Source organism: Arthrobacter sp. R3-55, assembly GCF_054161505.1.
Genome location: NZ_CP096423.1, coordinates 4576285 through 4633588, shown reverse-complemented (window position 1 = coordinate 4633588; position 57304 = coordinate 4576285). Strand labels below are relative to the sequence as shown.

Below are 57304 nucleotides of genomic sequence, written 5' to 3'. Positions count from 1 at the left end.
CGAAAACCAGGTCAGTGCACGGCAGTTTGCGGAGGTAGTGCGTGCCATTACCAGCGGACCGGACCTTTCTCTCCGGACTGCGTTGGAGGGCTTCCCGGTGGCGGGCCTTACCGGCACCCTGGATGACAGGTATGTGGACGACGGCACCGCCGAGGGCGCAGGGCTGGTACGCGCCAAGACGGGGACGCTTAATACGGTGATTGCCCTGAGTGGATACGTGGTGGACGCGGACGGGCGCTTGTTGGTGTTCTCCTTCATCGGCAACGACCTTGAACCCGGCACTGCCGCCAACAAGGTGGCCATGGACCGCTCGGCTTCGGTGCTGGCCTCCTGCGGCTGCCGGGGCTGACTGCTCCGCGCGGAGCGAACTTAACGGCCCGCTGTCAGTCTGGTGTGGTGTGATGGTCCGTATGGTGTCATCTGCCCGCGAATCGTCAGCAGGGGCCCCGTCCCTGATCAACTGGGACCTGGCTTCCTCTACGGCTGCCCGGCTTGCCCCTCCCGGTCCGGAGCTTAGCGCCGGAGAGATTGGCAAGGCGGTGGAGAACCTGCGCTTCAACGCGGATATTTCCGTCCCGCACGTCCATGACATCACCGGTCTTGAAGCTGCCCGGGACCTGCGTGACTCGCACGTCCTGGTGGTGGACCGCGCCTCGTGGTCAAAAGCCAATACGCAGAGTTTTTCGGTCATGCTCCAGCCGGCGCTGAAGAAAATGCTGGAGAGCCGCAACGGTCCGGCCATGACCCCGGCTGCCGCTGCTGCAAGCGGTGCCATCACCGGCACCCAGCTGGGCGCCGTGCTGGCTTTCCTTTCCAGCAAGGTGTTGGGTCAGTACGATCCCTTTGCTGCGCTGGCCCCCGAGTCCAACGTTCCCCCGGGCGGCCGGCTCCTGCTGGTGGCGCCGAACATCATTTCCGTGGAACGTGAACTCAACGTCCACCCTGACGACTTCCGGCTCTGGGTCTGCCTGCACGAGCAAACGCACCGTGTGCAGTTTGCTGCCGCGCCCTGGCTCCGGCACCACATGCTGGACGAAATCGAGAAGCTCAGCGGAAACCTCCTGGGCAACATGGATTCCCTGGTTGAACGGGCGGGAGCAGTTGCAAAGTCCCTGCGGGACCGCAATCCCTCGGAGAAAGCTCCGGGCCGCGGCGCCATCCTTGACATCCTGCAGGATCCCGAGGAAAAGGCGTCCCTGTCCCACATCACTGCGGTCATGAGCCTTTTGGAAGGCCACGCCAACGTGGTGATGGATGCCGTGGATTCGAGCATCGTCCCCTCGGTGAAGACGATTCGTCAACGCTTTAACGACCGTGGCAAGGACCGCGGCGTGGTGGAAAAGTTCATCCGCAACCTCCTCGGCCTGGATGCCAAGATGCGCCAGTACACCGACGGCGCCAAGTTCGTCCGCGAAGTGGTTGCCGTAGCAGGCATGGAAGGCTTCAACCGGGTGTGGACGTCCGCCGCGTACCTGCCCACCGAAGAAGAGATCCACAACTCCAAGCTGTGGCTTGAGCGGATGGGGCTTTGAGCGTTCCCTCCGGTCCTCTTGGCGGGTCCGCTGGTTCCTCTTTTGGGGTGGCCGGGTCCGCTGGTTCCGTGTCAGGGTCTACCGCCAAGGGTCGACGCCGGCCCGGCCGTTTGGCGCCGGTCGTCGGCAAGGCACGGAAGCAGTTGCAGAACGCCTTGGCTTCCGCAGGCTACCCCCAGCGGGTGCTCGTAGCCTGCAGCGGCGGCCCGGATTCGTTGGCTTTGGCGGCAATCGCCGCCTATTTCGGCCGGCGGGGCCATGTTGATGGACATCCGGTGGCTGTTGCCGCCGTGGTGGTGGATCATCAGTTGCAGCCGGGATCTGCTGAGGTCGCCTCCCGGACTGCCGAGGTCCTGCGGGAGCTGGGCTTGTCTCCGGTGGAGGTGCGCACTGTGGACGTCGCCGCCACCGGCTTTGGTCCCGAGGCCGCGGCGAGGGATGCCCGTCATGCTGCGCTGGAGTCTGCCGCTGAGGACTTGAGCTGTGATGCAATCCTTCTTGGCCACACCTTGGACGACCAAGCCGAGCAAGTGTTGCTGGGCCTGGCCCGTGGTTCAGGGACTCGATCCTTGGCGGGGATGAGGCCCGCCCGTGGCCGGCTCCTCCGGCCTTTCCTTGGGCTTCGTCGCGAGGAGACTCTGGAAATCTGCGAGGTGGAGGAACTTTCCCCCTGGCACGACCCCAGTAACGCAGATCCTGCTTTTGCGCGCTCCAGAACCCGAGTTGAAGTCATGCCGGTGCTGGAGGAAAAGCTGGGTCCGGGGGTTGCCGAGTCGCTTGCCCGCACCGCCGCCATCCTCCAGCAGGACGCCGATTTCCTCGAAGACCTGGCCAAAGAGACCTATCTCTCACTTGTCCAGCGCGAAGGGCCCGATGCGTGGCTTCCCGAGGACGCTGTACGTGAGCTGCCGGCAGCGCTCAGGTTCCGTGTCATTGCCAAGGCTGCCGCCGCCGTCGGGGGTCAACAACCCGGATACGGGCGCCTTCAAGCTGCGGAAGCGCTGCTCCGGCGCCAAGGGTCAGCCGGACCCGTGGAACTTCCCGGCCATGTCAGTGTTCACCGATTGTCCCTCAGCGATTTGGAGCAGCAGCGCCCGGTTTCGGCCGGGGTCGCGGAGGCTGGCAGCATGCGCGATTCAGCCGACGCCGGTCCCCGCGAAGCCGCGCGCTGTGGGAAGCTAGTATTCCGGCATCAGAAACCGTCCCAACAGTAGCCGCACCCGAGCATCAAAACAGGAGCCATTGGTGGATTCAAACGACGTCCAGGCAGATCTCAAGCACGTTCTTTACACCAAGGAACAAATCCAGACGCGCATCGCAGAACTCGCAGCGCAGATCGACAAGGACTACGAAGGCCGCGACATCTTGATCGTTGGCGTCCTTAAGGGTGCCGTGATGGTCATGGCTGACCTGGCGCGCGCATTGCACAGCCACGTGAGCATGGACTGGATGGCTGTCTCGTCCTACGGCTCCGGTACCCAGTCTTCAGGCGTGGTCCGGATCCTTAAGGACCTCGACACCGACCTCATGGGCAAGGATGTCCTGATTGTCGAGGACATCATCGATTCCGGCCTGACCCTTTCCTGGCTCAAGTCCAACCTCGAGTCCCGCGGCACGGCCAGCGTCGAAATCTGCACTGCCTTCCGCAAGCCGACCGCTGCCAAGGTGGAGATCGACGTCAAGTACGTTGGCTACGACATCCCCAACGAATTCGTAGTGGGCTACGGCCTCGACTACGCCGAGAAGTACCGCAACCTGGACTTCGTGGGCACCTTGGCCCCGCACGTTTACGAGTAAGCGCCCTTCTTCGCTTCACGCCGCCACCACCGCGCCCTTTTCCGCCGTTCGCGCCCGTAACCTCTGGTGCGTGTGGCGGGTGTGGGTGCGGTGTTTGCGTTTAAGGGGTGCGCTCGGCGGGTGTGGGTGCGGTGTTTGCGTTTAAGGGGTGCGCTCGGCGGGTGTGGGTGCGGTTGTTGAGTTCCCGAACCTGCCGCTGCGCACCCTCTAGCCGTCGCGCCCTTTTCCGCCGTTCGCGGCCGTAACCTCTGGTGCGTGTGGCGTGTGGCGGGTGTGGGTGCGGCGTTGGTGCATAAGGGGTGCGCTCGGCGGGTGTGGGTGCGGTTGTTGGGTTTGTGAACCTGCCGCTGCGCACCCTTTCGCCGTCGCGCCCTTTTGCGCCGTTCGCGCCCGTAACCTCTGGTGCGTGTGGCGGGTTTGGGTGCGGTGTTTGCGTTTAAGGGGTGCGCCCGGCGGGTGTGGGTGCGGTTGTTGAGTTCCTGAACCTACCGCTGCGCACCCTCTCGCCGTCGCGCCCTTTTCCGCCGTTCGCGCCCGTAACCTCTGGTGCGTGTGGCGGGTGTGGGTGCGGTGTTGGTGCTTAAGGGGTGCGCTCAGCGGGTGTGGGTACGGTTATTGAGTTTGTGAACCTGCCGCCGCGCAACCTCTCGCGCTAAACTGGACCATGACCGGTGCTCCTGCCCGTCTTCTGGCGTGGCTCGCCGTCATGGCGACTCTCCTCACGGCCTGCACTCCTGCGGTCGATCTCGCTGAGCCTGGTTCCGGTCAACCAATCGCGTCCACCTCTAATTCGCCGGCAACGGGCCACCTTGAAGCAGCCCCGCCACCGAGCGCCACACAGACTCCTGTGCCGCCGCAGCCCGCACCTCCGCCCGCTGTGCCTGAGGCTTTTGCCCTGAACCTCTACCAAAAGGGTGACTTCGTCCCGCAATATACGTTCGACTGGTGTGTTGCTGCGAGCATCCAAATGGCGCACAATCTCATCGACGACACCGGCGGAGCCTCTTGGGCCTCCTCCGCGCAGCAAAGTGAGCTGTGGGAGATGGCCCGTGCGAGGTCCTCGAATTCATTCAACGGTGCCAACCCCCGGGGCTGGGCGCAGGTGTTGACTGAGGTTGGATTGGGCCCTTACTCGGTGGTCAGCGTCCCAACCTACGAGGACACGCTGCAGACGGCGGCGCGCGCCATAGCTGAAACTGGCCGGCCGGTGGGGTTGGTCATGTGGAGTGGTCGGCATGCTTGGGTGATGAGCGGCTTTGAGTCCATGGGTGATCCTGCGCAGTTCCCGGAGTTTCAGGTGACGGGGATTCGCGTCCTGGATCCGCTCTATCCTCACGGCAGCGGGCAGTGGGGTCCCTCTCCAGAGCCCAATAGTCTGCTGACTCCGGAGCAGTTGGCCACACAGTTCGTGGTCCGTGAGCCCCGGCGCTGGAGTTCGGACCTGCCCACAGGTTATTTGCTGGTGCTTCCGGTCGCAGCCTGACCACCCGGTGCCTTACGCTGCACGCAAGGAACGAAGCCCGCCGTCGTTCAAAATACGTGCGAACACGCGTGGGTTCATCATCTCGGCCCAGTCCCAGCGCACGACAGTGAGGCCCAGCGCCCGCAGACCATTCTCGCGGGCCTTCTCTGCCATGACCGCCTGCTGGATGGTCTGGTTTCCCCGTAACCTTTTTCTTAGGTACTTTCCGTGTCCATCGAATTCCCCGACAAGGTCCAGCTCGGGCCACCAGAAGTCAGTTCGGGCAGTGCGTCCGTTTCCCAGGGTAAAAGAACCTTGAAGGCTGGGTACGGGAAAGTTGAGCAAGATCATTTGTGCTCGGCTTATGGATTCCCCCACTGATTCGGATTTGTCTGAGGAAAGATCGAGAATCGACTCGGCCCGTCGCTTTCTGGAAACCCTGGTGAGAGCGGAGACAGCTTCAGCAAGTTCGCCGACGCTCGCCGGAGGACCCCACGCTTTATCCTTGTTCCAATTGTCGGCCTCTAAATCATCGCCCCACCCTTGGTTGCGCCGGCTGGAGTCCACTACGGCCAAGGCCTCAGCAAAATTGAGGGCGGCGGCAAGCTCTATTGTGGTGCGGACCTTGTCTGTGACTCGAAAGTCACCAAGTTGGGCCACCCCGGCGTCAAGGGACCCGAAGCTTCTCCGGATCCCGTGCTTGGACCTGCCGCCTCTTGGGTCTTCAGTGACAGTGCATAAGCCCTGAGGTACGCCCACTACGCCGAGCCCCCATAGGAGTGCGGCCGTCTGCAAGTTGAACAGGGGCGCAGTCCTGGCTGCATTGACCAGCGCGGCTGCTTGGAGTCCGTGCCGCTGACGCTCGTTCAACTCCGCCCAATAAGCAGAGCGTGTATAAGCGCCCCGTCGGACCCGCACCAGCTCGCCACGTTTGGCCTGCTTCGCGAGGTGGCGCGCGTCATGCCCGATGCGTGTCGCATCTGCAGCCAGGATGAGTTCTGGAATGGTCATGGGTTCCACGCTTCCCGTTCTAGCGCGAAGTCGAAAGCACCCGTCCGAGCTATGTGGAAAAACAGCATCGAGTCCACACGGAAGTAGCCAAGGTGATGCCCTGCTAACAGCCCTTAGCGGGGCGACGCGCCCCACGGGGCCGCACCCGTTTCCGCCGTTCGCGCCCGTTCCTCAGCACGCCCGCACCCTTTTCCGCCGTTCGCGCCCGTGGTTACGGGTGCGCACGGCGCCTACGGGTGCGCCGGAAGCGAAGGCCAGTGGGAACCCGGGACAAATCGGCTTTACCGGGTGCGCAAGGCGCCTACGGGTGCGCACGGCGCCCACGGGTGCGCCGGAAGCGAAGGCCAGTGGGAACCCGCCCGCCCACCAAGCACAAGACCCCTGTTCCAACAGCACCGACGCGAGTATCCTGTGTACGCCCAGAGGGAACTTTTGGACTTTCCGGTGCGTGAATTACTGGGAACGGTGTATAGCTTGAAACTGAAGCAGCACCACTCGCGCGCAGAAGTTGCGCCTTGCAGCACTACCAGGAGGGACGGGGCAAAGCCCCGATCAGATGAAAGCTAAGAGTTTCTTCAAGGGCCCGGGCATCTGGATTGTTGTCGTCGTTGGCTTGCTCCTGGTGGCATTCGCAACACTGGCTCCGGGCGGTTCCACACGCATTGACACCAAGGAAGGCCTTGAGCTCCTTTCCCAGAGCGGGAAGGTTGAGCAGGCCAAGATTTTCGACGCCGAGAACCGCGTTGACCTGGTACTCAAGGACAACCTGAACCTGGACGGGCAGGACAAGGGCAAGAACGTCCAGTTCTTCTACGTCACGGACCGCGGTCCGGATGTGGTGAAGGCCGTCACCAACGCCAACCCGGAAAAGGGCTTCACGGACCAGCCGATCGAGAACAACTGGTTCTCCGGCTTGTTCTCGCTGCTCATTCCGGTGCTGTTGCTCGGTGTCCTCTTCTGGTTCCTGCTCTCCCGCATGCAGGGTGGCGGCTCCAAGGTGATGCAGTTCGGCAAGTCCAAGGCCAAGCTGGTCAACAAGGACATGCCGCAGGTGACCTTCTCTGACGTCGCCGGTGCTGACGAAGCCGTGGAAGAGCTCCAGGAAATCAAGGAGTTCCTCCAGGAACCGGCCAAGTTCCAGGCCGTGGGCGCCAAGATCCCCAAGGGTGTGCTGCTCTACGGCCCTCCAGGTACCGGTAAGACCCTGCTGGCCCGCGCTGTCGCAGGCGAGGCCGGCGTTCCGTTCTTCTCCATCTCCGGCTCGGACTTCGTTGAAATGTTCGTCGGTGTTGGTGCTTCCCGTGTCCGTGACTTGTTTGAGCAGGCCAAGGCCAGTTCTCCAGCCATCATCTTCGTGGATGAGATCGACGCCGTTGGACGTCACCGCGGTGCCGGGATCGGCGGCGGCAACGATGAGCGCGAGCAGACCTTGAACCAGCTCCTCGTGGAGATGGACGGTTTCGATGTCAAGACCAACGTCATCCTCATCGCTGCCACCAACCGTCCGGACGTCCTGGATCCTGCGCTGCTGCGCCCGGGTCGTTTCGACCGCCAGATCACCGTGGAAGCCCCGGACATGATTGGCCGCGAGCAAATCCTGAACGTCCACGCCAAGGGCAAGCCCATGGCCCAGGGCATCGACCTCAGGGCTGTTGCCAAGAAGACCCCGGGCTACACCGGCGCCGACCTTGCCAACGTCCTCAACGAGGCCGCACTGCTGACCGCGCGCTCCAACGCCAACCTGATTGATGACCGCGCGCTGGACGAGGCAATCGACCGTGTCATGGCCGGCCCGCAGAAGCGCAGCCGCGTCATGAAGGAACTCGAGCGCAAGATCACCGCTTACCACGAAGGCGGCCACGCACTGGTTGCCGCTGCCCTGCGCAACTCCGCGCCGGTCACCAAGATCACCATCCTTCCCCGCGGCCGGGCACTCGGCTACACCATGGTGATTCCCGAGGATGACAAGTACTCGGTCACCCGTAACGAGTTGCTGGACCAGATGGCCTACGCCATGGGTGGCCGTGTTGCTGAGGAAATCGTGTTCCACGATCCCTCCACCGGTGCTTCCAATGACATCGAGAAGGCAACGTCCACGGCCCGGAAGATGGTCACTCAGTACGGTATGAGCGAACGCGTTGGCGCCGTGAAACTGGGCCAGGGCGGCGGCGAGCCGTTCCTCGGCCGCGACGCCGCGCAGGAGCGCAACTTCTCGGACCAGATCGCCTACGTTGTGGACGAAGAAGTACGTCGCCTCATCGATCAGGCGCACGACGAGGCTTACGCCATCCTCACGGAAAACCGGGATGTCCTGGACCGTCTGGCATTGGAACTCCTGGAACGGGAAACCCTGAACCAGGCCGAGATCGCCGAGATCTTCCACGACATCCGGAAGCGCGATTTCCGCGAGATCTGGCTGTCCAAGGAATCACGCCCGGTGCAGTCGATCCCGCCGGTGGAAAGCCGTGCGGAAAAGGCTGAGCGCGAAGCCCAGGAAGAGGCCAAGAAGGCACGCCTGGACGAGCCGCTGGACGTCGTCGCACCGCATGCCCAGGGGGTCAGCAGCCAGGACTCCTTCCAGGCACCGCGGCCCGACGGCGGCAACGACTCCACGCATCACGGCTAAGCTATCTGCCGTGACTCATTTCGACGACGACGACGACCTCGCCGCCGCCCACGGTTCAGCCGCGGGCTCCCAGCACGCCCACAAAGTTGACCGTCCGCGCATTGAAGCGGCTGTCCGCGAGATCCTCCTGGCCATCGGTGAAGACCCTGAGCGTGGGGGCCTCCTGGACACGCCAAAGCGCGTGGCCAAGGCGTACGCCGAGGTCTTCGCGGGTCTGCACCAGCACCCCGCGGATGTCCTGTCCACCACGTTCGACCTCGACCATGAAGAGCTTGTCCTTGTGAAGGACATCCCCTTCTACTCGACGTGTGAGCACCATCTGGTGCCGTTCCACGGCGTCGCGCATGTCGGTTACATTCCGTCACATGACGGAAAGGTGACCGGCCTGAGCAAGTTGGCGCGGCTGGTCGATATTTACGCGCGCCGGCCGCAGGTGCAGGAGCGCCTGACCACCCAGATTGTCGAGGCGCTCGTGAAGCACCTCAACCCTCGTGGCGCGATCGTGGTTGTCGAATGTGAACACATGTGTATGTCCATGCGCGGCATCCGCAAGCCCGGCGCAAAGACCGTCACCAGTGCGGTGCGCGGTCAACTCCATGACCCGGCCACCCGCGCCGAGGCCATGAGCCTCATACTCGGAAGGTAAGCACTATGGACTCCCTCGCTGCAGCACCCGGAACCGGCCCGGCCACAAGCCCGCTGCCGGTTCTCCGTAAACCGCGGCCCGCGGCCAGGTTCCAGGATCTGCCAACGGACCGCACGCTCGTCATGGGAATCCTCAATGTCACCCCGGATTCCTTCAGCGACGGCGGCACGCACCGGACACCGGACACTGCCATCGCGCTGGGCTTGCGCATGTTCTATGCAGGCGCAGACATCATTGACGTCGGTGGTGAATCCACCCGTTCGGGCGCTGAGCCCGTTTCCCCGGAGGAAGAACAGCGCCGCGTTATCCCAGTGATTGAGGCGTTGGTCAAAGCCGGCGCGCTGGTCAGCATCGACACCATGCACACCTCTACCGCAGCAGCTGCCATTGAGGCGGGCGCAGCCATTATCAACGATGTCTCGGGGTTGACCATTGAACCGGACATGCCCGAGCTCGTTGCCCGGACCAAGGTTCCGTACATCCTGACGCACCGTCGCGGTGATGCCTCCACCATGGACAGCCTCACGGACTACAACAACGTCACAGAGGATGTGGTGGCCGAGCTCAGCGGTGTTCGCGACAAACTGTACGCAGCAGGCGTTGCGCCCGAGCAGATCATCATTGATCCCGGTGTTGGGTTCTCCAAGAACGAGGACCAGAACTGGGAGATCCTCAAGAACCTGGACCAGCTCTTCGCGCTGGGCCACAAGGTGATGGTGGCTGCTTCCCGCAAGCGGTTCCTCGGTTCCTTGCTTACGGTGGCCGGCAAGTCGGCTGCTCCGTTGGAGCGCGACGCCGCTACGGCGGCCATCACCGCTTTGAGCGCCACCAAGGGCGCCTGGGCTGTCCGCGTTCACGACGTCGGCCCCAGCCTTGACGCTGTCAAGGTCGCCGCCCGTATCGCCCGCTGATAGGAAACGCTGTGGACAGGATCACGCTGACAGGCGTCACCGCCGTCGGTTATCACGGAGTGTTCGATTTCGAGCGCCGTGACGGCCAGCCTTTCGTGGTGGACGCGGTGCTGTACACGGACTTCACCAAAGCGGCTGAGACGGATGATCTCCAGTACACGGCCCACTACGGTGAAGTGGCTGAATTGATCACCCGGCACATCGAGGGCGAGCCCCTGAACCTGATCGAGGGACTGGCCGTCAGGATCGCCGAGGCCATCCTGGAGAACTACAGCGTGGCCGCCGTCGATGTCACCGTTCACAAGCCCAAGGCCCCCATCGAGGTGCCGTTCGGCGACGTTACGGTCAGCGTGCACCGGGAGCGATCATGACATCCGGTTACACCAAGGCCATCCTGGCCCTCGGCAGTAACCTGGGGGAACGCAACGACACCCTGTCCACGGCTGTGGCCGCCTTGGTTGATCCCCCCGAAGTTCGTCTTTTGGGAGTGTCCCCGGTGGTGCAGACCAAGGCTGTGGGCGGTCCGGAGGGACAGCCGGACTTCCTGAATATGGTGATGGCTGTCGAAACAACGCTGACCCCGTTGGAACTCCTGAAGCATTGCCACGACGTCGAACAGCAGCATCACCGTACGCGTGAGGTGCGCTGGGGTCCTAGGACGCTGGATGTGGACATCGTCGTTTTCGGTGATCTCGTGAGTGAGGATCCTGTTCTGACGCTTCCCCATCCGCGGGCAGCTGAGCGCGCATTCGTGCTCTACCCGTGGTCGCTGCTGGAACCGCACGCCCGGTTGAATGGGCAGAGCGTCGCCGAACTGGCCGCAGCCGCCGCCGATATGCCTGATATCCGGCGCTTTGACGGTTACGGTGACGTCGCCGGAGTTCCTGCGACCGGAGCAGTGGAGCAGCCATGAAAGCAATGCGCCCGGTAGTCCTGGTGCTCATCGCCGTCATCGCTGCGGTCATTGGCTGGTTGGCAACTGCCACCACCAACCGCTTCAGCATGCCCACCCCGGTCCTGCCGGTCTCCGCGCTGGTGACCATGGCCGTCATCGCAGGCCTGACGCTCATCATGGGCATTCGCGTACTGCGGTGGCGCAATGGCAAAAAGAAGAACATGCTCAACCCGATTCTGGCGGCCAGGACGCTGATCCTCGCCCAGGCCTGCGCCTATGCGGGCACCCTGCTCCTCGGGTGGCACGCCGGAATCTCGATGGACCTTCTCCGCATCGGCAGTTTGCGCGGCGGCGAAGGAATCCTGTGGAACGCGCTGCTGATGGGCGGCGGCGGCGTGGTGATGGTGGTGGTAGGGCTCGTGGTGGAGCGTTTCTGCCGCATCCCGCCCGAGGATCTTGAAGGTGGCACTGCCGGACCGGGGACCCGTCGCGGCGAAACCAAGGGTGAAGGCGAGTATGCATACCGAGGCGATTGATCCTCCCGGCATCCAGTGGCTGCGGGTTTCCCCCAAGTACGTCACCGTGCGTTTGGTGGAATGGGCCATCGGCAACGTGCTGTTGCTGGCCGTACTGAGCCTGCCGCTTGTTTTTGTGCTGCTCGGTTGGTGGCGCTGGCCTCCATTGTGGCTCGCCATTGCTGTTCCGTCGGTGATGCTTGTCCTGGCGCTGTGGCGGCTGGTGTTGATTCCCCGCCAAGTGCGTGCCATCGGCTACGCAGAACGCGACGACGACCTCCTCATCCGCCGCGGCATCTTCTTCCAGCGCACCATGGTGGTGCCTTACGGCCGCATGCAGTATGTGGACGTCGCGGTTGGTCCGGTTGAACGCAGCCTGGGTCTTTGCACGCTCAAACTCCACACGGCATCAACCAGCACCAACGCGCACCTGCCAGGACTTCCCGCAGAGGAAGGCGCACGGTTGCGGGAACAACTTTCGGCCCGTGGAGAAGCCAGGCTGGCCGGGCTGTGAGCCCGGAAGACAGCACGGCCGTGGGCCTGCCGGATCAGCCGGAAGCAAAGGTCGACGGCGACTGGAACCGCGTCCACCCTGCGTCACCTTTTGTTCGCGGCTGGGTGGCGCTTGCCGCCGTCGGGTTCTTCTTTGGCCGTGACGCTTTTGAACGCATGTTGCAGGGCCGGGATGTCCTGGATCCGAACCTGAATGGCCGGGTGCCCTGGCTTTTGGCCGGTGGCGCCGTGGTCCTGCTGTTGACGGTGGGCAGCTTCATCCTGAGCTGGTATTTCACGCGTTACCAGGTGGCCGAGGGCTACGTTCGGGTCAACACCGGCTTCCTCTTCAAGCAGCAGCGGCAGGCCCGGTTGGACCGTGTCCAGGCCATCGATATTGTCCAGCCCCTTTTGGCGAGAATTTTTGGGCTTGCTGAACTTAAGTTCGAAGTGGCCGACGCCGGTGAGTCGGCGGTGCGGTTGGCGTATCTTCCGCTCGCCCAGGCGAAGCAGCTGCGCGCTACCATCCTTGCCCGGGCCGCCGGTGTTGTCACTGAGCCCGGTCAGGAAGAGGAAATTCCCGAGGCTCCAGAACATGTGGTGCTGTCCGTGCCCCCGGCACGGCTCATCGGATCGCTGGTGTTGAGCGAGCAAACGGTCGGGATACTGATCGGTGCAGCCGCAGTGGTTATTGTCTCCGTTTTCACGGAGAACCAGACACTTTTCCTGGCGCTCATTCCTGGCATCCTGGGCATTGGTGCCGCGTATTGGAACTCCTTCAACAAGGGCTACAACTTCACGGCAGCGATTTCGCCGGATGGCATCCGGCTCCGATACGGCCTCCTGGATACGCAGGCACAGACGCTGCCTCCCGGGCGCATTCAGGCCGTAATGGTGACGCAGCCGCCCCTTTGGCGGATCTTCGGCTGGTACCGGATGGTTGTCAATGTTGCGGGCTACGGCTTGTCAGGCTCTGCCGAAGGAGCTGCCCGCACCATGCTGCTTCCCGTTGGCATGAAGCCCGATGTCCTCCGGATGATGTCCTTGGTGCTGCCGGATCCGGGGGTGGAAGACCCTCAGCGCGTCTTCACCGCCGGACTGGTTGGGCTGGCTTCCGCCGCACCCGGTGCCGCAGGGACAGATGGTTTTGTCACCACCCCCCGCCGCGCACGTTTGCTGGCCCCGCTTGGCAGGCGCCGCAACGGTTTCTTTGCCACGCGTACGGCGTTGTTGATCCGCTCCGGCCGTTGGTGGCGCACCCTGGTCCTCGTGCCACACCAGCGGACGCAGTCCATGGCCCTTCACCAGGGACCGCTGGCCCGCCGCTTCGGAGTTGCCGATCTTGTCCTCCACACCACCGCCGGCCCTGTTTCTCCCCGGGTTTTCCAAGCCGATGTCAGGCAGGCAGTGGAGCTCTTCGACCAGCAGGCCGCCCGCGCCCGCGAAGCCCGGAAGCGGCAGACCAGCGAGCAATGGCTGGCGCAGGTGGCACCGCAGGAACAACCCCACACATCACCACCCCCCACATCACCACCCCAGGAGGAACGCCACGATGGCTAGGCCAGGACGACTCGGAGTCGGAATCATCGGCGCCGGCAAGGTGGGCGCCGTATTGGGTGCCGCATTGCGCGCTGCCGAGCACGCCGTCGTCGGGGTTTCCGCAGTGTCGGAGGCGAGCCGCGAGCGGGCCGAAAACCTGCTTCCCGGTGTCCCGGTCCTGGAGATCCAGGACATCGTGGAGCGCTCGGAGCTGGTGCTGTTGGCAGTCCCGGACGATGCCCTGGGCGAGTTGGTGGCAGGGCTCGCCAAACTGGGAGCCTGGCAGCCCGGCCAACTTGTGGCGCACACCTCCGGGCGGTTCGGCGTCGGAATCCTGAATCCTGTCCGGACGGCGGGTGCGATCCCGTTGGCGCTCCATCCCGCCATGACCTTTACGGGCATGAGCCTGGACCTGACCCGGCTCATGGATTGCACCTTTGGTGTCACAGCCGATGCTGCGATGCTGCCGATCGCCCAGGCCTTGGTGGTAGAGATGGGCGCAGAGCCTGTGGTGATTGCCGAGGGCGACCGAACCCTCTACCACGCATCCTTGGCGCACAGTTCCAACCACATGGTCACGCTGGTGGCCCAGGCTTCGCAGATGCTGCGGGAGATCGGCGTCGATTCCCCGGAGTCGATGCTGGGCCCCCTGCTGCGGGCAACCCTGGAGAACGCCCTCGCGTCCGGAGAGTCGGCGCTGACAGGTCCGGTTGCGCGCGGGGATGTGGGCACCGTTTCGGCGCACGCGCAGGCGCTGAAAGAGTACGACGGCGGTGCGGGCGGCGACGTTCTTGCGGCCTACCAGGCCATGGCACGGGCCACGGCGCGCAGGGCGGGAAACCGCGGACTGCTGCGTCCCGAACAACTCAATGAGATCGACGAGGCGTTGGGCAACGACCCCAAGTCGCCGGAAGGACACTGAACGGCATGGCCATCAAACTCGTAACCACCGCAACGGAACTGCGGGCGGAGAGCGCCAGGCTCCTGGCCGCCAAAGGTGGAAATTCGCAGGGGTTGGTGCCCACCATGGGTGCCCTGCACTCGGGCCACGCGGCTCTTGCGCGGACGGCCGTGGCAGAGAACGACGTCGTGGTGGCCACCATTTTCGTAAATCCGCTTCAGTTCGGCGATGCCGTGGACCTGGACCGCTACCCACGTACGCTCGACGCCGATATGGCCCTGCTGGATGCTGAAGGCGTGGACCTGGTCTTCGCGCCGTCCGTTGACGAGGTTTACCCCGGCGGCCAGCCGCTGGTTCGCGTAACCTCCGGCCCGCTTGGCGAAAAGTGGGAGGGCGCCTCCCGCCCCGGGCACTTCGACGGCGCCCTCACGGTGGTGGCCAAGCTGCTGCACTACGGACTGCCCGGAGGTGCTGCAGCGGACGGCACGACGGCGGCCTACCGGGCTTACTTCGGACAGAAGGACGCACAGCAGTTGGCTTTGGTGAAGCGGATGGTCGCAGACCTGAACTTTCCGGTCGAGATAGTTCCCGTGCCCATTGTCCGGAGTGAGGATGGACTGGCGTTGTCGAGCCGCAACAGGTTCCTTTCCGAGGAGGAACGCGAGGCTGCCCTCGTCCTTTCGCGGGCTTTGCGCCTTATTGAGTCCCGCGCAAACGCGCACGAACCGCTTGACCTTGACTCCGCCGTCGCGCTTGTTGAATCCCAGCCACTGGTGGAACTGGACTATTTCGACGTCGTGGATCCCGTCACGCTGGAGCCGCTCGCCGAGAACTGCAAGGAGACTCCGTTCCGCGGTGAGGGGCTGGCGATTATCGCGGCCAAGGTGGGGCCGGTGCGGCTGATCGACAACGCCCCGTTGTTCTCCTAGCGTTTGGAATTTTTCTGCTGACGGGAATTGGATGGGCGCTTAGACTGTTCTAGTCTTCACCGGCATCGATCGCCGGACACCAGAACCAACCCTTGGGGAATCCTCATGTCTACCGACGTCACGTCCGACGCCAACGGCAAGCCTGAATCCGGCGCTTCCGGCACTGTCATTTCTGCAGAGGCCGCAGCCCCGCAGGCTCCGGTGTCACCGGCACCCGCGCCGCAGGCTCCAGTGTCCGGGAAGATGTCACGTGAATCCGTGACCGTCATTGTCACGCTGCTGGTAGCAACGTTCGTGGTGATCCTCAACGAGACCATCATGAACGTCGCCCTCCAGCGGCTCATGACTGACCTCCAGGTCAGTGCGTCCACTGTGCAGTGGCTGGCTACCGGCTTCATGCTGACCATGGCCGTTGTCATTCCCACTACCGGGTTCATCCTTCAACGGATGAGCACCCGCGGGGCGTTCATGCTGGCCATGGGACTGTTCAGTGGCGGAACGCTGCTGGCCGCGTTGGCGCCGGGCTTCCTTGTGCTGTTGCTGGCGCGCATTGTCCAGGCCGGCGGCACTGCCATCATGCTCCCGTTGCTGATGACCACCATCCTGACCTTGGTCCCCATGTCCAAACGCGGTGCCGTCATGGGCAACGTCAGCATTGCCATCTCCGTTGCTCCGGCCATGGGCCCCACCGTTTCCGGCATCATCCTGGACCACTTCTCCTGGCGCTTCATGTTCGTGTTCGTGCTGCCTGTTGCCTTGGCCGCCTTTGCGATTGGCGCCAAGTACCTCACCAATGTGGGGGAGCGCGAGAAGACCACGCTGGATGTGCCTTCAGTGATCCTCACCGTCCCTGCCTTCGGTGGACTGGTGTACGGCCTGAGCCAGATTGGCGGCGCGGAGGCCGGCGTCGTTCCCGTCATTGCGCTGGTGGTGGGCGTTCTCTGCCTGGCCCTGTTTGTTTTCCGCCAGCTCGGGCTCCAGAAGTCCGACGCCCCGCTGTTGGATCTTCGCGCCTTCAAGTTCCGCATGTTCACGGTGTCCACACTGCTGATGGTCGTCGCCATGATGGCCCTGTTCGGCGGTGTGATCCTGTTGCCGTTGTACCTGCAGAACACCTTGAACCTGCAGCCGTTGGAGACCGGACTGGCACTGCTGCCCGGTGGTTTGGCCATGGGCTTGCTGGGTCCCGTCATTGGCCGGATCTTCGACAAAGTCGGGCCGCTCCCGCTCACCGTCACGGGTTCTGTGCTGATGGTCCTCACCCTGTGGCAGTTCTCGCGCCTGGACGAAGCAAGTTCGCTCGGCTGGGTCATTGCCCTGCACGTCACCCTGAGCCTCGGACTGGCCTTGTTGTTCACGCCGGCGTTCACCACTGGCCTCAACCCGTTGCCGCCGCACCTTTACTCCCACGGTTCGGCAATCATCAGTACCGCGCAACAGGTTGCCGGTGCAGCCGGGACGGCGCTGCTCGTGTCCATCTACGCTGTGGTTTCTGCGTCCTCCAACGAGGTAGCCGGCATGCAGGCTGCATTTATGGCAGCCACGGTGATCGCGGTTGCTGCAGTGGTGCTCGGTGCCATGATGCGCAAGACCAACGGCGCCGGCGGACACGGCGGCCACTAACCTCCCCCTCCTCCTTCCGACGCTCTGCCACATCCCTCGGGTTTGGCCCCAACGCTCTCTCACTTTTGTGGGGGAGCGTTGGTGTTTAAGGGCAGGGGGCAGGGGGCAGGGGCAAGTGGCAGGGGACAAGGGGCAAGGAGCAGGCTGGGGGTGTGAGTGGGAGCGGTTGCTGGCTGGTCCGGCGGGGTGGCGAGTGGGGCGGTGGTCGTTTTCGGCGCGCTGCTCTTTCGTGGCGTTGGCGCGCGCTGCTCATGCGTCGCCTTGGCGCGCGTTGCCGGACGCTCGTCGCTCCCTTCTGACGCTCTATCACTTTCCTCGGGCTTGAGGGGCTCGCTCTTTCAGGTCCCTCGGGTTTGAGGGGCTCGCTCTTTCAGGTCCCTCGGGGTTGGTGAATGTGTGGGGTTCGACGGTGGTGGTTGCTGTTGGGTGGTGTCGGTGGCCGGGTTGGTGGTTGGGGGTTGTGACGGGCTTCACTGTGGCTTGTGGTTGTTGTTTGGTGGGGTTTTGGGGGTGTTTTGGGGTTGTTTAGCTTGTGTTGGCGGGGTTTTTGGGTGGTGTTGGGGTGGATTTGGTGTGGGGGTGGGGCGCGTGTAAAGTTATTCGAGTCGCCGCCGCTGATGCGGAATGATGGTGACAGACTCCCTTTCAAATTGCCGGTTTCGGTGGTGCTTTGGTGCGCTGCTGGTTGGTGTGGGAGGCCCGGGGTTTGGTTTGCTTTGTGCGGCTGGTTCGGGTAAGTTTGAAAAGTTGCTCCGGAGCGATCTTGGACCCTTTGGTGGGTTTGGGTGGTGCCGGGTGTGTCTGTTGTTTGAGAACTCAATAGTGTGCCAAGTTTGTTGATACCGATTGTTTTATTGATTGGTTGAAATTATGGCTGGATCGTTGCGCACCCCCGTGTGTGGTGGTCTGGTTTTCAGCTGGTTTCGAATTTTGTGCAGCCGTGTTCGCCGTTATTTCCGGTGGGTGTGGTTGTGTCTGTTTGATTTGTTTTACTTCAACGGAGAGTTTGATCCTGGCTCAGGATGAACGCTGGCGGCGTGCTTAACACATGCAAGTCGAACGATGATCCCAGCTTGCTGGGGGATTAGTGGCGAACGGGTGAGTAACACGTGAGTAACCTGCCCTTGACTCTGGGATAAGCCTGGGAAACTGGGTCTAATACCGGATATGACTGTCTGACGCATGTCAGGTGGTGGAAAGCTTTTGTGGTTTTGGATGGACTCGCGGCCTATCAGCTTGTTGGTGGGGTAATGGCCTACCAAGGCGACGACGGGTAGCCGGCCTGAGAGGGTGACCGGCCACACTGGGACTGAGACACGGCCCAGACTCCTACGGGAGGCAGCAGTGGGGAATATTGCACAATGGGCGCAAGCCTGATGCAGCGACGCCGCGTGAGGGATGACGGCCTTCGGGTTGTAAACCTCTTTCAGTAGGGAAGAAGCGAAAGTGACGGTACCTGCAGAAGAAGCGCCGGCTAACTACGTGCCAGCAGCCGCGGTAATACGTAGGGCGCAAGCGTTATCCGGAATTATTGGGCGTAAAGAGCTCGTAGGCGGTTTGTCGCGTCTGCTGTGAAAGACCGGGGCTCAACTCCGGTTCTGCAGTGGGTACGGGCAGACTAGAGTGCAGTAGGGGAGACTGGAATTCCTGGTGTAGCGGTGAAATGCGCAGATATCAGGAGGAACACCGATGGCGAAGGCAGGTCTCTGGGCTGTAACTGACGCTGAGGAGCGAAAGCATGGGGAGCGAACAGGATTAGATACCCTGGTAGTCCATGCCGTAAACGTTGGGCACTAGGTGTGGGGGACATTCCACGTTTTCCGCGCCGTAGCTAACGCATTAAGTGCCCCGCCTGGGGAGTACGGCCGCAAGGCTAAAACTCAAAGGAATTGACGGGGGCCCGCACAAGCGGCGGAGCATGCGGATTAATTCGATGCAACGCGAAGAACCTTACCAAGGCTTGACATGAACCGGTAATACCTGGAAACAGGTGCCCCGCTTGCGGTCGGTTTACAGGTGGTGCATGGTTGTCGTCAGCTCGTGTCGTGAGATGTTGGGTTAAGTCCCGCAACGAGCGCAACCCTCGTTCTATGTTGCCAGCGCGTTATGGCGGGGACTCATAGGAGACTGCCGGGGTCAACTCGGAGGAAGGTGGGGACGACGTCAAATCATCATGCCCCTTATGTCTTGGGCTTCACGCATGCTACAATGGCCGGTACAAAGGGTTGCGATACTGTGAGGTGGAGCTAATCCCAAAAAGCCGGTCTCAGTTCGGATTGGGGTCTGCAACTCGACCCCATGAAGTCGGAGTCGCTAGTAATCGCAGATCAGCAACGCTGCGGTGAATACGTTCCCGGGCCTTGTACACACCGCCCGTCAAGTCACGAAAGTTGGTAACACCCGAAGCCGGTGGCCTAACCCTTGTGGGGGGAGCCGTCGAAGGTGGGACCGGCGATTGGGACTAAGTCGTAACAAGGTAGCCGTACCGGAAGGTGCGGCTGGATCACCTCCTTTCTAAGGAGCTGCTAATAATTGCCGGTGTCCGTGCATGCGGATGGTTGGTGGTTGTCAGTGTTGCCCATTGCGCAGGCGTCTGTTCTGCGGTGGGTGCTCATGGGTGGAATATCAACGAATCAAAGTTTTTTGGCATGGCCTTTGTGGTTGTGTCCTGGTGCTAGTACGGCGGCCTGTGCTTCCTTTTTTGGGGGTGTGGTGTTGTTGGGAACGTGTCCGGGGCGTGGCTGGTGGGGGTTGTGTTTGGCGCACTGTTGGGTCCTGAGGCAACAGGACCTTTTTGCAGCAATGCAGGGGGGCACTTCTGGTGTTTCTTTTGTTCCTGCTTCCGGTACTTCGTCCGCTGTTGATGGCTTGCGCTTCCCTTTGTGGGGTGTGGGTTGTGGTGGGTGTGGTCTGGTTGACGGGGTTGTTGTTTGAGAACTACATAGTGGACGCGAGCATCTAGAACACACGCACGTGGCTGGCCCTTTTGGGGTTGGTGTGGGTGTGTTCTTACAGCAATTTCTTATGAATGAACCTGGCCCTTGTGGTCGTGGTTCTCTCGAGTAAGTTTTTGATCTTGTGTGGTCAAGTTTTTAAGGGCACACGGTGGATGCCTTGGCATTAGGAGCCGAAGAAGGACGTAGGAATCTGCGATAAGCCTGGGGGAGTTGATAACCGAGCGTTGATCCCAGGATGTCCGAATGGGGAAACCCCGCACAACGCTGCAAGGTGATTGTGTGACCCGCATCTGAACACATAGGGTGCGTGGGGGGAACGCGGGGAAGTGAAACATCTCAGTACCCGCAGGAAGAGAAAACAATAGTGATTCCGTTAGTAGTGGCGAGCGAACGCGGATCAGGCTAAACCGTTTCCATGTGTGATAGCCGGCGGGCGTTGCATGGGCGGGGTTGTGGGACTTTCCGTTCTGGTTCTGCCGGACCAGTGAGGTGATGTGCGTGCATAGGTGAACGGTCTTGAAAGGCCGGCCAGAGAGGGTGTGAGCCCCGTAACCGTAATGTTGTGTGCAGCCTGGAGAGTATCCCAAGTAGCACGGGGCCCGAGAAATCCCGTGCGAATCTGTCAGGACCACCTGATAAGCCTAAATACTTCCTAATGACCGATAGCGGACCAGTACCGTGAGGGAAAGGTGAAAAGTACCCCGGGAGGGGAGTGAAACAGTACCTGAAACCGTGTGCTTACAATCCGTCGGAGCCAGTCTGATTCTGGTGACGGCGTGCCTTTTGAAGAATGAGCCTGCGAGTTAGTGTTACGTCGCGAGGTTAACCCGTGTGGGGTAGCCGTAGCGAAAGCGAGTCTGAATAGGGCGAGTGTAGTGGCGTGATCTAGACCCGAAGCGGAGTGATCTACCCATGGCCAGGTTGAAGCGACGGTAAGACGTCGTGGAGGACCGAACCCACTTCAGTTGAAAATGGAGGGGATGAGCTGTGGGTAGGGGTGAAAGGCCAATCAAACTCCGTGATAGCTGGTTCTCCCCGAAATGCATTTAGGTGCAGCGTTGCGTGTTTCTTGCCGGAGGTAGAGCTACTGGATGGCCGATGGGCCCTACAAGGTTACTGACGTCAGCCAAACTCCGAATGCCGGTAAGTGAGAGCGCAGCAGTGAGACTGTGGGGGATAAGCTTCATAGTCGAGAGGGAAACAGCCCAGACCACCAACTAAGGCCCCTAAGCGTGTGCTAAGTGGGAAAGGATGTGGAGTTGCGAAGACAACCAGGAGGTTGGCTTAGAAGCAGCCATCCTTGAAAGAGTGCGTAATAGCTCACTGGTCAAGTGATTCCGCGCCGACAATGTAGCGGGGCTCAAGTACACCGCCGAAGTTGTGGATTTCACACATTGCCCTAGCCTTCGTGGTTCAGGGGTGTGGAGTGGTAGGGGAGCGTCGTGTGGGCAGTGAAGTCGCGGTGTAAACCAGCGGTGGAGCCTACACGAGTGAGAATGCAGGCATGAGTAGCGAAAGACGGGTGAGAAACCCGTCCGCCGAATGATCAAGGGTTCCAGGGTCAAGCTAATCTGCCCTGGGTAAGTCGGGACCTAAGGCGAGGCCGACAGGCGTAGTCGATGGACAACGGGTTGATATTCCCGTACCGGCGAAAAACCGCCCATGCCAAGCGGGGGATACTAACCGCCCGGAGCCTGCCCGCTCACCCTTGTGGTGTTGTGGGTTTTGGCCGAGCGCGGGACCTGATCCCGGGAGGTAAGCGTATTAACAGGTGTGACGCAGGAAGGTAGCCGGGCCGGGCGATGGTTGCCCCGGTCTAAGGATGTAGGGTCAGGGATAGGCAAATCCGTTCCTGTGTGCTTCGAGCACGTGCCTGAGATCTGATGGGACTCCCGTTTGGGGGGATCCGGTGATCCTATGCTGCCTAGAAAAGCATCGACGCGAGGTTTTAGCCGCCCGTACCCCAAACCGACACAGGTGATCAGGTAGAGAATACCAAGGCGATCGAGAGAATTATGGTTAAGGAACTCGGCAAAATGCCCCCGTAACTTCGGGAGAAGGGGGGCCTGCCCCGTGATGGAGACTTGCTCTCCGTGAGCGGGTGTGGGCCGCAGAGACCAGGGGGAAGCGACTGTTTACTAAAAACACAGGTCCGTGCGAAGTCGCAAGACGATGTATACGGACTGACTCCTGCCCGGTGCTGGAAGGTTAAGAGGACCGGTTAGCCCCTTGCGGGCGAAGCTGAGAATTTAAGCCCCAGTAAACGGCGGTGGTAACTATAACCATCCTAAGGTAGCGAAATTCCTTGTCGGGTAAGTTCCGACCTGCACGAATGGAGTAACGACTTCCCCGCTGTCTCAACCATAAACTCGGCGAAATTGCAGTACGAGTAAAGATGCTCGTTACGCGCAGCAGGACGGAAAGACCCCGAGACCTTTACTATAGTTTGGTATTGGTGTTCGGAGTGGCTTGTGTAGGATAGGTGGGAGACGTTGAAACCCGGACGCCAGTTCGGGTGGAGTCATCGTTGAAATACCACTCTGGTCACTTTGGACATCTAACTTCGGCCCGTGATCCGGGTCAGGGACAGTGCCTGATGGGTAGTTTAACTGGGGCGGTTGCCTCCTAAAAAGTAACGGAGGCGCCCAAAGGTTCCCTCAGCCTGGTTGGCAATCAGGTGTCGAGTGTAAGTGCACAAGGGAGCTTGACTGTGAGAGAGACATCTCAAGCAGGGACGAAAGTCGGGACTAGTGATCCGGCGGTACATTGTGGAATGGCCGTCGCTCAACGGATAAAAGGTACCTCGGGGATAACAGGCTGATCTTGCCCAAGAGTCCATATCGACGGCATGGTTTGGCACCTCGATGTCGGCTCGTCGCATCCTGGGGCTGGAGTAGGTCCCAAGGGTTGGGCTGTTCGCCCATTAAAGCGGTACGCGAGCTGGGTTTAGAACGTCGTGAGACAGTTCGGTCCCTATCCGCTGCGCGCGCAGGAAATTTGAGAAGGGCTGTCCTTAGTACGAGAGGACCGGGACGGACGAACCTCTGGTGTGTCAGTTGTACTGCCAAGTGCATCGCTGATTAGCTACGTTCGGATGGGATAACCGCTGAAAGCATCTAAGCGGGAAGCTCGCTTCAAGATGAGATTTCCATACACATTATGTGTGAGAGGCCCCCAGCCAGACCACTGGGTTGATAGGCCGGATGTGGAAGCGAGGACTAAAGACTCGTGAAGCTGACCGGTACTAATAGGCCAACAACTTACACCACACAACACACTGCACGCGTCCACTATGTGGTTCCCGAACAACAACCCGCCACGGGTTGCCGGAACCAAACAACTACATAACAACCAAGCACCACAGTTGTAACCAAACTTCCCACCCAGGAAAACCACACCCCCAACAGGGTTTGATGGACCGGGACGGGTAACAGAGTTACGGCGGTCATAGCGTGGGGGAAACGCCCGGTCCCATTCCGAACCCGGAAGCTAAGACCCACAGCGCCGATGGTACTGCACCCGGGAGGGTGTGGGAGAGTAGGACACCGCCGGACAACCATTAAGGCAAGAGCCCCGACCCAAGGTCGGGGCTCTTCCCCTTTAACCACCACACCAGCCTCACCCCAAGCCAGCCCCTTATGCCGGCGGCGCCAGGATCCAGGTTGCCCGTGGTGGTCCGGACGCCATCCCCCGACGGACAGGCCTAAGCTGATTGCGGCTTGCCTCTTCACTGCAGATGTCGGGATGGAACTGATGGACCTCAACATGCAATCACCGTTGTCATGGACCTTCCGTGCGGGGACGGCCGAAGACCACCCAGGGTGTGCAGACCTATGGATGCAGGCTCTTGCCCTTCGTGATGGCACACCCCCGGATCCCGACATCAAACGCAAGGCGTTGGCGAAACTGACCTCCCCGCGGGGCGTCCTTTCGATCGTGGAAAGCCGTTCAGCGATCAGCGGGTTTGCGCTGGTCATGGATGACACGCAGGCAGGTTCCTCCCGCACGGCCCACATTGCGCTGCTTGTCGTGAACCCGTCCATCCAAGCCCGTGGAGTAGGGCGCGCGCTACTGGCGAACATCACCCGGAGGCTCGTAACGGAGGGTTTCACCTCGGCGTCCCTGAGGGTTGTGAAGGACAACTTGCCTGCACGCAGGCTGTACGAAGCGGCCGGGTGGAAGACTGCCGGCCATGGAGTCTTCGAAGACTCGGGACGTCCCTGCGTCCATTACAAGCTGGGCTTGACGGACGACGGCTCTTAGCGGAGGACCATACCAGCAAGGGCAGCTCAGCACCCCCGTGCCGTGACATCCCGCTGGCTGTCGAGTTGCCGATGAATTAATTGCTGGACTACTTCGCAGACTTCGCAGCTGCTTTTGCTGCTTGCTTGCTGGCGCGGACTTTGACCAAGGACTCCGGGTCCACGATGTCGGCAACCGATAGGTAGGATCCTTCCTCGCCGTAGTGGCCAGCGGCTTCCCGCCACCCCTCGGCCTGGAGACCGCACTGCTTCCCCAGCAGGGCCAGGAAGATCTTGGCCTTCTGTTCCCCGAAGCCCGGCAATGCCTTGAGCCGACGCAGTACCTCGGCCCCGTCAGGGTTACCCTGGGTCCAGATCGTGGCAGCATCACCGTTCCAGTCACTATGCACCGTTTCCGCCAGGGCCTGGACCCTGCCGGCCATGGAACCTGGGAAGCGATGGACGGCCGGCTTCTCCTTGAAGACCTCGACGAAACCGGCCGGGTCGTGCTCCGCAATGACGGCGGGGTCCAAAGACCCAAGGCGGGTACGGATCTTCTCGGGACCAGCAAAGGCCGACTCCATAGTGACTTGTTGATCGAGCAACATACCCGTTAGCAGCGCAAAGGCGTCGTCAGTGAGCAGTTGGTCAGCGGCGGCATCTCCTGTGATGTGCAATTCCATGAGTTCCATCCTCCCACCAGGCGGCGCCAACGTCATTGGTCCCAAGGACAACGTGCCGTATCCCGCGCCGCTGCGTTGCGGGTGTTGGTGAGGCGTTAGGGGTTGGTGTTCGACGGCGGTTTGGTGGGGGTTTTGGGGGTGTGGGGGTGTGGTGTGGGGGTGGATTTGCGTTGGGGGTTGGGGGCGTGTATTGTTTTCTGAGTCGCCGGGTGCGAAACGGAAAGCCGGAAGGTGTGTACGGTTCGGTAGGCGGCCAAAAAATAACTCTTCTTTTCCAATGGCCCTGTTGGGTGCGCTGCTTTGTGTGGTGTGCTGTGGGTGATGTTTTGGGGGGTCTGTTGTTTGAGAACTCAATAGTGTGCCAAGTTTGTTGATACCGATTGTTTTATTGATTGGTTGAAATTATGGCTGGATCGTTGCGCACCCCCGTGTGTGGTGGTCTGGTTTTCAGCTGGTTTCGAATTTTGTGCAGCCGTGTTTGCCGTTATTTCCGGTGGGTGTGGTTGTGTCTGTTTGATTTGTTTTACTTCAACGGAGAGTTTGATCCTGGCTCAGGATGAACGCTGGCGGCGTGCTTAACACATGCAAGTCGAACGATGATCCCAGCTTGCTGGGGGATTAGTGGCGAACGGGTGAGTAACACGTGAGTAACCTGCCCTTGACTCTGGGATAAGCCTGGGAAACTGGGTCTAATACCGGATATGACTGTCTGACGCATGTCAGGTGGTGGAAAGCTTTTGTGGTTTTGGATGGACTCGCGGCCTATCAGCTTGTTGGTGGGGTAATGGCCTACCAAGGCGACGACGGGTAGCCGGCCTGAGAGGGTGACCGGCCACACTGGGACTGAGACACGGCCCAGACTCCTACGGGAGGCAGCAGTGGGGAATATTGCACAATGGGCGCAAGCCTGATGCAGCGACGCCGCGTGAGGGATGACGGCCTTCGGGTTGTAAACCTCTTTCAGTAGGGAAGAAGCGAAAGTGACGGTACCTGCAGAAGAAGCGCCGGCTAACTACGTGCCAGCAGCCGCGGTAATACGTAGGGCGCAAGCGTTATCCGGAATTATTGGGCGTAAAGAGCTCGTAGGCGGTTTGTCGCGTCTGCTGTGAAAGACCGGGGCTCAACTCCGGTTCTGCAGTGGGTACGGGCAGACTAGAGTGCAGTAGGGGAGACTGGAATTCCTGGTGTAGCGGTGAAATGCGCAGATATCAGGAGGAACACCGATGGCGAAGGCAGGTCTCTGGGCTGTAACTGACGCTGAGGAGCGAAAGCATGGGGAGCGAACAGGATTAGATACCCTGGTAGTCCATGCCGTAAACGTTGGGCACTAGGTGTGGGGGACATTCCACGTTTTCCGCGCCGTAGCTAACGCATTAAGTGCCCCGCCTGGGGAGTACGGCCGCAAGGCTAAAACTCAAAGGAATTGACGGGGGCCCGCACAAGCGGCGGAGCATGCGGATTAATTCGATGCAACGCGAAGAACCTTACCAAGGCTTGACATGAACCGGTAATACCTGGAAACAGGTGCCCCGCTTGCGGTCGGTTTACAGGTGGTGCATGGTTGTCGTCAGCTCGTGTCGTGAGATGTTGGGTTAAGTCCCGCAACGAGCGCAACCCTCGTTCTATGTTGCCAGCGCGTTATGGCGGGGACTCATAGGAGACTGCCGGGGTCAACTCGGAGGAAGGTGGGGACGACGTCAAATCATCATGCCCCTTATGTCTTGGGCTTCACGCATGCTACAATGGCCGGTACAAAGGGTTGCGATACTGTGAGGTGGAGCTAATCCCAAAAAGCCGGTCTCAGTTCGGATTGGGGTCTGCAACTCGACCCCATGAAGTCGGAGTCGCTAGTAATCGCAGATCAGCAACGCTGCGGTGAATACGTTCCCGGGCCTTGTACACACCGCCCGTCAAGTCACGAAAGTTGGTAACACCCGAAGCCGGTGGCCTAACCCTTGTGGGGGGAGCCGTCGAAGGTGGGACCGGCGATTGGGACTAAGTCGTAACAAGGTAGCCGTACCGGAAGGTGCGGCTGGATCACCTCCTTTCTAAGGAGCTGCTAATAATTGCCGGTGTCCGTGCATGCGGATGGTTGGTGGTTGTCAGTGTTGCCCATTGCGCAGGCGTCTGTTCTGCGGTGGGTGCTCATGGGTGGAATATCAACGAATCAAAGTTTTTTGGCATGGCCTTTGTGGTTGTGTCCTGGTGCTAGTACGGCGGCCTGTGCTTCCTTTTTTGGGGGTGTGGTGTTGTTGGGAACGTGTCCGGGGCGTGGCTGGTGGGGGTTGTGTTTGGCGCACTGTTGGGTCCTGAGGCAACAGGACCTTTTTGCAGCAATGCAGGGGGGCACTTCTGGTGTTTCTTTTGTTCCTGCTTCCGGTACTTCGTCCGCTGTTGATGGCTTGCGCTTCCCTTTGTGGGGTGTGGGTTGTGGTGGGTGTGGTCTGGTTGACGGGGTTGTTGTTTGAGAACTACATAGTGGACGCGAGCATCTAGAACACACGCACGTGGCTGGCCCTTTTGGGGTTGGTGTGGGTGTGTTCTTACAGCAATTTCTTATGAATGAACCTGGCCCTTGTGGTCGTGGTTCTCTCGAGTAAGTTTTTGATCTTGTGTGGTCAAGTTTTTAAGGGCACACGGTGGATGCCTTGGCATTAGGAGCCGAAGAAGGACGTAGGAATCTGCGATAAGCCTGGGGGAGTTGATAACCGAGCGTTGATCCCAGGATGTCCGAATGGGGAAACCCCGCACAACGCTGCAAGGTGATTGTGTGACCCGCATCTGAACACATAGGGTGCGTGGGGGGAACGCGGGGAAGTGAAACATCTCAGTACCCGCAGGAAGAGAAAACAATAGTGATTCCGTTAGTAGTGGCGAGCGAACGCGGATCAGGCTAAACCGTTTCCATGTGTGATAGCCGGCGGGCGTTGCATGGGCGGGGTTGTGGGACTTTCCGTTCTGGTTCTGCCGGACCAGTGAGGTGATGTGCGTGCATAGGTGAACGGTCTTGAAAGGCCGGCCAGAGAGGGTGTGAGCCCCGTAACCGTAATGTTGTGTGCAGCCTGGAGAGTATCCCAAGTAGCACGGGGCCCGAGAAATCCCGTGCGAATCTGTCAGGACCACCTGATAAGCCTAAATACTTCCTAATGACCGATAGCGGACCAGTACCGTGAGGGAAAGGTGAAAAGTACCCCGGGAGGGGAGTGAAACAGTACCTGAAACCGTGTGCTTACAATCCGTCGGAGCCAGTCTGATTCTGGTGACGGCGTGCCTTTTGAAGAATGAGCCTGCGAGTTAGTGTTACGTCGCGAGGTTAACCCGTGTGGGGTAGCCGTAGCGAAAGCGAGTCTGAATAGGGCGAGTGTAGTGGCGTGATCTAGACCCGAAGCGGAGTGATCTACCCATGGCCAGGTTGAAGCGACGGTAAGACGTCGTGGAGGACCGAACCCACTTCAGTTGAAAATGGAGGGGATGAGCTGTGGGTAGGGGTGAAAGGCCAATCAAACTCCGTGATAGCTGGTTCTCCCCGAAATGCATTTAGGTGCAGCGTTGCGTGTTTCTTGCCGGAGGTAGAGCTACTGGATGGCCGATGGGCCCTACAAGGTTACTGACGTCAGCCAAACTCCGAATGCCGGTAAGTGAGAGCGCAGCAGTGAGACTGTGGGGGATAAGCTTCATAGTCGAGAGGGAAACAGCCCAGACCACCAACTAAGGCCCCTAAGCGTGTGCTAAGTGGGAAAGGATGTGGAGTTGCGAAGACAACCAGGAGGTTGGCTTAGAAGCAGCCATCCTTGAAAGAGTGCGTAATAGCTCACTGGTCAAGTGATTCCGCGCCGACAATGTAGCGGGGCTCAAGTACACCGCCGAAGTTGTGGATTTCACACATTGCCCTAGCCTTCGTGGTTCAGGGGTGTGGAGTGGTAGGGGAGCGTCGTGTGGGCAGTGAAGTCGCGGTGTAAACCAGCGGTGGAGCCTACACGAGTGAGAATGCAGGCATGAGTAGCGAAAGACGGGTGAGAAACCCGTCCGCCGAATGATCAAGGGTTCCAGGGTCAAGCTAATCTGCCCTGGGTAAGTCGGGACCTAAGGCGAGGCCGACAGGCGTAGTCGATGGACAACGGGTTGATATTCCCGTACCGGCGAAAAACCGCCCATGCCAAGCGGGGGATACTAACCGCCCGGAGCCTGCCCGCTCACCCTTGTGGTGTTGTGGGTTTTGGCCGAGCGCGGGACCTGATCCCGGGAGGTAAGCGTATTAACAGGTGTGACGCAGGAAGGTAGCCGGGCCGGGCGATGGTTGCCCCGGTCTAAGGATGTAGGGTCAGGGATAGGCAAATCCGTTCCTGTGTGCTTCGAGCACGTGCCTGAGATCTGATGGGACTCCCGTTTGGGGGGATCCGGTGATCCTATGCTGCCTAGAAAAGCATCGACGCGAGGTTTTAGCCGCCCGTACCCCAAACCGACACAGGTGATCAGGTAGAGAATACCAAGGCGATCGAGAGAATTATGGTTAAGGAACTCGGCAAAATGCCCCCGTAACTTCGGGAGAAGGGGGGCCTGCCCCGTGATGGAGACTTGCTCTCCGTGAGCGGGTGTGGGCCGCAGAGACCAGGGGGAAGCGACTGTTTACTAAAAACACAGGTCCGTGCGAAGTCGCAAGACGATGTATACGGACTGACTCCTGCCCGGTGCTGGAAGGTTAAGAGGACCGGTTAGCCCCTTGCGGGCGAAGCTGAGAATTTAAGCCCCAGTAAACGGCGGTGGTAACTATAACCATCCTAAGGTAGCGAAATTCCTTGTCGGGTAAGTTCCGACCTGCACGAATGGAGTAACGACTTCCCCGCTGTCTCAACCATAAACTCGGCGAAATTGCAGTACGAGTAAAGATGCTCGTTACGCGCAGCAGGACGGAAAGACCCCGAGACCTTTACTATAGTTTGGTATTGGTGTTCGGAGTGGCTTGTGTAGGATAGGTGGGAGACGTTGAAACCCGGACGCCAGTTCGGGTGGAGTCATCGTTGAAATACCACTCTGGTCACTTTGGACATCTAACTTCGGCCCGTGATCCGGGTCAGGGACAGTGCCTGATGGGTAGTTTAACTGGGGCGGTTGCCTCCTAAAAAGTAACGGAGGCGCCCAAAGGTTCCCTCAGCCTGGTTGGCAATCAGGTGTCGAGTGTAAGTGCACAAGGGAGCTTGACTGTGAGAGAGACATCTCAAGCAGGGACGAAAGTCGGGACTAGTGATCCGGCGGTACATTGTGGAATGGCCGTCGCTCAACGGATAAAAGGTACCTCGGGGATAACAGGCTGATCTTGCCCAAGAGTCCATATCGACGGCATGGTTTGGCACCTCGATGTCGGCTCGTCGCATCCTGGGGCTGGAGTAGGTCCCAAGGGTTGGGCTGTTCGCCCATTAAAGCGGTACGCGAGCTGGGTTTAGAACGTCGTGAGACAGTTCGGTCCCTATCCGCTGCGCGCGCAGGAAATTTGAGAAGGGCTGTCCTTAGTACGAGAGGACCGGGACGGACGAACCTCTGGTGTGTCAGTTGTACTGCCAAGTGCATCGCTGATTAGCTACGTTCGGATGGGATAACCGCTGAAAGCATCTAAGCGGGAAGCTCGCTTCAAGATGAGATTTCCATACACATTTATGTGTGAGAGGCCCCCAGCCAGACCACTGGGTTGATAGGCCGGATGTGGAAGCGAGGACTAAAGACTCGTGAAGCTGACCGGTACTAATAGGCCAACAACTTACACCACACAACACACTGCACGCGTCCACTATGTGGTTCCCGAACAACAACCCGCCACGGGTTGCCGGAACCAAACAACTGAATAACAACCAAGCACCACAGTTGTAACCACAGTCTTCCCACCCAGGAAAACCACACCCCCAACAGGGTTTTGGTGGACCGGGACGGGTAACAGAGTTACGGCGGTCATAGCGTGGGGGAAACGCCCGGTCCCATTCCGAACCCGGAAGCTAAGACCCACAGCGCCGATGGTACTGCACCCGGGAGGGTGTGGGAGAGTAGGACACCGCCGGACAACCATTAAGGCAAGAGCCCCGACCCAAGGTCGGGGCTCTTCCCCTTTAACCACCACACCCACCAGCCCTACCCCAACACAAGCACCACCAGCCCCGCACCAAGCGCGGTACGGCGTTGCCTAAATCAGGCAGAAGAATCTTAGGGCCGCACACAGCGGCTATCGGGACCCACGGGTGACTGACACAATCCTGGAATAGTCAGCGCCTGGTCGCCCGGCCCCTGGCCGGTCGCCCTAGCCTGGTCACCAGGCCCCTGGCCGGTCGCCCTAGCCTGGTCACCAGGTCCTAGCCGGTCGCCCTAGCCGGTCACCCAGCCGTCGCCGGCCTCCCTGCGATCCAAAAAGGCCTAGCCCGAGAAGAACTCCGACAACTCGGAGATCAGCTTGTCCGGAGCCTTGTTGGGCCCGTCATGGCCGAAGCCAGGGAGGATGGTGTAGCTGGATCCGGACAGGATGTCGTGGATTTGGCCGCACGCAACGCCGAAGTACGCCGGGCTCTTCTCGCCCACCACAATCAGGGTTTCCAAGGGCAGCTCCAGGAACGGCTCGGGAGGCATATCAGCTGCGATGACGGCCTTGATCTCCCTGACGCCGCAGGTCATCAGCTCACGCATCTGTTTGCCCAGTGGTGTGCCGGCGGCAAGCTTGTTCGCCAGGGTCAACATGGACAGGGGCATTCGAGCGAAGGCGCCGCCGGTCTCTACTCCCTTGATGAGGATGGCGAGGGCGCGATCGTAGTCTCCCGCCGCCGTCGCGCGTTCATAATCCGGGGTCCAGTCAGCCTTGACGCTGTGGTTGACCGAGACGGCAGGATCATAGACAGCGAGGCGCTCAACCGGCAGCGTCCGGGCGGCGTGCAGCGCTACGGCACCGCCGAAGCTGTGCCCGAAGACGTCGGTACTGGAAGTGTGTTTCATGACAGCGTCAAGGTCCTGAATGTCGGCCTCGAGCGTATAGTCCTCGGACTGCGGGGATGAATCGCCACGTCCACGGCGGTTGAAGGTGTGAACGGGGCGGCCCAGGGCTTCACTCAGTTTCTGGGCGAAGCGCGTGTAATCGGCGGCCGTCACCATGGAGGCCGGAACGACGACGACGCCGGAGCCTGCCGCTGCCAGCTCACCGCCTGTAGTGAGTACTTCGAGGTGTCCGCCGTCGGGGGTCATGATGATGTCGCGCGTCATGACTTGAGCCTAACCGAGCGACCTGAGTGCCGGCAGCATGCCGGCCCTTATGTGGGAAAAGCGGCCGGTGTGGAAAAACGCTCAGCCTTTGAAGTAGTCCGAGATATCCGAAACGAGCTCGTTGACGGCTGCAGGAATCGACCCATGAAAACCCTTGGGCGAAACTTCCAGCGTGCTCCCGGGAACCGCCCTGTTCAACCGGGCGGCCGTGACCTTGTAGAACTGCGGGCTTTTCTTGCCCACCATGAAGTGCGTGCTGGAGGGGAGCACGGAGAAGTCGGTTGGAGTGTCCGCGGCTTCGAAGGCTGCCTTCAGCTCACCAACGCCCGAAGGCATCAGCTCGCGGAAGAGCTGATTGACTTTGGTCCGCGACACCACAGCCATGAGTCCCGCCAGAATTGGCTCGGGAACCCGGGCCAAGGCGGTTCCGGGTTGCATCCCGCGCTTCATCCGGGCCAGCGCCAGCCCGACATCACCCTTATTGACCGAATCCGCGAACCCGGCAAGCCATTCGGTGTCCATGCTGCCATCGATGTTCACCGCAGCGTCGTAAACGGCGAGCTTGTCGGGCTGGTGAGGCGTACCGGCAAAGGCTTGGGCGGCGTTCAATGCAACGGACCCACCCAGGCTGTGGCCAAAAATGTTCCGGGCGCCTGTGGCATCCATGATGGTACGGACATCGGCGATTTCCGTCGCCATGGAGTAGTGATCCGGCTGCTCGGTGGATTTGCCCCGGCCCCGGCGGTCGTAGACATCCACGGCCCAGCCATCACCGAGGCCCTTGGCCAAGGCCAGGGAGAACGGCCGGTAAATGAGTGCAGTGAGGAACGCCCCGCCGATGAGGACCACCCTGCGTTCCCCGGGGGCGTCCTCCGCGCCGTAGCTGTACAGGGCCAGCCGGCCGCCGTCGTGCGTTTGAATATCGCGTTCCCTCACCGGAACATCCTAGGTGGCACCGGGAAGTTCGCCGTGGACCCGGGGCCCGGTAAGAAACCGCGCGATGCGTGCGGCGAGCCGCTTCCCGGGGCGCAGGGGCCCTTCGTGGAACTGCAGCGGGACCACGGCAAAGTCGATTGCGGGCACTGCTCCGGCCAGCGTGCGCCCAGTCTCAGCAAAGTACGACGGACTCCAACCACCGCTGAGCATGAGCGTGGGCGTGGAGAGCTTCATGAAATCGTGAAGGTGGGCGTCGGCGTCCAGTACCGCCCGCATTTCGGTGACGGCGGTGGGGAGCAGGGAGCGCATCTCCAGACCCAAACGGGTCCGGGCCGATAGGACACTGAGCGTGCGCAGCGCCCCCATAGGCAGGTAGGAGATGGGCCCGGCGGTCCCCAGCCCCTGCACCAGGTGGGCCCAGGCATGGTCCAGTTGACCGGCCGTTACTGCTTCCTCAAGTTCGGGCCGCCACCTGCTGCTGAGGTTGCCGGACAAGGAAACCGCGGCATCATAGGTGACCAGTTTGTTGATCCGGGCCTGCCTCGCAGCTTGCAGTGCCACGAAACCGCCGTAACTGTGCGCCACTACGTCGGTGGAGCCGCTCTTTTCCATCACTGCATGGAGGTCCGCGATCTCAGTCTCCACCGAATAGCCCGGAGGCTGCGGCGCAGACCTCCCGCGGCCGCGCCGGTTGTAGCTGTGCACAGGGCGCCCCAGCATCACGCTGAGGGTTCGGGCGAAAGGCCAGTACAGCGAGTCCGTCACCAAGGTGCCATGGATGAGCACGACGCCGGCCGGTTCGGCAGGTGCCTTCGAACCGGGAATTGAGGCGCCTGACGCGGGGCGGAAGGTGTGCACCTCAAGCTGCCCGCCGCCGTCGACCGTTTCAACTGTCCATGTCTCCACAGCCCCGAGTCTATTCGTTTGCCCGATCCTGGGGCCCGGACGTGAAGGCCCGTAATCACCGGTAAACTTAAGGACTGTGACTTCCGCAAACACCCCAGCCCTGAACACCTCCGCAGAACCCATCGATGCCAGCGAGCAGATGCGCATCCGTATGGATAAGCGCGCCAAGCTGATCGAGCGCGGCACGGAGGCCTACCCGGTGGGTGTTGAACGGACCCATTCCCTCGGCGAAATCCGGGAGAAGTATGCCCACTTGGAAGCCGACGAAACCACCGGCGATATTGTCGGCGTCACCGGGCGCGTCGTGTTCGTCCGCAATACCGGCAAGCTGTGCTTTGCCACCCTCCAGGAGGGTGGCGTGGACGGTAAGGGCGTCCGGCTGCAGGCCATGCTGAGCCTTGCCAACGTCGGCGAGGAATCGCTCGCCGACTGGAAGGCCCTCGTGGACCTCGGCGACCATGTTTTCATCAAGGGCGAGGTAATTTCCTCCCGCCGCGGAGAGCTGTCCGTCATGGCCGACTCCTGGTCCATGGCCTCCAAGGCCCTGAGGCCCCTCCCGGTCCTGCACGCTGAACTGAACGAGGAAACGCGCGTCCGCCAGCGCTACGTGGACCTCATGGTCCGCGACGAAGCACGTGAGATGGTCTACAAGCGGGCAGCTATCACCCGCTCCGTCCGCGATACCTTGGACCGCCACGGCTACGTTGAGGTGGAAACCCCCATCCTGCAGCTGGTCCACGGCGGCGCTACGGCACGTCCATTTGAAACGCACATGAACGCGTTCGACCAGAAGATGACGTTGCGCATCGCTACAGAGCTTTTCCTCAAGCGCGCTGTTGTAGGCGGCATTGACCGCGTCTATGACATGGGCCGCGTTTTCCGCAATGAAGGCGTGGACTCCACCCACAGCCCCGAATTCACCACCTTGGAATGCTATGAGGCCTGGGCAGACCAGTTCGTCATGGCCGAACGCATGAAGGAAATTATCCTGAATGTGGCGGACGTCGTTGGAACGCGCACCATCCAGACGGAGGCCGGTGAAATCAACCTCGACGGCGAATGGGCCTGGGTTTCGGTTTACCCGGGTATTTCCGAAGCAGTGGGTGTGGAAATTACGCCGGACACCACGGTGGAGGAACTGCTGGCAATTGCCGCTAAGCACGAGGTCAAGGTGGACCCCAAGTGGGACGCCGAGAAGATCGTTGTGGAGCTGTTCGGCGAGATCGTGGAACCCACCTTGCTGAACCCCACGTTTGTCTATGACTACCCGCCCTCGGCGCAGCCTCTGGCCCGCCCGCACCGCGAAGACGGACGGCTCATTGAAGCCTGGGACCTGATCATTGGCGGCATGGAGCGGGGCACGGCCTTCTCCGAGCTCATTGACCCGGTGATTCAGCGCGAACGCCTCACGGAGCAGTCGCGACGTTCCGCAGCGGGCGACGAAGAAGCCATGCAGCTGGACGAGGACTTCCTCCGCGCCCTCGAATACGGCGCGCCGCCCATGGGCGGCATCGGGCTTGGCATTGACCGTTTGGTCATGCTGTTCACCGGGGCCGGTATTCGTGAAACCATTTTGTTCCCCCTGCTGAAGCCTGAAGGTCACTGATCATGGAGTACATCGCAGTCCTGGCGCCGTCCATAGTTGTGGGTTTGATCTTCTGGTTTGCCATGAAGTCGATCTTCAATGCAGACAAATCCGAGCGGCAGGCAGAAGCCCGCGCCCAGGCCGAAGCGAATTCAAAAAATGCCGGACCGGCGCCTGAAGGTCCAGCCCCTAAATAGGCCGCTAAATGGGTTCGAGTTTCGCGTGAATCCAATTGTGCTTTGACGTGCGTGCTTGTTGTGAACGATAATCGACAAAGGAACCCGGGGAATTTCTGATTATCCATCCCTCCAAAAGAGAGGCAACTCATGGCACAGAAAGTAAAAATCATCCTCGTCGATGACCTGGATGAAGGGGCTGCGGACGAAACTGTCCGGTTCGGCCTGGACGGTGTTAGCTACGAAATGGACCTGTCCACAGCAAACGCAGCGTCGCTTCGGAAGGCCCTGGAACCGTTTGTCGCAAAGGCCCGGAAGACTTCTTCCGGCCGTGGGACGCGGGGTCGCGCTACTCCGGCCCGCAACCAGGATTCCGCACAGATCCGGCAGTGGGCCCGTGATAACGGTTACACAGTCAACAGTCGCGGACGTATTCAGGCTGAAATTCAGGAAGCCTACCAAAAGGCCAATTCCTGATTCACCACTTCAATGCCCCGGCAGTCACTGCCGGGGCATTGGTTGTTTAAGGGACCCGGGTTTGTTGGGTGTCCGGTGGGTCCCAGCGGGGAATAGTCGCTGAAACCACTCTGTCCCGGAAGCCGGTTTACGCAGGCTCCAAGGAGTACAGGAAAGCATCGCCCTTGCCTCAGCTTGGAGTACTCGCACGGTGGGTTGGCGACAGTTTCCCGGACCGGCCGGCAGGATGTCACCGTCACCCGCCGGGGTCAAGGGGAAGCGCCCGTTTTATTCCTCCGCGGCGTCATGTTTCCCCTGTGGCGAACACGCCCCAAAAGTGTTGCTCCGGCACGTAGCATCAAAGTACGTCGTAGCTAGGAGTGTGGCGAAATGTTTGAGAGATTTACGGACCGTGCCCGTCGCGTGGTCGTCCTTGCCCAAGAAGAGGCACGGATGCTCAACCACAATTACATCGGTACCGAGCACATCCTCTTGGGTCTGATCCACGAGGGTGAAGGCGTTGCTGCCAAGGCGCTCGAGTCCCTGAGCATTTCGCTCGATGGCGTTCGCGAGCAAGTACAGGAGATCATCGGCCAGGGCCAGCAAGCCCCGTCCGGTCACATCCCCTTTACCCCGCGTGCCAAGAAGGTGCTTGAGCTTTCCCTCCGCGAAGCACTGCAGCTCGGCCACAACTACATCGGTACTGAGCACATCCTGCTCGGCCTCATTCGCGAAGGCGAAGGCGTGGCCGCCCAGGTGCTGGTGAAGCTTGGTGCGGACCTGAACAGGGTTCGTCAGCAGGTCATCCAGTTGCTCTCCGGTTACCAGGGCAAGGAAACCGCAGGCAGCGGTTCCGGCCAGGGCCAGCCGGAAGGTACGCCTGCCGGCTCGGTGGTGCTTGACCAGTTCGGACGCAACCTGACCCAGGCTGCCCGCGAAAACAAGCTCGATCCCGTGATCGGCCGCGAGCAGGAGATGGAACGCGTCATGCAGGTCCTCTCCCGCCGCACCAAGAACAACCCGGTCCTGATCGGTGAGCCCGGCGTCGGTAAGACTGCCGTCGTCGAAGGCCTCGCCCAGGCGATCGTCCGCGGGGATGTCCCGGAGACCATCAAGGACAAGCAGCTGTACACGCTTGACCTCGGTTCCCTGGTTGCCGGCTCCCGTTACCGCGGTGATTTCGAAGAGCGCCTGAAGAAGGTCCTCAAGGAAATCCGCACCCGCGGCGACATCATCCTCTTCATCGACGAGATCCACACCCTCGTTGGTGCAGGTGCTGCCGAAGGCGCCATTGATGCTGCGTCAATCCTGAAGCCCATGCTGGCCCGTGGTGAACTCCAGACCATCGGTGCCACCACCCTGGATGAATACCGCAAGCACATTGAGAAGGACGCTGCCCTTGAGCGCCGCTTCCAGCCGATCCAGGTCAAGGAACCCTCCGTCGCTCACGCGATCGAGATCCTCAAGGGCCTGCGTGACCGTTACGAGGCACACCACCGCGTGACGATTACCGACGGCGCCCTCGCCTCAGCCGCGCAGCTGGCCGAACGCTACATCTCGGACCGCTTCCTGCCGGACAAGGCGATCGACCTCATCGATGAAGCCGGCGCACGCCTGCGTATCCGTCGCATGACCGCTCCGCCGGAGCTCAAGGCCATGGATGAGCGTATTGCGGACGTGAAGATGGAGAAGGAATCCGCCATCGACGCCCAGGACTTCGAGGGTGCTGCTTCGCTGCGCGACAAGGAGCAGAAGCTCATTGCCGAACGCGCTGAGAAGGAACGCACGTGGAAGTCCGGCGGCATGGACGACATCTCCGAGGTTGACGAGGACCTGATCGCTGAAGTTCTTGCGAACTCCACCGGCATCCCGGTCTTCAAGCTCACCGAGGAAGAGTCCTCGCGCCTGCTCAAGATGGAAGACGAACTGCACAAGCGCGTCGTTGGACAGGACGAGGCCATCAAGGCCCTGTCCCAGGCCATCCGCCGTACCCGTGCAGGCCTGAAGGACCCCAAGCGTCCGGGTGGCTCGTTCATCTTCGCCGGCCCCACGGGCGTCGGCAAGACCGAGCTCGCCAAGGCCCTGGCCGAGTTCCTGTTCGGTGAAGAGGACGCCCTCATCACACTGGACATGTCCGAGTACTCCGAGAAGCACACGGTTTCGCGTCTCTTCGGTGCACCTCCGGGCTACGTCGGCTACGAAGAAGGCGGCCAGCTGACCGAGAAGGTCCGTCGTCGTCCGTTCTCCGTGGTCCTGTTCGACGAAGTGGAGAAGGCCCACGCCGATCTCTTCAACTCGCTGCTGCAGATCCTGGAAGACGGCCGCTTGACCGACTCCCAGGGCCGCGTGGTGGACTTCAAGAACACCGTGATCATCATGACCACCAACCTTGGTACCCGCGATATCTCCAAGAGCGTGGCAACGGGCTTCCAGTCCGGTACGGACACCCAGACCGGCTACAACCGGATGCGCGCCCGGGTCACGGAAGAGCTCAAGCAGCACTTCCGCCCCGAGTTCCTCAACCGCGTTGACGACGTCGTGGTGTTCCCGCAGCTGACGCAGGACGAGATCATCGAGATCGTGGACCTGTTCGTGACCCGCCTGGAGCGTCGCCTCAAGGACAAGGACATGGGCATCGAGCTCACGCCCGCTGCCAAGGTCCTCCTGGCCACGCGTGGTTACGATCCCGCCATGGGTGCCCGGCCTTTGCGCCGCACCATCCAGCGCGAGATCGAGGACCAGCTGTCCGAGAAGATCCTGTTCGGCGAACTCCACTCCGGCGACATCGTTGTGGTGGATGTTGACGGCGAAGGTGACGACGCCAAGTTCACGTTCGAAGGCAACGCCAAGCCGCGGATCCCGGAGATCGCTCCCACCGCGTAAGGCAATACAGCACAAAGCCCCGCCAGCTCCCACAAAGGAGCAGGCGGGGCTTTTGCGTAACTGGCCGGCTCTGGCCCAACAGCGGGTCAGCGCCAGGCGGGAATGCCTGCGCCCGCCAGATAATTCGTGATTGCGTTGGTGAATTGTTCCTCGCTGCTGCCTGCACCGGAGTGCCCTGCCATGGCTGCGGCGAGGTGTGGATACTCTCCGGCCTGGAGGGCGTCAAGGATGTGTGAGCCGCGGTCTGCCGAGCTGCCTTCAGTTGGATCTGATGGTGGCAGTGAAGCCAGTTCGTTCTGCACGAATGCCGAGGTGATGGCTGACATCATGGCCACGACTTGGAGTTTTGCCGGCCCGGGAAGGTCCACCGCTTCCATGGCGGCCAAAGTCCCGTCCAGGAAACGCAGGGAGTTGGGGCCCGTGGATGGGCGAGTGATCAGGAGCGGTGCCAGCCAAGGGTGCCGGTGCATGATGCTGCGTCCTTGCCGGGCAAGGTTCAGGAGCCGCCCCTGTGGATGATCATCGGTCGTTTCAAACTGGTACTCGCCGGCGACTGCATCCATCATCAGTTCAACAAGTTCGTCGTGTGATTTCACGTACCGGTAGAGGGAAGCGGCGCCTGCTCCTACGCTGGTTGCAACCCTGCGTATGGAGACAGCTGCCAAGCCTTCCTCATCGGCAATACGAAGCGCCGCCGCCGCAATCCCGTTCCGGGAGTGTTCCGGTTTGGGGCCGACGGCCGAACGTTCCGGGCGCCGCCAGACGTCCGCAGGATCGTGAACCGGCATCCGAGCTCCCTTCATTCCATTGAGATGGTTTGGTGCTCATCCCATTTCACTATATTCTGAATTGCGAACGGTGATCGCAATTCAGGGAAGGTAGGGACCCCATGCGGGTACTCATGGTTGCTCCCGGGACGCGCGGGGATGTTGCGCCCATGGCCGGGCTCGGGAGTCGCCTTCAGGGGCTGGGCTACGAGGTTGCCATTGCGGCGAATCCTGCTTACGCCCCGTTGGTGGTGGAGTCCGGATGCGAATTCAGGCCGCTGCCAGGGGATCTTGCGGAACTCATCAGGCAACCGGCGCCGGGTGCGAAGACCGCGCCTGGAAGCGTGATGGCGTTTTGGCGCAAGCTCGGCGCGTACATGGACAACGCAGCCACCGGAACCCTGGCGGCCGCCGAGGCTGGAGCCGACGTCATCCTGGCCAATTCGGTGGCTCCCTATGCATACGACATCGCAGAAGCCATGGGCATCCCTGCGATCGGCGCACACCTGCAACCCACGGAACCGAGTGCGGCATATCCTCCCGTGCTCATGAATTCGTCCCGCAGCCTGGGGGCATGGGGGAACAAGGTGATCGGTGAGCGTGCCGCTGCCGGCCCCGCCCCGTACGATGCTCCAGGTGCCCGCCTTCGCAAGCAGTTGGGTCTTGGCAAGGAAAGCCGGGCTGCAGGGGAGCGCCGCCGGAGGAAAGCACGGGCAACCATTCTTCACGGCATCAGCCCTTCGGTCCTGCCGCGGCCGTCGGATTGGCACTCTGGTTTGGTCATGGCCGGCTACTGGTGGCCTGCCGAGAATACACGTTGGGAACCGTCCTCGGACTTGGTGGATTTTCTCGCCGACGGGCCGGCGCCGGTTTTTGTCGGCTTTGGCAGCAGCGCCCACCTCGACCCTGAGTTCATCCTGGAGGCGACACGTCGCGCCGGAGTGAGGGCAGTAGTGCAGGGTCCGGAGGGTGCGCTGGGTGATGACGCCCTGGGTGTCGGAAGTGTTCCCCACCAGTGGCTCTTCCCCCGGATGGCGGCTGTGGTCCATCACGCCGGAGCTGGGACCACGGCGGCCGGATTCCGCGCAGGAGTTCCGGCCATAGGCGTCCCCGTCTACACGGACCAGCCTCTCTGGGCTTCGCGTATTGCAGCGCTGGGTGCCGGGCCCCGGCCGATTCCTTACAAGATGCTGACTCCGGAGCGCCTCGGTGACGCGATCGCCGAAACCGTGGCGTCGCCGTCGTACGCCGTTCAAGCCAGGGGCGTAGCGGCCGCCATCGCCACGGAGGACGGAACTGTGCCCGTGCTCGCGGCCCTGCGAAACCTCCCAGCCAAGTAGCAGGAGAGCGCGTTTTGATCCGTCATAACGCGTTCTACTGCGACCTACTTGGGTAAATATGTGAAAGTACTGTTTCACTGTGAGTGAACCACTCTGTGATCGGCGGCACAATGCGTGTTGAATCGGACCATGGACTCTGCTGACATTCACATCCCGGGCGAGCAGCCCGAAACCCCGTTTCACGACATGGACCACTACCTCGCCATCCCGCGGGTCAGCGGCCTCACCCTCAGCCCCGACGGCACTCGCTTGGTCAGCACCGTTTCAACGCTGAACGGCAAGGGAACCGAGTTCGCTTCCGCGCTCTGGGAGATCGACCCCACCGGCCGGAAGCAAGCGCGCCGGATCACCCGCAGTTCCAAGGGCGAGGCCGGTGCTGCGTTCGCGGCGAACGGCGACCTTTACTTCACCTCAGCGCGCCCGGACCCGGACAGTCCCGACGCCGACCCGGTGAACGCCCTGTGGCTCCTGCCCGCCGACGGGGGAGAAGCCCGGGTGGTGCACTCGCGCTCAGGTGGCATCAGCTCGGTCATGACAGCCAAGGACGCGGACGCCACGTTCGTCAACGCCGAGGTCCTCGCCGGATCTACCGACGAAGACAACGACGACGAACGCCGCAAGGCCCGCAAGGACAACAAGGTCTCCGCCATCCTGCACAGCGGCTACCCCGTCCGCTTCTGGGATGCCGACCTCGGCCCCGCCGAGCCGCGGATCTTCGCTGTTGAGCAGGGAGAGGACCAGGAACCCGGCAAGCCGACAACTGTGGATGCTGCCGCTCCGCTCAAGCTGCGCAACCTGACGTCCGGCGTCGGCGGTTCACTGCGTGAGTCAAAAACGGTGGTGAGCCCGGACGGCAAGACCATCTACACCAGCATGACCAAGGCGCTGGCAAAAGCAGACAGCCGTGAGGTGCTCGCCGCCATCGACGTCGCCACCGGGAGCGTCAAGGTGCTGCTGGACCATGAAGGCATGAACTACTTCCCGGGGCCGGTCAGCCCGGACAACAGCACCCTGGTGGTCGAAAGCGAAAGCGACACCACGCCCCACCAGGCGCCCCAGGTGAAGCTGCACCTGCTCAACGTCGCCGGCGGTGAGACCACTGACCTTGAGCCGCTGGCCCATCAGTGGGATCGCTGGGCTACTGCCCTCGCATGGCTCCCGGATGGCAGCTCCATCCTGGCCAAAGCGGACGACGACGGCGCGTCGCCGGTTTTCCGGATTAACGTCGCTGACGGTGGGATCACCCGGGTGACGCAGGACGCGTCCGCCTACTCCGACGTCGTGCTTTCCTCTGACGGGACGACGGCGTATGCCCTGCGGAGCTCCTACGAGTTCCCCGCCGAAGCGGTCCGGATAGACCTTGCTACCGGAGAAGTGACCAGGCTTCAGGCCCCTGCTGAGCGTCCCGTTTACAAGGGACGCCTGGAGCGTGTGGAAACGACGGCGGACGACGGCGCACGCGTGCCCGCCTACCTCGCCCTCCCCGACGATGCCTCCGCGGACAAGCCCGCACCGCTCCTGCTGTGGATCCATGGCGGGCCCTTGGGTTCGTGGAATGCGTGGACATGGCGATGGAACCCCTGGCTGCTGGTGGCCAAGGGGTACGCCGTGCTCCTGCCCGACCCCGCACTTTCCACTGGGTACGGCCAGGAATTCATCCAGCGCGGCTGGGGTGAATGGGGCAAGAAGCCCTTTACCGACCTCATGGCCATCACTGACACGGTGATTGCCCGTCCGGACATCGACGAGTCCCGGACAGCGGCGATGGGAGGATCCTTCGGCGGTTACATGGCCAACTGGGTGGCCGGCCAAACCGATCGGTTTAAGGCGATTGTTACCCACGCAAGTTTGTGGGCTCTGGACCAGTTCGGTCCCACCACGGATGCAGCGCAGTATTGGCTGAAGGAGATGACCGTGGACATGGCCTCGGAGAACTCACCGCACCTGAACGTGGGCAACATTAAGACACCCATGCTGGTGATCCACGGTGACAAGGATTACCGGGTGCCGATCGGCGAGGGCCTGCGCCTCTGGTACGAGCTCCTGTCCTCATCGCAGCTGCCTGCGGACGAGAACGGCCAGAGCCCGCACCGCTTCCTTTACTTCCCTGACGAAAACCACTGGGTACTCCAGCCGCAGCACGCGAAGATCTGGTACGGAGTGGTGGAGCACTTCCTGGCAAAACAGGTGCTGGGCGAGGACGTGGCTTTGCCTGAGGAGCTGGGGATTTAGACCGAAAAGGCTGGCCTGTGCCTCCGCCGACGCGGCGGGGGCGCAGGTGGTGGTGTTCATGGGGACAGTATTTTGCGCAGGTCGCCGTCGAAATCCCCGCCGTAGACAAACCGGGCAAGCCATGCCACCGGCCCGATCGCCCGTGCCTGGGCGATGACAGCCGGGGGTGTCCCTTGGCGCTCCAGCTGCTTCAGTTGATCATTCCATGCCGCTGATACCGAGCCGCCGGCTCCTTGGCCCCAACGTTCCAACGACGTTGCCGCAAGGTGTTCAGCCGCCGTCCGCAAGTTTCGCATCGCCTCTTTGCGACCTGCGGGACTGAGGTCTTGCTGGAGTTCCAGCACACGTTTGCGGTTCAGGCGCCAAGCGAGGAGGGCCAGGAGTGCAAGTGTCAGGCTCATCTTGATGAGCCACGGTGCGACCTGCCCGGAATCAAATCCTCGATCATCGGCGACGCCCGTGACAGCCCTGAAGGTCACGAGGCCGATGACGAAGAGTCCCACAATCAACGTGCACACGGTTCCGTATCGTGCTGCCGGCCTTGCGGGCACCGGGAGGAAGAGCGCAACTGCCAGGAGAACGATTCCGATCACCGCGGCAGGGGAGGCTACCGAAGCTGCCTGCTCCGCGGTGATATAGGTACTCTTGCGATCTGCAGGACCGAACATCACGGCTGCTGTCAGTGCGGCTGACAAGCCGGCGCTGAGGAGGAAGCCCCACGTTGCCTGCCACAGGATTCGCTTTCGTCCCCTCGTAATGTCGGGGGTTTTTGCCATTGCACCGCGACGCTCGTGTAGCCTATGCAACTCGCGGAACAGCGGCCGCCGGACCCTGTCATTTACGGCGATGGCCTGCGCTGCCGCTTCCGAGACGGCGACGACATCGCTGGGGGTGCCCTCCAGAGTGAGAACGGCCTTCTTCATCTCAATACCCTTCCAGATGGTTGGCACCACTTGAGACTAGTTCCTCCCAGGCGTCCTGTCCGACGACAGGACTCCGGATCATCCGTTCACGAACCACTTGGTTCTGTGTCCCTTCAACGACTTTGTCGCCAGAGCTGATTAGCGTCACGATTTGGCACCTGGACGCACTGGATACGGGTGACGGTCATCGTATGGAGATGCATGGCCGTGAAGAACGCTACGGATTCGCGGCATTGACTGCGAGCGAACAGTCAGGATCAAGTGCTCAAGGAGAAAGACGTGCCGGTTCCGGCAGCGGCAGCCGACCCCAGCGGAGTCTTGAACCGGCACTTTACGAATTGGTGCGGTAAGTTCAAGATCTTCCGTACCGCCGACGGCTTCGAAACCGCCACCGGACATGTTGTGTACCCCGCACATGCTATCCGTGAGGCGGACGGAACTGTCTGGTTGTCGGCGCTGGAAGGCTTTGAAAAGTCCGGCATTCGTGGGCAAGTTGAAAAAGACGCGTCCTTTCTGGAGACGCTCCTCGCTGCGGCAAACTCACCAACCAGGATCCCTTTGGGGCTTGCCCTGTTGATTGGGGGCACCCGCTATCAGCTTGTCTTTCAGAACAGTTCCGAGACGGGCGGGGACCACATCATCAACGTGGCGTTCATCAACAGGGGAGAACCGCCGCGACCATGAAATTCGCAATAGCCCGGCTGTTTGAAGGAATTGCAGGCAAGCCGGACTGGTGTGCGTGTAACCATCAGCGCTGGGCACGGCCGGCGCCTGTCCGTCTCGCTAGGATGGGGGAGTGAATCCGACCTTCAGCCTTCGCCCTGCCCGCACCAGTGATGTGGCGGCGATCAAGAGGCTTGTGGCGCCCTTGGCTGAGGAACGGATCCTCATGGCCAAGGAGACCGTGGCGTATTACGAAAGCCTGCAGGAATTCCGGATTGCAGAGTCGGACGCCGGGGAAGTCATAGGTTGCGGGGCGCTCCATGTCATGTGGGAGGACCTGGCCGAGATCCGCACTCTTGCCGCGGCGGACTCGTGGCGTGGGCGGGGTGTGGGGCACGTCCTCGTGGAGAACCTGTTGGAGGAAGCCCGGGCGCTTGGCGTGAGCCGTGTTTTCTGCCTGACCTTTGAAGTGGACTTCTTCAAGCGCCACGGATTTGAAGTCATGGCCGACCAATCGGCCGTGGATCCGCAGGTATATTCCGAACTGCTGCGCTCGCATGACGAGGGCGTGGCAGAGTTCCTGGACCTTGCCCGGGTGAAGCCCAATACCTTGGGCAACACCCGCATGATCAAGCAGCTCTAGCGCGCTAGGAGCGCAGCCGCAATCCTGGCCGATTATGGGTGATTTAATACCCTTTTCTTATCTCAACTTGATGGATAAACTGATTGAGGCTTGCTGGGGAAGCTTCCACCACATCGGTCAATTGAGAGAAGATCATGCAGTCCCACGCCTCCTTTTCAGATGTTTCAGAACTCCAACTCAGCGTGCGCGGTCCAGTGTTCACGCCTGCCGATTCCGGCTTCGCCGCTGAAGTAGCGGCCTTCAATTTATCCACACAGCACCAACCTGACCTCGCCTTCGGCGCCCTCGATGCAGAGGACGCCTCGGCGGCCGTGCGCTGGGCCGCAGAACGCGGTATGCCGGTATCCGTCCAGTCCACCGGTCACGGTGCCACCAATGCCATTGAAGGTGGCTTGCTGATCAGCACCCGCCGAATGCTCGAACTAAGCATCGACCCCCTGGAGAAGACGGCCCGCGTGGGTGCGGGCGTCCGCTGGAAGGCCGTGGTGGAACTCGCCGGGACCTTCGGGCTGATGGGGCTCTGTGGTTCCACCACTGATGTTGGCGTGGTGGGTTACACGCTGGGTGGCGGGCTGCCCATTCTTGGGCGCAAATACGGCTTCGCCTCCGACCATGTGATTGCGTTCGAAATTGTCACGGCTGACGGTGTGCTGCGCCGGGTGACCAAGGACGAGGACTCGGAGTTGTTCTTCCTCCTGCGCGGCGGCAAGGGCAACCTGGGAATCGTCACTGCCATGGAATTCCACCTGTTCCAGGGCTCCGACCTCTATGCCGGCGGAATCTACTTTGACGGTGAGCATGCTCCTGAAGTGCTGCAGGCGTTCAGGGGCTGGGTGCCTTCCTTGCCCGTGGAGGCTTCGGCGTCCCTTGCCTTTCTGCGGCTGCCGGATATGGAGATGGTGCCGCCACCTTTGCGCGGCAAATTCGTGATCCATCTCCGCTATGCCTACCAGGGTGATTTGGCGACCGCAGCAGAACTCCTGGAGCCGATGCGTCGGAGCGCGCCCTTCATGATGGATGCCACGGGGCCCCTGGACGCCACCGCCTTCGACTCGATCCACCAGGACCCGGACCAGCCGGTTCCAGTGCTGGAACATGGCTTCCTCCTGGACAGGTTGGATGAGCCGGAAGCTGATGCGCTTCTGCGGCACTTTGGCCCCGGTGTTGACAGTCCCGTGTTGCTGGCCGAACTCCGGTTGCTCGGCGGTGCTTTGGCCAAGAGTTCGGATGGTGACGATATTGTGGGTGGCCGCGATGCTGCGTTCAGCTTCTTCATGGGTGCCATTGCCGTGCCGCCAAGGGTGGAGATGTTGCCGTCCGTGTTCAACGCAGTTCATGAAGACCTGAGGCCTGCGGCCAATGCCGGAACTTTCGTCAATCTGCATGGCCACTTTGTGGATGCCGAAGACCGGGAGCGGCCGTGGCGGGCAACGGCCTTGGATCGCCTCCGTAAGGCAAAGGCCGAGCTGGATCCGCACAACATGTTCAGCTTCGGGCACGTGGTGGGGCTCCCTGTCATCGATCAGACCGTGCTGCTCCAAGACGTTGTGACCGCCGGCGGCGACGCCGTGCTGAGCAGCTAGGGGCTGAGGGTGATGAACAACCGCGTCACGTTCCCCGACTTCTCCGCTTTCCAGATCGACATCCCGCACGGGACGTGGCCGCACGAGGCGCCATGGTCCGGGGACAGTCGCTCCGACCCGGACCTGTATTCGGCTTTCTGGCCCGAATTCCGCATCCGTCAGGAACAGGAGCAGGAATCGGAGCCGGTATCAGAGCAGGAGCCGACGGCGACACCGGCACCTGAGCGGTAGGGCAACGCGGCAGGGACAGCTCCCAGGAACTGTCCCTGCCGCGTTTGCTTTCGACAACCCGCGGGATGCTTATGACGAACGTCCAACGGCTGGGACGCTGACTTAGGAAACGCGCCGGGGCTGGGCGTCGAAGTGGCGTCGGTAGTCGGTGGGTGTGGTGGAGAAAGCCCGGGCAAAGTTTTGCCGGAGTGTCACGGCGCTGCCGAACCCGCATTCGGCTGCTACTTGATCGATGGACAGGCTGGAACTCTCCAGGAGGTGCCTGGCTGCGTCGAGCCGCTGGGAGCGCACCCATGCTGATGGGGTAGTCCCGGTAGACGCCCTGAAGGCACGGATGAAGGTTCGGCGGCTCATGTGGGCCTGATCGGCGAGGGCGTCGATGGTCAGGTCTTCGGCCAAATGACCCAGGGCCCACTCAAACAAGCGTGACATGGGATCGTCCGCGGACCGGGGCGGCAAGGGGTGCTCGATGTACTGCGCCTGTCCGCCCTCCCGGTGCGGAGCGATGACCAGGCTGCGTGCCACCTGGTTGGCGGCTGCAGATCCCAGTCGGGTCCTCACCAGATGCAAGCATGCGTCCAATCCGGAGGCTGTTCCCGCCGACGTCAAGACGTCGCCGTGATCGATGTACAGCACCGTCTGGTCCAGAAAAACATCCGGGTGGCGTGTCGAGAGCGAACTGAAGGCTTCCCAATGCGTGACGGCGGACCGCCCATCAAGCAGGCCGGCGTCGGCAACCGGGATGGTGCCCAGGCACAGGCCAAGGATGACGACGCCGCGCTCGTGTGCCTGCCGAAGTACGGTGCGGAGCTGCTCATTCGGTGAGCGGCCGTCGTCAAACCAGGAAGGCACCACAATGACGTCTGCTTCGGATGTGGATTCGGGGCCAGGGATCTCTCCCAGTTGATAGCCCTCCGCAGTGCGGATGTGGCCCGCTTGATCCGCGAAGAGCCGGGTGTTCCACTCGGCGAGGCCTTGTCGCGAGACCTCGTCGAAAACCATCTGGGGGACCGCGAGGTGGAACATTGTCACGTCATCGAAGGCATAGACGGAGATGCGCATGGATCCTCTTCTCGATTGGCCTGAATCAATCGTATAAGGGCATTCATGCCACTGGTGGTCACTTCTAAAGACGCCGAGGATGGAAGAGTTGCCACAAGGCGGCCAACGAACCGACCCCGGAAAAGAGAACACCATGAGCACGCCCCGCCGCGCACTGATCCTCGTAGACATCCAGCAGCAATATTTCAGCGGACCCCTTGAGATCCAGTTCCCGCCCCACCACGAATCGATCGTGATGATTGGAAAGGCCATTGACGCCGCTGCTGAGGCAGGCATTCCGATTGCCGCCATTCAGCACAGCGCCGGGGAGGGTGCGCCTGTCTTCGCCCCGGGCACCCCGGAGTTCACCCTCCATCCTGAAATCGAGGATCGCCGTAAGGACTCCTGGAAGACTGTGGTCAAGCACTATGGCTCGGTCTACGCCGACACCGACCTGGCCGCATGGCTGCGGGAGAACGACGTCGACACCGTCACCTTGGTGGGTTACATGACCAACAATTGCATTTTGGCCTCTGCTGTCGAAGCCGAATACATCGGGTTCACCACCGAAGTCCTCTCCGATGCCACCGGTGCGATCAATTTGGCCAATGACGCAGGCTTCGCCGACGCGAAAACAGTCCACACCACCCTGATGGCTTTGCTGAACTCGAACTGGGCAGCCGTCAGCACCACTGACGTGTGGGTAGCTGCGCTGGGCGCAGGCAGCGCCTTGGAGAGGAGCGATCTGGGAAGCTCTGCGGTTGCCGGAGTTGTGCGCTAACCAAAGACGCTCCGGGCCTACCGTGGGCCGGGCTGCCGGTAGTAGGGTCAGAGCACCAGCCGCAGCACGCCCAGGAGCATCCCATGAAAAAGCTCATTAATGATCCACGCGCAGTGGTGGACGAGTCCGTAGAAGGTTTCGGCATGGCCCATGCCGACATTGTGGACGTCCACCCGGAGCCTAAATACGTCGTCCGAAAGGGTGCTCCGGTAGCGGGCAAGGTTGCCTTGGTTTCCGGTGGGGGCAGTGGCCACGAGCCCTTGCACGCAGGTTTCGTGGGGTTCGGCATGCTCGACGCCGCTGTCCCCGGCGCAGTTTTCACCTCGCCCACTCCTGACCAGATCATTCCGGCGACGGTCGCTGTGGACTCAGGTGCCGGCGTCGTCCATATTGTGAAGAACTACACCGGTGACGTCCTGAACTTTGAAACCGCGGCCGAAATGGCGCAGGCCGAAGGCGTGCACGTTCGTTCCGTACTGGTGAACGACGACGTCGCGGTGGAAGATTCGCTGTACACGGCAGGCCGGCGCGGGGTGGGCGGAACGGTCCTGGTGGAAAAGATCGCCGGAGCATCAGCCCAGCGCGGAGACGATCTTGACACTGTCACAGCCATCGCCGAGCGCGTGGTGGCCAACGTGCGGACCATGGGCGTCGCCCTCTCCGGTTGCACCGTGCCGCACGCAGGGACGCCCAGCTTTGAGCTTGCCGAAGATGAGATCGAGATCGGCATTGGCATCCACGGCGAGCCGGGCCGGCACAAGATCGCCATGGAGCCGGCCGATGCCATCACGGACCGCTTGCTGGAGCCCGTGCTGGAGGACCTTGCCCTCGCCTCCGGTGACAAAGTGCTGTTGTTCGTCAACGGTATGGGCGGAACGCCGCAAAGCGAGCTGTACATCGTTTATCGGCGCGCAGCCCAAGTACTGGCCGAACGCGGTGCCATCGTGGAGCGATCGCTGGTGGGCAACTACGTGACCTCCCTGGAGATGCAGGGTTGCTCGGTGTCAGTGCTGCGCCTTGACGAGGAAATGACCAGGCTGTGGGATGCCCCGGTACACACTGCCGCGCTGCGATGGGGAGCCTGAACATGGGCTTGACCGTTGACTGGGCCATGGACTGGATAAAACTCTCCGCCAAGGCCATGGCGGAGCATCGTGTGGAACTGATCGAACTGGACCGGGCCATCGGCGACTCGGACCACGGTGAGAACATGGACCGGGGTTTCCAGGCCGTACTGCAGAAGCTCGATGAGACGCCGCCGGAAACTCCCGGTGCAGCGCTCAAAGCCGCCGCCATGGCCCTCATGTCCAAGGTGGGCGGAGCGGCCGGACCCTTGTATGGAACGGCGTTCTTGCGGGCGGCTACCTCTCTGGGTGAGGCCGTCGATGTTGATGCCGGGGCGCTGGCGGCAGCGCTCGCCGCCGCCCGTGACGGAGTAGTGGCACGCGGTAAAGCTGAACTTGGCGACAAGACCATGATCGATGCGTGGACTCCCGCCGTGGAAGCGGCGCAACAAGCCGCCGGGAGCGGCGCCGACCCCGTTGGCGTGCTGGAAGCAGCCGCGGAAGCTGCTGAAACCGGGGCCATGGCAACGGACCCCTTGGTGGCGCGCAAGGGCCGGGCCAGCTACTTGGGGGAGCGGAGTGCAGGGCATCGCGACCCCGGCGCCGCGTCAACCGCCCTCATCCTCCGGGCGGCCGCAGCGGCGGCCGCCGGATCAACCGGTGACAAGGGAACCGACGCCATATGACCGTAGGGATAGTGGTTGTATCGCACAGCAGCAAGATCGCCGACGGGGCGGTGGAACTCGCAGCCCAAATGGCGCCCGACGTCGAACTGGTCGCCGCCGGGGGCACCGAGGACGATCGGATCGGAACCAGCCTTGAGAAGGTGCTGGCCGCCGTCGAGCAGTCACTGGTGGATTCCGGTGGTGACGGCGTGGTGGTGCTGGCCGATCTGGGTTCGGCAGTCATGACAGCCGAATCGGCCATGGAGTTTGCCAGCGATCCCGACGCCGTGAGGCTGGCCGACGCTCCGCTGGTTGAGGGACTCGTGGCGGCTGCCGTCGCTGCCCAAGGAGGCGCCGGCGTCGAGGACGTCTGCAAGGCTGCAGAGGCCGTGGCTTTTGGCAAGGTGCCCGCCGGCGTGGGAGGACCGGAGATTCCCGACCTCAAGGACGAGCCGGACGCAAGCGGCGATTTCGAACTCATCAACCCCCTGGGCATGCATGCCCGGCCCGCGGCAAAGATCGCCGGCGGCCTGTCCGGGCTGGACGCGGAGGTGACCGTCAACGGCGTCGACGGCATGTCCATCATGGCGCTCATGGCGCTCGCCGCAGGGCAGGGTTCCAGCCTCCATGTCGAAGCGAGGGGCAAGGATGCACTGAAGGCGGTCCAGTATGTGGGCCGGCTGGTTGAGGAAGGGTTCGGGGAGCTCTAGCCGAGACGATTTTCGCTCAAATATTGCTAAGTACACTGATTAGTGATGTTGTAGAGGTACAGGTTCACTACAAGGAAGAGGTACGAATCATGGGTGCTGACGACAAGATGGAGAACGCTGGCGAGAAGCTTGGCGGCAAGGCCAAAGAGGCTGCCGGAAAGCTGACGGACAACGAGCGTCTCGAAGCCGAAGGCAAGGGCGACCAGACGAAAGCCGACCTCAAGGGTGCCGGCGAGAAGCTCAAGGACGCCTTCAAGAAGGACTAAGAATCCAGGCAGGGCCGCTGCAATTGCAGCGGCCCTGCCTTGTTTTGGGGCGATTGATGTGTGAAGCGCCGCTTGCTGGCGCTCTATCTAATGGAGGATCTTCGTGAACATTCTGGTGAAACTTTTCGGCCTGGCAGTCAGCCTTGGAGCGGGCACGCTCGCAAACAAGACGCTGGAAGGCATCTGGGAGAAGAAGACCGGTAAGCCCGCCCCCAAGGACGGAACGGATCTCAACGATTCCCTGCCCGGCGTTCTGGTCTTCGCAGTGGTTTCGGCAGGTGTCGGCGCCATAGTTCACGTACTTACCCAGCGGGGCACCAAGAGCGCCCTGGCCCGCATGAAGAAGACGGCTGACGAGGTTTAACAAATGGCTATAGCTAAGTTCCCCAGTGTTGTCATCGATTGTCCCGACGCAGCGGCATTGGCCGCCTTCTACGGCGAGCTGTTCGGCTGGGAGATCGAGGACAAAGGCGACTGGTTCGATATCCGTCCCAGCGACGGCAGCAACTGCATCTCCTTCCAACAGGTGGAGGTGTACCAGCCGCCTGTGTGGCCCGGCCAGACCATTCCGCAGCAGATGCATCTGGACATGATCGTGGATGACTTGGATAAGGGTGAGGAAGTTGCACTGTCCCTTGGTGCCACCAAGGCCGATCACCAGCCAGGCGACACGTTCAGGGTGTTCCTTGACCCGGCAGGTCATCCGTTCTGCCTCTGCCTGAGCTAAGCTCTTGCCGGGCTTGGCCAGGCGCTCAGCCCTGCTGCGCCGCCCATTCCTCGACGCGGCGGTTGCTCTCTTCCTCGGAGAGGTCTTCGACGCGCGTCATGATGGACCAGCGGACGCCGAACGGATCGCGGATGCTGGCATAGCGGTCACCGGAAACGAACGTGGTCAACGGCTCGCGGATGGTGGCCCCGGCTCGCTCGGCTTTGTGGACCAGCCCGTCCGCATCGGAGCAGTAGAGGCCCATGGAGTAGCAGTCGTCCTCTCCGGTCGGTGACGGGACGAGGTGGTACTCGGGGTTGGGCTCACCGAGCTGGAGGTGGCCGTTTCCAAAGTCGAGTTCGGCGTGGACCACCACTCCGCCCATCTCGGTCTCGCCCACCACACGTGCGCCCAAGACGTCCCGATAGAACGCAATGGCTTCCTTGGCGTTGGCTACCGCGAGGAATGGCGTCAGGCTGGTCAGGCCGTTCGGAATGCCATTGGTGGTGTGGTCCCCGTTGGCGGCCGTGGTTGATTCTGTGCTTGTAGTATCGGTCATGGATACGACGCTACGTGCCTGCCGCCAGGTAGCGCTTGGAGATTTGCGACAGCTTTGATCGCTTCTGGAAAGGCTCCCCATGGAAGGCTCCTTCAAGGGCATCCTTTATCCGGCGCGGCTGCCCACCTTCCATCGCTACCCGGCCCCCTCATCCGTAGCCGGGTTGGTGCAGTGGTTCTGGATTCCGGAATGGAACATCGAGCCCGGCCGGTCATCCCGGCAGCACGTCATTGCCTATCCTGCCTCCAACCTGGTGGTACAGCCCGCGGACGTCATCCTCTCCGGGCCCACCACGCGCGCCTCGCACCGGGACCTCACCGGGACCGGCTGGGCTGTGGGGGCCCTGCTCCGCCCGGCGGCCATTCCGCTTTTCACGGATAATCCAGGCGCCCTCCGTGATCAGGAGGTCGTTCTGGCGCAGAAAGAATTGCATTCTGCCGTCTGCAGGGCAATGAAAGCGCCCGACGGCGGCGCTCACCGGGAGCGGGCAGTGGAAGCCTTTGTGGTGTGGTTGGGTTCCTTGAAGTTTGTTGCTTCAGAGGAGGCGTTGCTCGCCAACCGGATGATGGATGTGATCGCTTCCGGGCCTGATGTTTCAAGAATCGAGGATGTGGCTGATTCCTTATCGGTATCACCCCGAACCCTGCAGAGAATCGCTGGGAAGTACGTTGGGCTCAGCCCCTCGGCCCTGATCCGGCGGCGCCGACTCCAGGATGCCGCCGAGCGTACCCGGTCCGACCCGGAAGCCGACCTTGCCGTGATCGCCGTCGAACTCGGTTATGCAGACCACGCGCACCTGACCAACGACTTCCGGAAGTATCTGGGCTTCACGCCAAGCGGCTACCGGAAGTCGTTCGGCGAGGCGACGTGATGTCCCGGGCGCCCGGAGAGGGACTCCTTAGCGGTCTTCTTCCGGGGTGTCGTCGGGGGTGTCCAGCAAACCGCGCTGTGCCAGGTCCGCCTCGTCCGAGGCTTCCGGGGGAAGGGGATCGGTGGCGTCGGGGACGTCGCTGGGAGCGTAATCGGCAAGGCCTGCGGCAACGCGCTCCTGCTCCGCGGCTCTCTGGTACGTGTCGTCGTCGACGTCCTCGGGCATCTTGCCGTGGCCGGAACGGTCAGGGTTCGGCAGGGCGTCGTCCTGTGGAACGATGACGTCTTCGATGGCCTCGCCGGCGGTGTTTTCTTCACGGGGGTTGGTCATGGCTGCTCCTTTTGTTCTGGTTCCTACTTGTCTTTTCCGGATCCGGGCTCGCTGAGCTTGCGGTTGAATTCAGCTCCGGCGGCGTCGGGCATGACGTTGCTGCCAAGGCCCATGGTGCGGGATTTGAGGGAGCCGCCCAGCACGTTGCCGTCGCCTTCCATCAGGGCCTTGAATCCTTGTTTGGCCACCAACGCGGGATCATCTTTGTCATCACTGCCCACTTTGGTGTCCAGGAGATCGGCCCGTTCAAAGAAGTCGGTCTCCGTCGGCCCCGGCAGCAGCGTGGTGACAGTGACCCCGGTGTCCTTCAACTCGTTGCGAAGTGCCTGCCCGAAAGACTGCACGAACGCCTTGGATGCGCCGTAGATGGCCTGGAAGGGTGCTGGTGCCCTGGAAATGACCGAGGACGTAAACAGGATTTTGCCCTGGTTGCGTTGGGCCATATCCGAGGCAACCCACTTGGCGATGACCACCGTGGAGATCACGTTGAGGTCGATGGTCTTCAGTTCTGCCTCGAGGTCGGTTTCCACGAACGGACCGCCCACCCCGATGCCCGCGTTGATGGCCACTGCTTCCAGCGGCCGGCCCAAAGCCGCGACGGCGGCGTGTAACCGGGCCATGCCCTGTCTGTCAGTGAGGTCGATTTGCTCTGCGTAGGCATCTCCGTCGAGGCCCTTCAGTTCCTCCGCCGCTGTGTGGATCTTGTCGTTTTCGGCAACGATGACGGTGTCGAATCCGTTGCTGAGGAACTGCCTCCCCAGCTCGAATCCAATGCCGCTTGAGGCGCCGGTGACCAGCGCCAGTGGCCGTTCAGTTGTGGACATGGTTGCTGCCTTTCGGTTCCCAGTAACAGACAGGTTACTTAGTATTATCCGATGTGGCACTACCTTCAGTGAAGTAGTTGCACTGCCAAAGTTGGGTCCGGGTTGCCTGCCGGTTGCTTACCGCGGACCATGGCGGATACACCCGGAAGCCGCGTTTTCCGCCGGCACCGTTCACGGACGCGATTCCATGCTTGGCCAGTACCGGTTTCGGGAAAGCGAAGTAGCCGGCCCTGCCGCCTTCCCGGGCTGTTATCACCAGCAGATCCACACCATCTTCGGCGGGGAAGGGCTCAGTGGACCCGTCCTGGGCGCGTTGCCAGACGGCAACGAACAAGCCCACCTTGGTCGGAGTCAGCTTACCCACGCGGAACCGGACCAGTTCCTGCCCAAGATCAACGACGACGGCCCCATACTCATGGTTGTCGGCCTCGGGTACCGGCGCTGAGGGCGATCCGGATGACTGGCTGAGGGCCCGCAATGCCTCGGCTACGTCTGGGTGGACATTGTGGTCAGGCACGCACCCATCCTACGGCGGTGCCGGAAACCTACTGTTGCCGCAAACCCCCGCCATCCAGTATCAGGGCCGCTGAAATCACCCGTCCGCATTGCTCGCCGTAGGGATAGTCACCCTTGGGGATGAAGGTCAGCGTCCGGACTGGCAGTGCGATTCCAGCCGGAGACGCTCCGGTCACGGTCGCCTCAAGGGGGTTCTCACTGAGCGACGGAAGCTCCAGGAAACCCACCTGCGTCCCATCAGGGGAGGAGGTGGCCGAGCACGTGCCTTCAGGCGAGCAGCCTTGGTCCACGGCTGTAGCTCCCGGATGCAGCACCACATCGTTCTCGGTGCAACTGCCATCCTGGCAGGCCTTGAGCCGAAGCGTCCCCATTTGGTCCGTGTACCCCGCTGCCACGGTCACGGAAACTCCGGCTATGTGCCCAATGGCCGGGCAGGCCACTGCTTGGGGATAGCAGCCCGGAAGCAATGCTGCGGTTCCTGCAAGGGTCAACGCCACTGCGATTCTGCCCATGTTTCAGGGTAGGCCAGGGTTAATCGGCTTGGCCCGGTGCATGTGAAAGAAACACCTGCATTGTTACTGCCCGCTTGGTGGCGTTGCCGAACCGATACCGCCCCCGGCTGAACGCTAGGCCGGAAGCCGCAATCCGCCGTCGTGCATTTCTGCCAGGCCGTCAACCAACAGCCCATCCAGGGCGCGCTCGAGTTGCTCCGGCGCCGAGTTGAGCCGGTGCAGCGCGGCAAGCGGGATCCCGATACCGGAGGGTGCGAACCCCAGATCCGCCGGCGCTTGCTCGAACATTTCCCGGGGGACAGGGGCGGCAGCTTCGCGGAGGACGGCCATCACGGCGCCGCGGACCTGGCGGTCGGTGCCGTGCCAGGACTGGCCCTTGGGCGTGTACGACGGCGGTGGCTCACCCGCGGCAAGCCAGGCGCAGCTTGAGCGGACGGGACAGTCGGCGCACTTGGGGCTGCGGGCCGTGCACACCATGGCTCCCAACTCCATTACGGACGCGTTCCAACGGACGGACAGCTCCTGCCCGGCGGGGAGGAGTGACTCGGCCAGGCGCATTTCCGCCGCGGTCAACGCGGGAGCCGGGAGTGCGTTCCCCAGGATGAGCCGTGCATGGACCCGCCTGATGTTGGTGTCCACCACAGTTTCCCGCTGCCCAAAAGCGAAGGCGGCGACGGCGGCAGCTGTATAACTGCCGACGCCCGGCAAACCCAAAAGTCCCGCATGGTTGTCAGGGACGTTGCCGCCATGTTCTTCGCGGATGGCTACTGCTGCAGCGTGGAGCCGCAAGGCGCGGCGGGGATATCCAAGGCGACCCCAATGACGTACGGCTTCACCCGAAGGCTCCGCGGCGAGGTGGCCCGGCGTGGGCCAGCGCTCCATCCAGTCCCGCCATACCGGGAGCACCCGCACCACGGGAGTCTGCTGGAGCATGACTTCGCTGACCAGGATTCCCCATGCGCTGCAGTCCGGCTCGCGCCACGGCAGGTCCCGGGCGGTATCGGCGAACCACTGATCCAGGGCGCTGTGGAGCGCGGTAAGTTGGTGGGCATCGGGAAGTGTCATACTGCCCTCAACTGTAGTGGAACCGCGGACCATGGCCGACGTCACACAGCCCCGGATTAGGGGCCTGCGGCGTGTAGGTT

49 protein-coding genes and 6 rRNA genes (1 of these 55 cut by a window edge) are annotated in these 57304 nt (G+C 61.7%); 41 read left to right on the top strand and 14 right to left on the bottom strand.

Annotated elements, in window-relative coordinates; all coding sequences use genetic code 11:
- The 5 genes from dacB to M1D51_RS21190 all read left to right on the top strand — a co-directional run.
- Positions 1 to 349, top strand: partial view of a D-alanyl-D-alanine carboxypeptidase/D-alanyl-D-alanine endopeptidase gene (dacB, locus tag M1D51_RS21210; protein ID WP_458109629.1) — the 3' portion only. It extends 1094 nt beyond the left edge of the window; the window shows 349 of its 1443 coding nt (coding positions 1095-1443); its start codon lies off the left edge, out of view; its stop codon occupies positions 347 to 349.
- Between the two features lie 61 nt (positions 350 to 410).
- Entirely contained in the window at positions 411 to 1532 is a 1122-nt protein-coding gene (locus tag M1D51_RS21205; RefSeq protein WP_458107930.1) for a zinc-dependent metalloprotease, read from the top strand.
- Between the two features lie 143 nt (positions 1533 to 1675).
- Complete coding sequence (tilS, locus tag M1D51_RS21200; RefSeq protein WP_458109628.1) at positions 1676 to 2746, top strand: tRNA lysidine(34) synthetase TilS; 1071 nt, start codon at positions 1676 to 1678, stop codon at positions 2744 to 2746.
- Between the two features lie 31 nt (positions 2747 to 2777).
- Positions 2778 to 3329, top strand: coding sequence for a hypoxanthine phosphoribosyltransferase (gene hpt, locus M1D51_RS21195; protein ID WP_011772910.1), 552 nt, complete (start codon positions 2778 to 2780; stop codon positions 3327 to 3329).
- Positions 3330 to 3993: 664 nt separating this feature from the next.
- The gene (locus tag M1D51_RS21190) at positions 3994 to 4812 is read left to right on the top strand and encodes a hypothetical protein (RefSeq protein WP_458107929.1); all 819 of its coding nucleotides are present in this window, start codon (positions 3994 to 3996) and stop codon (positions 4810 to 4812) included.
- A gap of 12 nt (positions 4813 to 4824) precedes the next feature.
- On the opposite strand, the gene M1D51_RS21185 is transcribed toward M1D51_RS21190, so the two are convergent.
- A complete protein-coding gene (locus M1D51_RS21185; protein WP_458107928.1) occupies positions 4825 to 5802 on the bottom strand; it encodes a hypothetical protein in 978 nt (325 codons plus the stop codon).
- A gap of 556 nt (positions 5803 to 6358) precedes the next feature.
- Here M1D51_RS21185 and ftsH point away from each other — a divergent pair.
- The 15 genes from ftsH to M1D51_RS21110 all read left to right on the top strand — a co-directional run bounded on the left by ftsH (position 6359) and on the right by M1D51_RS21110 (position 24099).
- A complete protein-coding gene (gene ftsH, locus M1D51_RS21180; protein ID WP_458107927.1) occupies positions 6359 to 8428 on the top strand; it encodes an ATP-dependent zinc metalloprotease FtsH in 2070 nt (689 codons plus the stop codon).
- A gap of 10 nt (positions 8429 to 8438) precedes the next feature.
- Positions 8439 to 9074, top strand: coding sequence for a GTP cyclohydrolase I FolE (gene folE, locus M1D51_RS21175; RefSeq protein WP_172326210.1), 636 nt, complete (start codon positions 8439 to 8441; stop codon positions 9072 to 9074).
- Between the two features lie 5 nt (positions 9075 to 9079).
- Positions 9080 to 9985, top strand: a complete 906-nt coding sequence (folP, locus tag M1D51_RS21170; protein WP_458107926.1) for a dihydropteroate synthase — start codon at positions 9080 to 9082, stop codon at positions 9983 to 9985.
- An 11-nt stretch (positions 9986 to 9996) separates the two neighbouring features.
- Positions 9997 to 10356 carry a dihydroneopterin aldolase gene (gene folB / locus M1D51_RS21165; RefSeq protein ID WP_172326212.1) on the top strand — a complete coding sequence of 120 codons (360 nt, stop codon included), beginning with the start codon at positions 9997 to 9999 and terminating at the stop codon, positions 10354 to 10356.
- Positions 10353 to 10898, top strand: a complete 546-nt coding sequence (folK, locus tag M1D51_RS21160; RefSeq protein WP_458107925.1) for a 2-amino-4-hydroxy-6-hydroxymethyldihydropteridine diphosphokinase — start codon at positions 10353 to 10355, stop codon at positions 10896 to 10898. Before folB ends, folK begins: the two co-directional genes overlap by 4 nt.
- Positions 10895 to 11416, top strand: coding sequence for a DUF3180 domain-containing protein (locus M1D51_RS21155; protein WP_458107924.1), 522 nt, complete (start codon positions 10895 to 10897; stop codon positions 11414 to 11416). Before folK ends, M1D51_RS21155 begins: the two co-directional genes overlap by 4 nt.
- The gene (locus M1D51_RS21150) at positions 11397 to 11909 is read left to right on the top strand and encodes a PH domain-containing protein (protein WP_172326624.1); all 513 of its coding nucleotides are present in this window, start codon (positions 11397 to 11399) and stop codon (positions 11907 to 11909) included. Before M1D51_RS21155 ends, M1D51_RS21150 begins: the two co-directional genes overlap by 20 nt.
- On the top strand, positions 11906 to 13447 hold the full coding sequence (locus M1D51_RS21145) for a PH domain-containing protein (protein WP_458107923.1): 1542 nt from the start codon (positions 11906 to 11908) through the stop codon (positions 13445 to 13447). Before M1D51_RS21150 ends, M1D51_RS21145 begins: the two co-directional genes overlap by 4 nt.
- A complete protein-coding gene (locus M1D51_RS21140) occupies positions 13440 to 14348 on the top strand; it encodes a Rossmann-like and DUF2520 domain-containing protein (RefSeq protein ID WP_458107922.1) in 909 nt (302 codons plus the stop codon). The genes M1D51_RS21145 and M1D51_RS21140 overlap by 8 nt, the downstream gene beginning before the upstream one ends.
- Before the next feature lie 5 nt (positions 14349 to 14353).
- Entirely contained in the window at positions 14354 to 15256 is a 903-nt protein-coding gene (panC, locus tag M1D51_RS21135; protein WP_458107921.1) for a pantoate--beta-alanine ligase, read from the top strand.
- Between the two features lie 105 nt (positions 15257 to 15361).
- Positions 15362 to 16879 carry a DHA2 family efflux MFS transporter permease subunit gene (locus tag M1D51_RS21130; protein WP_458107920.1) on the top strand — a complete coding sequence of 506 codons (1518 nt, stop codon included), beginning with the start codon at positions 15362 to 15364 and terminating at the stop codon, positions 16877 to 16879.
- Positions 16880 to 17873: 994 nt separating this feature from the next.
- Positions 17874 to 19393: ribosomal RNA gene (locus tag M1D51_RS21125) — 16S ribosomal RNA — on the top strand.
- Positions 19394 to 19961: 568 nt separating this feature from the next.
- A 23S ribosomal RNA gene (locus M1D51_RS21120) occupies positions 19962 to 23105 on the top strand.
- A gap of 168 nt (positions 23106 to 23273) precedes the next feature.
- Positions 23274 to 23390 (top strand): 5S ribosomal RNA (rrf, locus tag M1D51_RS21115).
- A 199-nt stretch (positions 23391 to 23589) separates the two neighbouring features.
- On the top strand, positions 23590 to 24099 hold the full coding sequence (locus M1D51_RS21110) for an N-acetyltransferase family protein (protein ID WP_458107919.1): 510 nt from the start codon (positions 23590 to 23592) through the stop codon (positions 24097 to 24099).
- An 88-nt stretch (positions 24100 to 24187) separates the two neighbouring features.
- Here the strand turns inward: M1D51_RS21110 and M1D51_RS21105 are convergent, their stop codons facing one another.
- Positions 24188 to 24769, bottom strand: a complete 582-nt coding sequence (locus M1D51_RS21105) for an HhH-GPD-type base excision DNA repair protein (protein WP_458107918.1) — start codon at positions 24767 to 24769, stop codon at positions 24188 to 24190.
- A 519-nt stretch (positions 24770 to 25288) separates the two neighbouring features.
- On the opposite strand from M1D51_RS21105, the gene M1D51_RS21100 reads away from it, so the two are divergent.
- From M1D51_RS21100 to rrf (M1D51_RS21090), 3 genes are all read left to right on the top strand, one after another.
- Positions 25289 to 26808: ribosomal RNA gene (locus tag M1D51_RS21100) — 16S ribosomal RNA — on the top strand.
- A 568-nt stretch (positions 26809 to 27376) separates the two neighbouring features.
- Positions 27377 to 30521 (top strand): 23S ribosomal RNA (locus tag M1D51_RS21095).
- A 171-nt stretch (positions 30522 to 30692) separates the two neighbouring features.
- A 5S ribosomal RNA gene (rrf, locus tag M1D51_RS21090) occupies positions 30693 to 30809 on the top strand.
- The 16S, 23S and 5S rRNA genes sit together here, the layout of an rRNA operon.
- A gap of 347 nt (positions 30810 to 31156) precedes the next feature.
- Here rrf (M1D51_RS21090) and M1D51_RS21085 read toward each other — a convergent pair.
- From M1D51_RS21085 to M1D51_RS21075, 3 genes are all read right to left on the bottom strand, one after another.
- Positions 31157 to 31990, bottom strand: coding sequence for an alpha/beta fold hydrolase (locus M1D51_RS21085; RefSeq protein ID WP_172326432.1), 834 nt, complete (start codon positions 31988 to 31990; stop codon positions 31157 to 31159).
- 81 nt (positions 31991 to 32071) lie between these two features.
- Positions 32072 to 32926, bottom strand: coding sequence for an alpha/beta fold hydrolase (locus M1D51_RS21080; RefSeq protein WP_172326431.1), 855 nt, complete (start codon positions 32924 to 32926; stop codon positions 32072 to 32074).
- Positions 32927 to 32935: 9 nt separating this feature from the next.
- The gene (locus M1D51_RS21075; protein WP_458107917.1) at positions 32936 to 33832 is read right to left on the bottom strand and encodes an alpha/beta fold hydrolase; all 897 of its coding nucleotides are present in this window, start codon (positions 33830 to 33832) and stop codon (positions 32936 to 32938) included.
- A gap of 76 nt (positions 33833 to 33908) precedes the next feature.
- Between M1D51_RS21075 and lysS the strand changes: the two genes are divergently transcribed.
- The 4 genes from lysS (at position 33909) to M1D51_RS21055 (ending at position 38932) form a co-directional block, all read left to right on the top strand.
- On the top strand, positions 33909 to 35438 hold the full coding sequence (lysS, locus tag M1D51_RS21070) for a lysine--tRNA ligase (protein ID WP_458107916.1): 1530 nt from the start codon (positions 33909 to 33911) through the stop codon (positions 35436 to 35438).
- 2 nt (positions 35439 to 35440) lie between these two features.
- Entirely contained in the window at positions 35441 to 35614 is a 174-nt protein-coding gene (locus M1D51_RS21065) for a hypothetical protein (protein ID WP_172326156.1), read from the top strand.
- Positions 35615 to 35743: 129 nt separating this feature from the next.
- Positions 35744 to 36070 carry a histone-like nucleoid-structuring protein Lsr2 gene (locus M1D51_RS21060; protein WP_172326157.1) on the top strand — a complete coding sequence of 109 codons (327 nt, stop codon included), beginning with the start codon at positions 35744 to 35746 and terminating at the stop codon, positions 36068 to 36070.
- A gap of 369 nt (positions 36071 to 36439) precedes the next feature.
- Positions 36440 to 38932 carry an ATP-dependent Clp protease ATP-binding subunit gene (locus M1D51_RS21055; RefSeq protein ID WP_026541632.1) on the top strand — a complete coding sequence of 831 codons (2493 nt, stop codon included), beginning with the start codon at positions 36440 to 36442 and terminating at the stop codon, positions 38930 to 38932.
- Positions 38933 to 39018: 86 nt separating this feature from the next.
- Here M1D51_RS21055 and M1D51_RS21050 read toward each other — a convergent pair whose 3' ends face one another.
- Complete coding sequence (locus tag M1D51_RS21050) at positions 39019 to 39720, bottom strand: TetR/AcrR family transcriptional regulator (protein ID WP_458107915.1); 702 nt, start codon at positions 39718 to 39720, stop codon at positions 39019 to 39021.
- Between the two features lie 101 nt (positions 39721 to 39821).
- Here M1D51_RS21050 and M1D51_RS21045 point away from each other — a divergent pair, with 101 nt between their 5' ends.
- On the top strand, positions 39822 to 41039 hold the full coding sequence (locus M1D51_RS21045; RefSeq protein WP_458107914.1) for a glycosyltransferase: 1218 nt from the start codon (positions 39822 to 39824) through the stop codon (positions 41037 to 41039).
- A 129-nt stretch (positions 41040 to 41168) separates the two neighbouring features.
- Positions 41169 to 43271 (top strand): prolyl oligopeptidase family serine peptidase, encoded by a 2103-nt coding sequence (locus M1D51_RS21040; RefSeq protein ID WP_458107913.1) that lies wholly within the window; start codon positions 41169 to 41171, stop codon positions 43269 to 43271.
- Positions 43272 to 43327: 56 nt separating this feature from the next.
- On the opposite strand, the gene M1D51_RS21035 is transcribed toward M1D51_RS21040, so the two are convergent.
- Positions 43328 to 44194, bottom strand: coding sequence for a hypothetical protein (locus M1D51_RS21035; RefSeq protein ID WP_458107912.1), 867 nt, complete (start codon positions 44192 to 44194; stop codon positions 43328 to 43330).
- Between the two features lie 318 nt (positions 44195 to 44512).
- Here M1D51_RS21035 and M1D51_RS21030 point away from each other — a divergent pair, with 318 nt between their 5' ends.
- The 4 genes from M1D51_RS21030 to M1D51_RS21015 all read left to right on the top strand — a co-directional run bounded on the left by M1D51_RS21030 (position 44513) and on the right by M1D51_RS21015 (position 47314).
- Positions 44513 to 44878, top strand: a complete 366-nt coding sequence (locus M1D51_RS21030; protein ID WP_458107911.1) for a hypothetical protein — start codon at positions 44513 to 44515, stop codon at positions 44876 to 44878.
- A 112-nt stretch (positions 44879 to 44990) separates the two neighbouring features.
- On the top strand, positions 44991 to 45500 hold the full coding sequence (locus M1D51_RS21025) for an amino-acid N-acetyltransferase (RefSeq protein ID WP_458107910.1): 510 nt from the start codon (positions 44991 to 44993) through the stop codon (positions 45498 to 45500).
- 134 nt (positions 45501 to 45634) lie between these two features.
- Positions 45635 to 47083, top strand: coding sequence for an FAD-binding oxidoreductase (locus M1D51_RS21020; RefSeq protein ID WP_458107909.1), 1449 nt, complete (start codon positions 45635 to 45637; stop codon positions 47081 to 47083).
- A 12-nt stretch (positions 47084 to 47095) separates the two neighbouring features.
- Positions 47096 to 47314, top strand: coding sequence for a hypothetical protein (locus M1D51_RS21015; RefSeq protein ID WP_172323230.1), 219 nt, complete (start codon positions 47096 to 47098; stop codon positions 47312 to 47314).
- 102 nt (positions 47315 to 47416) lie between these two features.
- On the opposite strand, the gene M1D51_RS21010 is transcribed toward M1D51_RS21015, so the two are convergent.
- Positions 47417 to 48376 (bottom strand): GlxA family transcriptional regulator, encoded by a 960-nt coding sequence (locus M1D51_RS21010; RefSeq protein WP_172323209.1) that lies wholly within the window; start codon positions 48374 to 48376, stop codon positions 47417 to 47419.
- Between the two features lie 133 nt (positions 48377 to 48509).
- Here M1D51_RS21010 and M1D51_RS21005 point away from each other — a divergent pair, with 133 nt between their 5' ends.
- The 7 genes from M1D51_RS21005 to M1D51_RS20975 all read left to right on the top strand — a co-directional run bounded on the left by M1D51_RS21005 (position 48510) and on the right by M1D51_RS20975 (position 52568).
- On the top strand, positions 48510 to 49136 hold the full coding sequence (locus M1D51_RS21005) for an isochorismatase family protein (protein ID WP_458107908.1): 627 nt from the start codon (positions 48510 to 48512) through the stop codon (positions 49134 to 49136).
- Positions 49137 to 49219: 83 nt separating this feature from the next.
- Complete coding sequence (dhaK, locus tag M1D51_RS21000; RefSeq protein ID WP_458107907.1) at positions 49220 to 50221, top strand: dihydroxyacetone kinase subunit DhaK; 1002 nt, start codon at positions 49220 to 49222, stop codon at positions 50219 to 50221.
- Between the two features lie 2 nt (positions 50222 to 50223).
- Positions 50224 to 50886, top strand: a complete 663-nt coding sequence (gene dhaL, locus M1D51_RS20995) for a dihydroxyacetone kinase subunit DhaL (protein WP_458107906.1) — start codon at positions 50224 to 50226, stop codon at positions 50884 to 50886.
- On the top strand, positions 50883 to 51575 hold the full coding sequence (gene dhaM / locus M1D51_RS20990) for a dihydroxyacetone kinase phosphoryl donor subunit DhaM (protein WP_458107905.1): 693 nt from the start codon (positions 50883 to 50885) through the stop codon (positions 51573 to 51575). The genes dhaL and dhaM overlap by 4 nt, the downstream gene beginning before the upstream one ends.
- 89 nt (positions 51576 to 51664) lie before the next feature.
- A complete protein-coding gene (locus M1D51_RS20985) occupies positions 51665 to 51841 on the top strand; it encodes a CsbD family protein (RefSeq protein WP_035760998.1) in 177 nt (58 codons plus the stop codon).
- A 103-nt stretch (positions 51842 to 51944) separates the two neighbouring features.
- Positions 51945 to 52205: a DUF4235 domain-containing protein gene (locus M1D51_RS20980; RefSeq protein WP_141283339.1), complete on the top strand. Its 261-nt coding sequence runs from the start codon at positions 51945 to 51947 to the stop codon at positions 52203 to 52205.
- Between the two features lie 3 nt (positions 52206 to 52208).
- Positions 52209 to 52568 (top strand): VOC family protein, encoded by a 360-nt coding sequence (locus M1D51_RS20975; RefSeq protein ID WP_172323218.1) that lies wholly within the window; start codon positions 52209 to 52211, stop codon positions 52566 to 52568.
- A gap of 25 nt (positions 52569 to 52593) precedes the next feature.
- Here the strand turns inward: M1D51_RS20975 and M1D51_RS20970 are convergent, their stop codons facing one another.
- Positions 52594 to 53106 (bottom strand): VOC family protein, encoded by a 513-nt coding sequence (locus M1D51_RS20970; RefSeq protein ID WP_458107904.1) that lies wholly within the window; start codon positions 53104 to 53106, stop codon positions 52594 to 52596.
- A 79-nt stretch (positions 53107 to 53185) separates the two neighbouring features.
- On the opposite strand from M1D51_RS20970, the gene M1D51_RS20965 reads away from it, so the two are divergent.
- The gene (locus tag M1D51_RS20965; RefSeq protein ID WP_458107903.1) at positions 53186 to 53977 is read left to right on the top strand and encodes a helix-turn-helix domain-containing protein; all 792 of its coding nucleotides are present in this window, start codon (positions 53186 to 53188) and stop codon (positions 53975 to 53977) included.
- Positions 53978 to 54004: 27 nt separating this feature from the next.
- On the opposite strand, the gene M1D51_RS20960 is transcribed toward M1D51_RS20965, so the two are convergent.
- The 5 genes from M1D51_RS20960 to M1D51_RS20940 all read right to left on the bottom strand — a co-directional run bounded on the left by M1D51_RS20960 (position 54005) and on the right by M1D51_RS20940 (position 57224).
- Positions 54005 to 54307 carry a hypothetical protein gene (locus tag M1D51_RS20960; RefSeq protein WP_458107902.1) on the bottom strand — a complete coding sequence of 101 codons (303 nt, stop codon included), beginning with the start codon at positions 54305 to 54307 and terminating at the stop codon, positions 54005 to 54007.
- A 23-nt stretch (positions 54308 to 54330) separates the two neighbouring features.
- Positions 54331 to 55131 (bottom strand): SDR family NAD(P)-dependent oxidoreductase, encoded by an 801-nt coding sequence (locus M1D51_RS20955; RefSeq protein ID WP_458107901.1) that lies wholly within the window; start codon positions 55129 to 55131, stop codon positions 54331 to 54333.
- A gap of 34 nt (positions 55132 to 55165) precedes the next feature.
- The gene (locus M1D51_RS20950; protein WP_458107900.1) at positions 55166 to 55648 is read right to left on the bottom strand and encodes a MepB family protein; all 483 of its coding nucleotides are present in this window, start codon (positions 55646 to 55648) and stop codon (positions 55166 to 55168) included.
- Positions 55649 to 55676: 28 nt separating this feature from the next.
- A complete protein-coding gene (locus tag M1D51_RS20945) occupies positions 55677 to 56159 on the bottom strand; it encodes a hypothetical protein (RefSeq protein ID WP_458107899.1) in 483 nt (160 codons plus the stop codon).
- Positions 56160 to 56273: 114 nt separating this feature from the next.
- Positions 56274 to 57224 carry an A/G-specific adenine glycosylase gene (locus M1D51_RS20940; protein WP_172325919.1) on the bottom strand — a complete coding sequence of 317 codons (951 nt, stop codon included), beginning with the start codon at positions 57222 to 57224 and terminating at the stop codon, positions 56274 to 56276.
- Positions 57225 to 57304 lie beyond the last annotated feature (80 nt).

Excerpts from the sequence above, each read along its gene's own strand:
- dhaM (WP_458107905.1), top strand. The coding sequence starts at position 50,883 with ATGACCGTAGGGATAGTGGTTGTATCGCACAGCAGCAAGATCGCCGAC.
- M1D51_RS21005 (WP_458107908.1), top strand. The coding sequence starts at position 48,510 with ATGAGCACGCCCCGCCGCGCACTGATCCTCGTAGACATCCAGCAGCAA.
- dhaK (WP_458107907.1), top strand. The coding sequence starts at position 49,220 with ATGAAAAAGCTCATTAATGATCCACGCGCAGTGGTGGACGAGTCCGTA.
- ftsH (WP_458107927.1), top strand. The coding sequence starts at position 6,359 with ATGAAAGCTAAGAGTTTCTTCAAGGGCCCGGGCATCTGGATTGTTGTC.
- M1D51_RS21050 (WP_458107915.1), bottom strand. The coding sequence starts at position 39,720 with ATGCCGGTTCACGATCCTGCGGACGTCTGGCGGCGCCCGGAACGTTCG.
- M1D51_RS21060 (WP_172326157.1), top strand. The coding sequence starts at position 35,744 with ATGGCACAGAAAGTAAAAATCATCCTCGTCGATGACCTGGATGAAGGG.
- M1D51_RS21185 (WP_458107928.1), bottom strand. The coding sequence starts at position 5,802 with ATGACCATTCCAGAACTCATCCTGGCTGCAGATGCGACACGCATCGGG.
- folP (WP_458107926.1), top strand. The coding sequence starts at position 9,080 with ATGGACTCCCTCGCTGCAGCACCCGGAACCGGCCCGGCCACAAGCCCG.
- M1D51_RS20965 (WP_458107903.1), top strand. The coding sequence starts at position 53,186 with ATGGAAGGCTCCTTCAAGGGCATCCTTTATCCGGCGCGGCTGCCCACC.
- folK (WP_458107925.1), top strand. The coding sequence starts at position 10,353 with ATGACATCCGGTTACACCAAGGCCATCCTGGCCCTCGGCAGTAACCTG.
- M1D51_RS21085 (WP_172326432.1), bottom strand. The coding sequence starts at position 31,990 with ATGACGCGCGACATCATCATGACCCCCGACGGCGGACACCTCGAAGTA.
- M1D51_RS20955 (WP_458107901.1), bottom strand. The coding sequence starts at position 55,131 with ATGTCCACAACTGAACGGCCACTGGCGCTGGTCACCGGCGCCTCAAGC.
- M1D51_RS20945 (WP_458107899.1), bottom strand. The coding sequence starts at position 56,159 with ATGGGCAGAATCGCAGTGGCGTTGACCCTTGCAGGAACCGCAGCATTG.
- M1D51_RS21205 (WP_458107930.1), top strand. The coding sequence starts at position 411 with ATGGTGTCATCTGCCCGCGAATCGTCAGCAGGGGCCCCGTCCCTGATC.
- M1D51_RS21130 (WP_458107920.1), top strand. The coding sequence starts at position 15,362 with ATGTCTACCGACGTCACGTCCGACGCCAACGGCAAGCCTGAATCCGGC.
- M1D51_RS21045 (WP_458107914.1), top strand. The coding sequence starts at position 39,822 with ATGCGGGTACTCATGGTTGCTCCCGGGACGCGCGGGGATGTTGCGCCC.
- M1D51_RS20975 (WP_172323218.1), top strand. The coding sequence starts at position 52,209 with ATGGCTATAGCTAAGTTCCCCAGTGTTGTCATCGATTGTCCCGACGCA.
- M1D51_RS21105 (WP_458107918.1), bottom strand. The coding sequence starts at position 24,769 with ATGGAACTCATGGAATTGCACATCACAGGAGATGCCGCCGCTGACCAA.
- M1D51_RS21035 (WP_458107912.1), bottom strand. The coding sequence starts at position 44,194 with ATGAAGAAGGCCGTTCTCACTCTGGAGGGCACCCCCAGCGATGTCGTC.
- M1D51_RS20970 (WP_458107904.1), bottom strand. The coding sequence starts at position 53,106 with ATGACCGATACTACAAGCACAGAATCAACCACGGCCGCCAACGGGGAC.
- M1D51_RS21140 (WP_458107922.1), top strand. The coding sequence starts at position 13,440 with ATGGCTAGGCCAGGACGACTCGGAGTCGGAATCATCGGCGCCGGCAAG.
- M1D51_RS21020 (WP_458107909.1), top strand. The coding sequence starts at position 45,635 with ATGCAGTCCCACGCCTCCTTTTCAGATGTTTCAGAACTCCAACTCAGC.
- M1D51_RS21110 (WP_458107919.1), top strand. The coding sequence starts at position 23,590 with ATGGACCTCAACATGCAATCACCGTTGTCATGGACCTTCCGTGCGGGG.
- M1D51_RS21155 (WP_458107924.1), top strand. The coding sequence starts at position 10,895 with ATGAAAGCAATGCGCCCGGTAGTCCTGGTGCTCATCGCCGTCATCGCT.
- M1D51_RS21190 (WP_458107929.1), top strand. The coding sequence starts at position 3,994 with ATGACCGGTGCTCCTGCCCGTCTTCTGGCGTGGCTCGCCGTCATGGCG.
- M1D51_RS20985 (WP_035760998.1), top strand. The coding sequence starts at position 51,665 with ATGGGTGCTGACGACAAGATGGAGAACGCTGGCGAGAAGCTTGGCGGC.
- M1D51_RS21010 (WP_172323209.1), bottom strand. The coding sequence starts at position 48,376 with ATGCGCATCTCCGTCTATGCCTTCGATGACGTGACAATGTTCCACCTC.
- M1D51_RS20960 (WP_458107902.1), bottom strand. The coding sequence starts at position 54,307 with ATGACCAACCCCCGTGAAGAAAACACCGCCGGCGAGGCCATCGAAGAC.
- M1D51_RS21015 (WP_172323230.1), top strand. The coding sequence starts at position 47,096 with ATGAACAACCGCGTCACGTTCCCCGACTTCTCCGCTTTCCAGATCGAC.
- M1D51_RS21150 (WP_172326624.1), top strand. The coding sequence starts at position 11,397 with ATGCATACCGAGGCGATTGATCCTCCCGGCATCCAGTGGCTGCGGGTT.
- M1D51_RS21065 (WP_172326156.1), top strand. The coding sequence starts at position 35,441 with ATGGAGTACATCGCAGTCCTGGCGCCGTCCATAGTTGTGGGTTTGATC.
- dhaL (WP_458107906.1), top strand. The coding sequence starts at position 50,224 with ATGGGCTTGACCGTTGACTGGGCCATGGACTGGATAAAACTCTCCGCC.
- panC (WP_458107921.1), top strand. The coding sequence starts at position 14,354 with ATGGCCATCAAACTCGTAACCACCGCAACGGAACTGCGGGCGGAGAGC.
- M1D51_RS21040 (WP_458107913.1), top strand. The coding sequence starts at position 41,169 with ATGGACTCTGCTGACATTCACATCCCGGGCGAGCAGCCCGAAACCCCG.
- M1D51_RS21055 (WP_026541632.1), top strand. The coding sequence starts at position 36,440 with ATGTTTGAGAGATTTACGGACCGTGCCCGTCGCGTGGTCGTCCTTGCC.
- M1D51_RS20940 (WP_172325919.1), bottom strand. The coding sequence starts at position 57,224 with ATGACACTTCCCGATGCCCACCAACTTACCGCGCTCCACAGCGCCCTG.